General features: G+C 59.5%; 56 protein-coding genes and 1 tRNA gene (1 of these 57 cut by a window edge). 28 read left to right on the top strand and 29 right to left on the bottom strand.

The window, feature by feature from the left end; all coding sequences use genetic code 11:
• Together argH and J2741_RS12280 are read right to left on the bottom strand one after the other, a co-directional pair.
• Window positions 1–1,362, bottom strand: partial view of an argininosuccinate lyase gene (gene argH, locus J2741_RS12285; RefSeq protein WP_209676379.1) — the 5' portion only. Its footprint begins 117 nt before the window's first position; the window shows 1,362 of its 1,479 coding nt (coding positions 1–1,362); it begins with the start codon at window positions 1,360–1,362; the stop codon falls past the left edge of the window.
• A 41-nt stretch (window positions 1,363–1,403) separates the two neighbouring features.
• On the bottom strand, window positions 1,404–1,937 hold the full coding sequence (locus tag J2741_RS12280) for a helix-turn-helix domain-containing protein (RefSeq protein WP_209676001.1): 534 nt from the start codon (window positions 1,935–1,937) through the stop codon (window positions 1,404–1,406).
• Window positions 1,938–2,134: 197 nt separating this feature from the next.
• Here J2741_RS12280 and J2741_RS12275 point away from each other — a divergent pair, with 197 nt between their 5' ends.
• The 13 genes from J2741_RS12275 to J2741_RS12215 all read left to right on the top strand — a co-directional run bounded on the left by J2741_RS12275 (window position 2,135) and on the right by J2741_RS12215 (window position 12,892).
• Window positions 2,135–3,343 carry an ABC transporter substrate-binding protein gene (locus J2741_RS12275; protein WP_209675999.1) on the top strand — a complete coding sequence of 403 codons (1,209 nt, stop codon included), beginning with the start codon at window positions 2,135–2,137 and terminating at the stop codon, window positions 3,341–3,343.
• A complete protein-coding gene (locus J2741_RS12270) occupies window positions 3,340–4,101 on the top strand; it encodes an ABC transporter permease (RefSeq protein ID WP_209675997.1) in 762 nt (253 codons plus the stop codon). The genes J2741_RS12275 and J2741_RS12270 overlap by 4 nt, the downstream gene beginning before the upstream one ends.
• 13 nt (window positions 4,102–4,114) lie before the next feature.
• Window positions 4,115–4,873, top strand: a complete 759-nt coding sequence (locus tag J2741_RS12265; RefSeq protein WP_209675995.1) for an ABC transporter ATP-binding protein — start codon at window positions 4,115–4,117, stop codon at window positions 4,871–4,873.
• Between the two features lie 72 nt (window positions 4,874–4,945).
• Window positions 4,946–5,491, top strand: a complete 546-nt coding sequence (locus J2741_RS12260) for a 50S ribosomal protein L16 (protein ID WP_209675994.1) — start codon at window positions 4,946–4,948, stop codon at window positions 5,489–5,491.
• A 92-nt stretch (window positions 5,492–5,583) separates the two neighbouring features.
• Complete coding sequence (locus J2741_RS12255; RefSeq protein WP_209675992.1) at window positions 5,584–6,420, top strand: fumarate hydratase; 837 nt, start codon at window positions 5,584–5,586, stop codon at window positions 6,418–6,420.
• Window positions 6,417–6,965: a FumA C-terminus/TtdB family hydratase beta subunit gene (locus J2741_RS12250; RefSeq protein ID WP_209675990.1), complete on the top strand. Its 549-nt coding sequence runs from the start codon at window positions 6,417–6,419 to the stop codon at window positions 6,963–6,965. Before J2741_RS12255 ends, J2741_RS12250 begins: the two co-directional genes overlap by 4 nt.
• Before the next feature lie 12 nt (window positions 6,966–6,977).
• On the top strand, window positions 6,978–7,250 hold the full coding sequence (locus tag J2741_RS12245) for a 4Fe-4S dicluster domain-containing protein (RefSeq protein ID WP_209675988.1): 273 nt from the start codon (window positions 6,978–6,980) through the stop codon (window positions 7,248–7,250).
• Window positions 7,247–8,347 (top strand): 2-oxoacid:acceptor oxidoreductase subunit alpha, encoded by a 1,101-nt coding sequence (locus J2741_RS12240; RefSeq protein WP_245249800.1) that lies wholly within the window; start codon window positions 7,247–7,249, stop codon window positions 8,345–8,347. Before J2741_RS12245 ends, J2741_RS12240 begins: the two co-directional genes overlap by 4 nt.
• On the top strand, window positions 8,344–9,132 hold the full coding sequence (locus J2741_RS12235; RefSeq protein ID WP_209675986.1) for a thiamine pyrophosphate-dependent enzyme: 789 nt from the start codon (window positions 8,344–8,346) through the stop codon (window positions 9,130–9,132). Before J2741_RS12240 ends, J2741_RS12235 begins: the two co-directional genes overlap by 4 nt.
• Window positions 9,129–9,662, top strand: a complete 534-nt coding sequence (locus tag J2741_RS12230; RefSeq protein ID WP_209675984.1) for a 2-oxoacid:ferredoxin oxidoreductase subunit gamma — start codon at window positions 9,129–9,131, stop codon at window positions 9,660–9,662. The genes J2741_RS12235 and J2741_RS12230 overlap by 4 nt, the downstream gene beginning before the upstream one ends.
• Window positions 9,663–9,664: 2 nt before the next feature.
• A complete protein-coding gene (locus tag J2741_RS12225) occupies window positions 9,665–10,750 on the top strand; it encodes a succinate--CoA ligase subunit beta (RefSeq protein ID WP_209675982.1) in 1,086 nt (361 codons plus the stop codon).
• On the top strand, window positions 10,747–11,613 hold the full coding sequence (gene sucD, locus J2741_RS12220; RefSeq protein ID WP_209675980.1) for a succinate--CoA ligase subunit alpha: 867 nt from the start codon (window positions 10,747–10,749) through the stop codon (window positions 11,611–11,613). Before J2741_RS12225 ends, sucD begins: the two co-directional genes overlap by 4 nt.
• A gap of 418 nt (window positions 11,614–12,031) precedes the next feature.
• Window positions 12,032–12,892, top strand: a complete 861-nt coding sequence (locus tag J2741_RS12215) for a zinc ribbon domain-containing protein (RefSeq protein ID WP_209675978.1) — start codon at window positions 12,032–12,034, stop codon at window positions 12,890–12,892.
• Between the two features lie 247 nt (window positions 12,893–13,139).
• Here the strand turns inward: J2741_RS12215 and J2741_RS12210 are convergent, their stop codons facing one another.
• Complete coding sequence (locus J2741_RS12210) at window positions 13,140–14,315, bottom strand: methyltransferase (protein WP_209675976.1); 1,176 nt, start codon at window positions 14,313–14,315, stop codon at window positions 13,140–13,142.
• Between the two features lie 214 nt (window positions 14,316–14,529).
• Here J2741_RS12210 and J2741_RS12205 point away from each other — a divergent pair, with 214 nt between their 5' ends.
• The 4 genes from J2741_RS12205 to hisB are packed head-to-tail and all read left to right on the top strand — an operon-like array spanning window position 14,530 to window position 17,931.
• Window positions 14,530–15,732, top strand: a complete 1,203-nt coding sequence (locus J2741_RS12205; protein WP_209675974.1) for a methionine adenosyltransferase — start codon at window positions 14,530–14,532, stop codon at window positions 15,730–15,732.
• 4 nt (window positions 15,733–15,736) lie between these two features.
• A complete protein-coding gene (gene hisG, locus J2741_RS12200; protein ID WP_209675972.1) occupies window positions 15,737–16,639 on the top strand; it encodes an ATP phosphoribosyltransferase in 903 nt (300 codons plus the stop codon).
• A 1-nt stretch (window position 16,640) separates the two neighbouring features.
• The gene (gene hisA / locus J2741_RS12195) at window positions 16,641–17,360 is read left to right on the top strand and encodes a 1-(5-phosphoribosyl)-5-[(5-phosphoribosylamino)methylideneamino]imidazole-4-carboxamide isomerase (RefSeq protein WP_209675962.1); all 720 of its coding nucleotides are present in this window, start codon (window positions 16,641–16,643) and stop codon (window positions 17,358–17,360) included.
• Window positions 17,347–17,931, top strand: a complete 585-nt coding sequence (hisB, locus tag J2741_RS12190; RefSeq protein ID WP_209675960.1) for an imidazoleglycerol-phosphate dehydratase HisB — start codon at window positions 17,347–17,349, stop codon at window positions 17,929–17,931. Before hisA ends, hisB begins: the two co-directional genes overlap by 14 nt.
• A 21-nt stretch (window positions 17,932–17,952) precedes the next feature.
• Here the strand turns inward: hisB and J2741_RS12185 are convergent, their stop codons facing one another.
• The 4 genes from J2741_RS12185 to J2741_RS12170 form a co-directional block, all read right to left on the bottom strand.
• Window positions 17,953–18,363 carry a HEAT repeat domain-containing protein gene (locus J2741_RS12185; RefSeq protein ID WP_209675958.1) on the bottom strand — a complete coding sequence of 137 codons (411 nt, stop codon included), beginning with the start codon at window positions 18,361–18,363 and terminating at the stop codon, window positions 17,953–17,955.
• A 264-nt stretch (window positions 18,364–18,627) separates the two neighbouring features.
• On the bottom strand, window positions 18,628–18,834 hold the full coding sequence (locus J2741_RS12180; protein WP_209675956.1) for a histone family protein: 207 nt from the start codon (window positions 18,832–18,834) through the stop codon (window positions 18,628–18,630).
• Between the two features lie 193 nt (window positions 18,835–19,027).
• Window positions 19,028–19,783, bottom strand: a complete 756-nt coding sequence (gene mtxX, locus J2741_RS12175) for a methanogenesis marker protein Mmp4/MtxX (RefSeq protein WP_209675953.1) — start codon at window positions 19,781–19,783, stop codon at window positions 19,028–19,030.
• Complete coding sequence (locus J2741_RS12170) at window positions 19,771–20,784, bottom strand: methanogenesis marker 2 protein (RefSeq protein ID WP_209675951.1); 1,014 nt, start codon at window positions 20,782–20,784, stop codon at window positions 19,771–19,773. Before J2741_RS12170 ends, mtxX begins: the two co-directional genes overlap by 13 nt.
• A gap of 73 nt (window positions 20,785–20,857) precedes the next feature.
• On the opposite strand from J2741_RS12170, the gene J2741_RS12165 reads away from it, so the two are divergent.
• Window positions 20,858–22,309 carry a replication factor C large subunit gene (locus tag J2741_RS12165; protein WP_209675949.1) on the top strand — a complete coding sequence of 484 codons (1,452 nt, stop codon included), beginning with the start codon at window positions 20,858–20,860 and terminating at the stop codon, window positions 22,307–22,309.
• Window positions 22,310–22,483: 174 nt separating this feature from the next.
• On the opposite strand, the gene J2741_RS12160 is transcribed toward J2741_RS12165, so the two are convergent.
• From J2741_RS12160 to J2741_RS12140, 5 genes are all read right to left on the bottom strand, one after another.
• Window positions 22,484–22,900: a UPF0146 family protein gene (locus J2741_RS12160; RefSeq protein ID WP_209675947.1), complete on the bottom strand. Its 417-nt coding sequence runs from the start codon at window positions 22,898–22,900 to the stop codon at window positions 22,484–22,486.
• A 99-nt stretch (window positions 22,901–22,999) separates the two neighbouring features.
• Complete coding sequence (locus tag J2741_RS12155; RefSeq protein WP_209675945.1) at window positions 23,000–23,536, bottom strand: archaemetzincin family Zn-dependent metalloprotease; 537 nt, start codon at window positions 23,534–23,536, stop codon at window positions 23,000–23,002.
• A gap of 135 nt (window positions 23,537–23,671) precedes the next feature.
• Complete coding sequence (locus J2741_RS12150; protein WP_209675943.1) at window positions 23,672–23,911, bottom strand: type II toxin-antitoxin system MqsA family antitoxin; 240 nt, start codon at window positions 23,909–23,911, stop codon at window positions 23,672–23,674.
• A gap of 558 nt (window positions 23,912–24,469) precedes the next feature.
• Window positions 24,470–25,174, bottom strand: coding sequence for an ABC transporter permease (locus J2741_RS12145; RefSeq protein WP_209675941.1), 705 nt, complete (start codon window positions 25,172–25,174; stop codon window positions 24,470–24,472).
• Entirely contained in the window at window positions 25,171–26,055 is an 885-nt protein-coding gene (locus J2741_RS12140; protein WP_245249798.1) for an ABC transporter ATP-binding protein, read from the bottom strand. The genes J2741_RS12145 and J2741_RS12140 overlap by 4 nt, the downstream gene beginning before the upstream one ends.
• A gap of 409 nt (window positions 26,056–26,464) precedes the next feature.
• Here J2741_RS12140 and J2741_RS12135 point away from each other — a divergent pair, with 409 nt between their 5' ends.
• A complete protein-coding gene (locus tag J2741_RS12135) occupies window positions 26,465–26,779 on the top strand; it encodes a hypothetical protein (RefSeq protein ID WP_209675938.1) in 315 nt (104 codons plus the stop codon).
• Window positions 26,780–26,831: 52 nt separating this feature from the next.
• Here the strand turns inward: J2741_RS12135 and J2741_RS12130 are convergent, their stop codons facing one another.
• The 9 genes from J2741_RS12130 to J2741_RS12090 all read right to left on the bottom strand — a co-directional run bounded on the left by J2741_RS12130 (window position 26,832) and on the right by J2741_RS12090 (window position 33,281).
• Window positions 26,832–27,266 (bottom strand): hypothetical protein, encoded by a 435-nt coding sequence (locus tag J2741_RS12130; RefSeq protein ID WP_209675936.1) that lies wholly within the window; start codon window positions 27,264–27,266, stop codon window positions 26,832–26,834.
• A 442-nt stretch (window positions 27,267–27,708) separates the two neighbouring features.
• Entirely contained in the window at window positions 27,709–28,023 is a 315-nt protein-coding gene (gene rpl12p / locus J2741_RS12125; protein WP_209675934.1) for a 50S ribosomal protein P1, read from the bottom strand.
• Between the two features lie 19 nt (window positions 28,024–28,042).
• Window positions 28,043–28,900: a 50S ribosomal protein L10 gene (locus J2741_RS12120; RefSeq protein ID WP_209675932.1), complete on the bottom strand. Its 858-nt coding sequence runs from the start codon at window positions 28,898–28,900 to the stop codon at window positions 28,043–28,045.
• A gap of 2 nt (window positions 28,901–28,902) precedes the next feature.
• Window positions 28,903–29,547: a 50S ribosomal protein L1 gene (locus J2741_RS12115; protein ID WP_209675930.1), complete on the bottom strand. Its 645-nt coding sequence runs from the start codon at window positions 29,545–29,547 to the stop codon at window positions 28,903–28,905.
• Window positions 29,548–29,603: 56 nt separating this feature from the next.
• Complete coding sequence (locus J2741_RS12110; RefSeq protein WP_209675928.1) at window positions 29,604–30,080, bottom strand: 50S ribosomal protein L11; 477 nt, start codon at window positions 30,078–30,080, stop codon at window positions 29,604–29,606.
• 104 nt (window positions 30,081–30,184) lie between these two features.
• Window positions 30,185–30,667 carry a transcription elongation factor Spt5 gene (locus J2741_RS12105; RefSeq protein WP_209675926.1) on the bottom strand — a complete coding sequence of 161 codons (483 nt, stop codon included), beginning with the start codon at window positions 30,665–30,667 and terminating at the stop codon, window positions 30,185–30,187.
• A gap of 5 nt (window positions 30,668–30,672) precedes the next feature.
• On the bottom strand, window positions 30,673–30,870 hold the full coding sequence (locus J2741_RS12100; protein ID WP_209675924.1) for a protein translocase SEC61 complex subunit gamma: 198 nt from the start codon (window positions 30,868–30,870) through the stop codon (window positions 30,673–30,675).
• Window positions 30,871–30,876: 6 nt separating this feature from the next.
• Window positions 30,877–31,968: a cell division protein FtsZ gene (gene ftsZ / locus J2741_RS12095; protein ID WP_209675922.1), complete on the bottom strand. Its 1,092-nt coding sequence runs from the start codon at window positions 31,966–31,968 to the stop codon at window positions 30,877–30,879.
• Window positions 31,965–33,281 (bottom strand): D-aminoacyl-tRNA deacylase, encoded by a 1,317-nt coding sequence (locus J2741_RS12090; protein WP_209675920.1) that lies wholly within the window; start codon window positions 33,279–33,281, stop codon window positions 31,965–31,967. The genes ftsZ and J2741_RS12090 overlap by 4 nt, the downstream gene beginning before the upstream one ends.
• A gap of 77 nt (window positions 33,282–33,358) precedes the next feature.
• On the opposite strand from J2741_RS12090, the gene J2741_RS12085 reads away from it, so the two are divergent.
• From J2741_RS12085 to J2741_RS12075, 3 genes are all read left to right on the top strand, one after another.
• Window positions 33,359–33,535, top strand: a complete 177-nt coding sequence (locus J2741_RS12085; protein WP_209675917.1) for a hypothetical protein — start codon at window positions 33,359–33,361, stop codon at window positions 33,533–33,535.
• A complete protein-coding gene (locus tag J2741_RS12080) occupies window positions 33,532–34,737 on the top strand; it encodes a molybdopterin molybdotransferase MoeA (RefSeq protein WP_209675915.1) in 1,206 nt (401 codons plus the stop codon). Before J2741_RS12085 ends, J2741_RS12080 begins: the two co-directional genes overlap by 4 nt.
• 121 nt (window positions 34,738–34,858) lie before the next feature.
• On the top strand, window positions 34,859–36,718 hold the full coding sequence (locus J2741_RS12075; RefSeq protein WP_209675914.1) for a molybdopterin biosynthesis protein: 1,860 nt from the start codon (window positions 34,859–34,861) through the stop codon (window positions 36,716–36,718).
• On the opposite strand, the gene J2741_RS12070 is transcribed toward J2741_RS12075, so the two are convergent.
• Window positions 36,657–37,133 carry a TIGR00725 family protein gene (locus J2741_RS12070; RefSeq protein ID WP_209675911.1) on the bottom strand — a complete coding sequence of 159 codons (477 nt, stop codon included), beginning with the start codon at window positions 37,131–37,133 and terminating at the stop codon, window positions 36,657–36,659. The two genes, J2741_RS12075 and J2741_RS12070, sit on opposite strands and share 62 nt — an antisense overlap.
• Window positions 37,134–37,272: 139 nt before the next feature.
• Window positions 37,273–38,706, bottom strand: a complete 1,434-nt coding sequence (locus tag J2741_RS12065) for an aldehyde dehydrogenase family protein (protein ID WP_209675909.1) — start codon at window positions 38,704–38,706, stop codon at window positions 37,273–37,275.
• Window positions 38,707–38,861: 155 nt separating this feature from the next.
• On the opposite strand from J2741_RS12065, the gene ileS reads away from it, so the two are divergent.
• Window positions 38,862–42,044 carry an isoleucine--tRNA ligase gene (gene ileS / locus J2741_RS12060; RefSeq protein ID WP_209675907.1) on the top strand — a complete coding sequence of 1,061 codons (3,183 nt, stop codon included), beginning with the start codon at window positions 38,862–38,864 and terminating at the stop codon, window positions 42,042–42,044.
• A 145-nt stretch (window positions 42,045–42,189) separates the two neighbouring features.
• Here ileS and J2741_RS12055 read toward each other — a convergent pair whose 3' ends face one another.
• Together J2741_RS12055 and J2741_RS12050 are read right to left on the bottom strand one after the other, a co-directional pair.
• On the bottom strand, window positions 42,190–42,921 hold the full coding sequence (locus J2741_RS12055; RefSeq protein WP_209675906.1) for a tRNA(His) guanylyltransferase Thg1 family protein: 732 nt from the start codon (window positions 42,919–42,921) through the stop codon (window positions 42,190–42,192).
• Between the two features lie 43 nt (window positions 42,922–42,964).
• Window positions 42,965–43,231, bottom strand: coding sequence for a PRC-barrel domain-containing protein (locus J2741_RS12050; RefSeq protein ID WP_209676373.1), 267 nt, complete (start codon window positions 43,229–43,231; stop codon window positions 42,965–42,967).
• A 49-nt stretch (window positions 43,232–43,280) separates the two neighbouring features.
• Here J2741_RS12050 and J2741_RS12045 point away from each other — a divergent pair, with 49 nt between their 5' ends.
• A complete protein-coding gene (locus tag J2741_RS12045; RefSeq protein ID WP_209675905.1) occupies window positions 43,281–44,459 on the top strand; it encodes a CBS domain-containing protein in 1,179 nt (392 codons plus the stop codon).
• Here J2741_RS12045 and J2741_RS12040 read toward each other — a convergent pair.
• The 3 genes from J2741_RS12040 to J2741_RS12030 are packed head-to-tail and all read right to left on the bottom strand — an operon-like array spanning window position 44,446 to window position 48,161.
• Window positions 44,446–46,095 (bottom strand): radical SAM protein, encoded by a 1,650-nt coding sequence (locus J2741_RS12040; protein ID WP_209676371.1) that lies wholly within the window; start codon window positions 46,093–46,095, stop codon window positions 44,446–44,448. The genes J2741_RS12045 and J2741_RS12040 overlap by 14 nt on opposite strands.
• Entirely contained in the window at window positions 46,085–46,705 is a 621-nt protein-coding gene (locus J2741_RS12035; RefSeq protein WP_209675904.1) for a 6-hydroxymethylpterin diphosphokinase MptE-like protein, read from the bottom strand. The genes J2741_RS12040 and J2741_RS12035 overlap by 11 nt, the downstream gene beginning before the upstream one ends.
• Complete coding sequence (locus J2741_RS12030; RefSeq protein ID WP_209675903.1) at window positions 46,695–48,161, bottom strand: DHH family phosphoesterase; 1,467 nt, start codon at window positions 48,159–48,161, stop codon at window positions 46,695–46,697. The genes J2741_RS12035 and J2741_RS12030 overlap by 11 nt, the downstream gene beginning before the upstream one ends.
• Before the next feature lie 150 nt (window positions 48,162–48,311).
• Here J2741_RS12030 and J2741_RS12025 point away from each other — a divergent pair.
• Window positions 48,312–48,385 (top strand) — tRNA-Lys (locus J2741_RS12025).
• Window positions 48,386–48,653: 268 nt separating this feature from the next.
• Window positions 48,654–51,119, top strand: a complete 2,466-nt coding sequence (locus tag J2741_RS12020) for a carbohydrate-binding domain-containing protein (RefSeq protein ID WP_209675902.1) — start codon at window positions 48,654–48,656, stop codon at window positions 51,117–51,119.
• 283 nt (window positions 51,120–51,402) lie between these two features.
• On the opposite strand, the gene J2741_RS12015 is transcribed toward J2741_RS12020, so the two are convergent.
• Complete coding sequence (locus tag J2741_RS12015; protein WP_209675901.1) at window positions 51,403–52,290, bottom strand: ABC transporter ATP-binding protein; 888 nt, start codon at window positions 52,288–52,290, stop codon at window positions 51,403–51,405.
• Window positions 52,291–52,511: 221 nt separating this feature from the next.
• Here J2741_RS12015 and J2741_RS12010 point away from each other — a divergent pair, with 221 nt between their 5' ends.
• Window positions 52,512–54,260: an ABC transporter permease gene (locus tag J2741_RS12010; RefSeq protein WP_209675900.1), complete on the top strand. Its 1,749-nt coding sequence runs from the start codon at window positions 52,512–52,514 to the stop codon at window positions 54,258–54,260.
• The gene (locus tag J2741_RS12005; protein WP_209675898.1) at window positions 54,257–55,339 is read left to right on the top strand and encodes an ABC transporter permease; all 1,083 of its coding nucleotides are present in this window, start codon (window positions 54,257–54,259) and stop codon (window positions 55,337–55,339) included. Before J2741_RS12010 ends, J2741_RS12005 begins: the two co-directional genes overlap by 4 nt.
• Window positions 55,340–55,395: the final 56 nt, after the last annotated feature.

Raw genomic sequence — 55,395 nt, 5'->3', positions numbered from 1 at the left:
GGCCACTTTTACCGAGAGTTCAGCCGGCCCCCCTCTCGCCTTACGGAGTGCGACGCTCTGCCGCACGTCGAGGGCGTCGCGGACCTTCTCCGCGGTGAGCCCCCGGGAAGAGAGGTCGGTCCCGGTGACCTCCTTCGCCGCTTCATCAAGGGTTGGCAGGTCGAGGGTTCCGTTCTGCACCGCCCGGCCCACGATGGTGTGTGCGGTCCGGAAGGGGAGCCCGTAGTCACGGACCAGCATGTCCGCAAGATCCGTGGCGGTGGAGTTCCCCTTCCCCGCCTCCGCCTCCATCCGGTCGGGGTGGAACCTGGCGGTGGCGAGCATATCAACAAGAAGGCGGGAACTGTGCTTGGCATCCCACACCCCCCGCCAGAGGCTGGGGGTCAGTTCCTGGAGGTCGCGGTTGTAACTCATGGGCAGCCCCTTGGTCGTGGCGCATGCCGCGGTGAACGACCCCAGCAGGGACGCCGCCTTGGCCCTCATGATCTCCGCGGTATCGGGGTTTTTCTTCTGGGGCATGATCGAACTCGTGGAGCAGAAGGCGTCGTCAAGGGTGACGAACCCGATGAATCCCGACGACCAGAGGATAAGGTCGTCGCAGAGCCTGCTCGCGGTGGCCATCATAATGGTCAGGTCGGCGAGCACTTCGAGAGCGAAATCGCGGGATGCAACCGCGTCCATGGTGTTCTCCACCAGGCCCGAAAACCCGAGCATCCCGGCGGTGAGTTCCCGGTTGATCGGGTAGGTGGTGGAGGCGAACGCCGCCGCACCGAGCGGCGAACGGTTCACACGGTCATAAGCCTCCCATAACCGGTCGAAATCCCTGGCGAACGCCTGTTCGTAGGCGAGCATCCAGTGGGCAAGAGTGGTAGGCTGGGCATGCTGGAAATGGGTGAAACCGGGCATCACCGTCCCGTGGTGCTCTTCCGCCAGGGTCAGCAGCACCTCCCGGAGCCTGACCAGGGCCGTGAGCTGTTTAAGAATATCCTCCCGCAGGCGGAGTCGCATGCACGTAACGACCTCATCGTTCCTCGACCTGCCGATGTGCAGCCGGCCGCCGACCTCCTCTCCCACCGCGGCGATGAGTGTGGACTCTATTCCTGCGTGAATATCCTCGTACCGGTCGTCGAACGCCGCCTCCGGGACTCCTTCGTCATAAATCTGAAGGAGCGCCGAGAGCAGCCCCCGGGCATGTTCGTCGCCCAGGATCTTCTGTTTATTGAGCATCATCACGTGCGCGATATCCACGAGGATATCGGCATCGGCGATGCAGCGGTCCGCTTTCATGGACGAGAGAAAGTGCATCATATCACCGGCCCGCTCTCCCGTCAGACGGCCGCGCCTCACCACGTCTCCCTGCATTATCAATCGATCCTCCTGTACAACAAAGGGAGCGGATCGGATTAAAGCCACGCCTTACGGGCGGCGAGCTCGATCGCCCGCTGCACGGACTCGCGGGGAATGATCGTGGCAACCGGGATATGCACCAGCTGCTCGATGATGCTCGAGACGATGGGGGCGCACACGATGGCGATCGCTCCTTCCCGCTCTGCACGGACCGCGGCGACGATCGCGTCTTCCATGGTGTGCACGGGGTACTCACGCACCTTCATCCGGTGCCCGTCGATGTCTGCGACCCGCTCCTGGACCGTGTCGAGTACCGGACGGGCGGCGATGAGGCCGATGAATTCCCCCTCGCCTGCCTGGTAGTAGTGACGGAGTGCATGAACGATCGACCGGAGGGTGGAGAGATTCGGGGACCGCTTTCCGTGGAGGATCTTGTAGAGCGAGCTCTGCGCGATGCCACTCGAATCGGCGAGCTCACGTACGCTGATACGAAGCTCCCGCTTCATGATCTCGTGCAGGACCTGGACAAAGTCCTGGTCTGACAGGAGCGCTGCCCTCATCAGCCGGTCGACAGGGTCAAGTTGCACCATTTTTAGGTACAATCCAGATAATTTAGTGAAGTTATAATACTTTTGTCATCATTGAACTGCTCATTGTCAATAAATTGGACAATAATACCCAAAAATTTTATAATTGTAACAAAAATGTTAAAAAATTATTACAATATAACACCCTATTGCGTCTTTTTGAGGGATTTTATATAGGATGGGTCTGAAACTAATACCTCATGAAGAAGGCGATACTTCTCGCTATTGTCGGAATCGTGATTGCAGCGATGCTCGCCGCCGGGTGCACACAGGCACCTGCGACCGGCTCGAATGCAACGGTAATGATCCTCTACACCAACCCGGGGCAGATGCCCCAGCTGCTCGCGACGGACCAGATCGACGGGTACATGTCCTGGCAGCCGTTCGTCGCGGTCGGCGAGGTCACCGGTCTCGCAAAGGTCGTCTCATACTCCCAGGACCTGCCGCCGCCGGAGATCTGGGCGGACCACTCCTGCGACAGCCTTGTCGGCAGGGATGCGGTAGTGCAGGGTAACCCCGAGCTGACCGACGCGCTCTCCGCGGCACTGATCGCTGCGACCAACTATACCAGGGACAATCCCGATCGCGCCGCAGAGATCTCCGCGGACTGGATCTTCGGCGGGGCGAACCTCACCTTCGGGAACGTCACCGTAAGTTCGGTCGACGTGGAGAAGGCGTCCATCCCCACCATCCGGTTCACCAACGACCCCTCGCCCCAGTGGCTGGAGTCAAACATCCTGTTCATCGACGCCCTGAAGAACATCGGCTACATCACCGGGACCCTCTCGAACACCACCCCCGATGAGACCACGGCGCTGCTCTACGACTTCAGGCCGCTGGAAGAGGCCCAGGGGATGCTCGCGGCCGGGACGATTCCCGTTCCCGAAGGCCCGTCCCAGAAAATCTCTATCGGGTACCTCCTCTCCGACCACGACGCCCCGCTCTTCGTCGCCGTGAAAGAGTGGCAGTATTTCAACGATACCTACGGTGTTGCGCTCAAACCGGTCGGCGATTCCACCGGCAGGGTGCAGAATGCGGAACTCCTCGTCGAAGGGAAGAAAGTGGCCGATGTGCAGCTCGTCCAGGGAGACGGCGGAGCACAGCTGATGACCCTCATGGCGTCCAACTCCATCGACTTCGCCATTGCCGGAACCCCGCCCACCATATCGTCCATTGACAAAGGAACGCCTATAAAGATCCTCTTCCCAGTACATACAGAAGGTTCGGGCCTGGTCGTCACCTCGGACGCACCGGTGACCGGCTGGGAGAGTTTCATCGCCTGGATCAAAGAGAAGTCCAGTGCGACCAACCCGGTCAAGATCGCGGTGGCACCCAAGGGCTCGATCCAGGACGTGCAGTTGAAATACGCACTGGAGCAGAGCGGTGTCACGGTGATAGAGGCTAAATGAGATTCTATATAAAACTAATTTCTCCCATTATTTTCGTAGTAGTCTGGGAAATCCTGGCGATCCTGATAAATAACGCGTTTATTCTCCCCCGGGTGGGGTCTATCCTCGAGGTCCTTGTCCATCCCTTCGTCGATATCCAGGGCAGCGGGAGCCTGGCGGAGAACGCCCTGATAAGCCTTGGGCGCGTAACAACAGGCTTTCTCCTTGGCGCCATCGTGGCGATCCCGATAGGGGTGATGATGGGCAGGTTTTCCATGCTCGACCAGGTGGTGGACCCGCTCATTCAGCTCCTCCGCCCGATCCCGCCGATCGCGTGGATCCCGCTCGCCCTCGCCTGGTTTAAGATCGGGTTCGCCTCGATCGTGTTCATCATCTTCATCGGGGCCCTTTTCCCCATCCTGCTCAACACCATCGACGGGGTGAAGCGGGTGAACCGTACCTGGATTGAGGCATCCACCATGTTCGGGGCCACCGAGCTGCAGACGCTCGGCAAGGTCATCCTCCCGGCATCCATGCCCACCATCTGGACCGGGCTCCGGGTAGGGTTCGGGATCGCGTGGATGTCGGTCGTCGCTGCAGAGATGCTCCCCGGGACCTCGTCGGGCCTGGGCTACCTCATCATCAACTCGTATAACTTCGGGCAGCTTCAGGTTACCGTCGCCGGGATGGTGGTGATCGGCCTGATCGGGTTGTTCGTGGACACACTGCTCAGAAATGTCGAGAAGAAACGCTTTGCCTGGCAGGGGCAGGAGCGATGAGGAGGACACCGCGATGAGGCTCTCGATAGAACACCTGGGAAGGACATTTGTCTCAGCCTCCGGCGAGACGGTCGAGGCGCTTTCGGATATCAACCTGGAGATCGTCGACAAGGAGTTCGTCTGCCTGCTCGGCCCGAGCGGGTGCGGGAAGACCACCCTGCTCCGCATCATCGGCGGCCTTGACCAGGCGACCTCGGGCACCGCCCTCCTCGACGGGCAGCCCATTACCGGGCCCGACCCGAGGACTGCCATGATCTTCCAGGAATACTCGCTGTACCCCTGGAGGACCGTGCTGGACAACGTCACCTTCGGGCTTGAGATCCGGGGGGTTGAAAAGGAGAAGAGGAGCGCGCTCGCACACACGTACCTGGAGATGGTGGGGCTTTCCGGCTTTGCGCGGAGTTACCCCTACGAGCTCTCAGGGGGGATGCGCCAGCGGGTGGCGGTCGCACGGGCCCTCGCGGTCGAACCCGAGGTGCTCCTCATGGACGAGCCTTTCGGGGCCCTGGACGCCCAGACCCGGAACAAGATGCAGAAGGAGCTCCTGGAGATCTGGGAGAAGACCAAAAAGACCATTATCTTCGTGACCCACAGCGTGGACGAGGCGGTGTACATGTCCGACCGGATCGTGGTGCTCACCCGGAGGCCGGGGACCGTCCGCGAGGTCATGGAGATCCCTATCCCCCGTCCCCGGGACCGGACGAGTACGGAGTTCGCCCGGATACGGCGCCATGTGCTGGATCTGATGGACGAACCGGGAAGAGACCGGTGATCCTTCCAGTAAGGTTTAATAGTCCGCATCTCCTTTTTATATAGCACGAATAGGGACCCGGAGTAACAGGAAATGGTTCGAAAACCGGCAAAAATGTACAGGAGCCTGGCCAAAAAGGCATATACCCGCAGGGAATATATGGGCGGGGTGCCAGGCAGCAAGATTGTGCAGTTCGAGATGGGGAATCTCTCCGGAGAGTTCCCCCTTGAGATCAACCTGGTGGTCACCGAGGGATGCCAGATCCGGCACACCGCCCTCGAGGCCGCCCGTATCAGCATCAACAGGAAACTGATCAAGGACGTGGGAAGGATGAACTTCCATCTGAAGCTTCGCACCTTCCCCCACCACGTGCTGCGGGAGAACAAGCAGGCAACCGGGGCTGGTGCGGACCGTGTCTCGGAAGGAATGAGGCTCGCGTTCGGCAAGGCCGTCGGGACCGCCGCACGGGTCGCACCTGACCAGCGGATCTTCACCTGCTTCACCACTCCCCAGTACCTTGAAAAGGCCAAGGACGCACTCCGCCACGGGGGCTACAAGCTCCCCTCCCCCACCTATATCACCGTCGTCGAAAAGACGGTGACCGAGGTACCGGCGGAGAAGGCCCCGGCCACCGAGTGAGCACCCCTGCTGGGTGCGTATATCTCCTTTTTTTGTCGTTCTCCTGACAAATCCGAGAAATTATTATACTTTTTCCCTCCCTATTATAAACGATGTCATCCTCTGCAGGACTCCGCGTGCGGGCCGCTGTCGCTGACGCTACCGCACATGCATTCCACGAGGCCGAGAAACGCCTCCCGAGCGACGTGGTTGCCGCGCTGAAACGGGCTGCCGCAGAGGAGACCGGCGAGATCGCCAGGGGCGAGCTGGAGAACATATTGGCCAACATCGCCCGTGCCGAGGAACTTGAAGTTCCCATCTGCCAGGATACCGGGGTGCCGGTCGTCTATATCAGCCTCCCCCCCGGAGTCCCGCTCTCGGACGAACTCTACGAAGGGGTGGCGGAGGGGGTCCGCAGGGCGACGGAGGAAGTCCCGCTCCGCCCGAATGTCGTCGATCCGCTCACGCGGGAGAATACGGGAGACAACACCGGGCCCGGGATGCCTGCCATCCACGTCTCTCCCGGCGAACGGTTCACCGTTACCGTGCTCCCCAAGGGAGCGGGGGCGGAGAATATGTCCCGCATCGTCATGCTGCTCCCCTCCCAGAAAGAGCAGATACCCCGGTTCGTGGCCGAGACCATGCTCGTCGCGGGCGGAAAGCCCTGCCCGCCGGTGGTCCTCGGCGTAGGTATCGGGGGGACCTTCGACGGTGCCGCCGCGCTCGCCAAGGAGGCCCTGCTCGAGCCGATAGACTGCATGACACCGTTCGAACAGGAACTCTGCGACGCGGTGAACAGGCTGGGCATCGGCCCCATGGGGCTTGGCGGGAGGAACACCGCCCTCGCGGTGAAGGTGAAGATGGCGGGGTGCCACACTGCGTCTCTCCCCGTAGCAGTGAACGTGCAGTGCTGGGCCTGCCGCAGGGCCACCGTGGAGGTCAGGCGGTGACGCCGGTACGGCTCGCCACTCCCCTGGGAGACGAGATCTCCGACCTGTACGCAGGGGACCGGGTCCTCCTCTCAGGGAGAGTCTACACCGCGAGGGACGAGGCCCATCTCAGGATGATGGAGGAGGGGATCCCCTTCGACCCCTGCGGGGCGGTCGTCTACCACTGCGGTCCCGTGATCCAGGGAGACCGGATCGTCGCCGCCGGGCCCACCACTTCGGCGAGGATGAACGCCCTCACCGGGTTCCTCCTCGACCGCGGGGTTAAAGGCCTGATCGGAAAAGGCGGCATGGGAAAGGGCGTAGTGGAACAACTTAAGGGCAGGGGCGTATATTTCGCGTTCACGGGGGGATGTGCCGCACTCGCGTCCTCCTGCATGCGGCTCGAGGGGGTCTATTACTCTGATCTCGGTATGGCCGAGGCGATCTGGGAGATCTCGCTCACCGACCTGCCCCTGGTGGTGGGGATCGACACTCACGGGAACGACCTCTTCGGGAAGGTGGAAGAGTCCGCCCGGGAGTCATTCGACAGGGAATTTTCACGATAAGGGAATCGGATCATGAAACTGGTAATCGATGAACGCAGGTGCAAGGGATGCAACCTCTGCACCCTGGTGTGCCCCTACAAGATCTTCAAGCCCGGGAAGAAACCGAACGAGCGGGGAGTATACACCCCCGAACTCGACCGGCCGGAGCGATGCGCCAACTGCCGGCTCCAGAAGCTCTATGGCAGGAAGCTCTGCGGGATGTGCCAGATGATCTGTCCCGACCAGGCGATCCGCTGGGAAGAGGAGAAACCGGAGGAGAAGAAGAAGGTGGTGATCGAGTTTTGACCAGGATTGAGTTCATGCAGGGGAACACGGCCTGTGCCGAGGGTGCACTCGCCGCGGGATGCCGGTTCTTCGGGGGTTATCCCATCACTCCCTCCACCGAGGTCGCCGAGCATATGGCGATTAAGCTCCCCAAGCTCGGAGGGGTGTTCATCCAGATGGAAGACGAGATCGCCAGCATGGCGTCCATCATCGGCGCTTCGTGGACCGGGGCCCGTGCCATGACCGCCACGAGCGGGCCGGGATTCTCCCTGATGATGGAGAATATCGGGTTTGCGGTGATGACCGAGACCCCCTGCGTGGTGGTCAATATCCAGCGGGGCGGGCCGAGTACCGGCCAGCCCACTATGTCGGGGCAGGGAGACATGATGCAGTGCAGGTTCGGCTCGCACGGCGACTACAGCGTCATCGCGCTCTGCCCTGCGAGCGTCCAGGAGATGTTCGAGCTCACCGTCAAGGCCTTCAACCTCGCCGACCGTTACAGGGTCCCCGTCTTTCTGATGGGGGACGAGATCGTGGGGCACATGAGGGAACGGATCGAGATCCCTGACCAGGTGGAGCGGTGGGAGCGGAGGCCCCTGGCACCGGGAGAGCTCCCCTTTAAGGCGGGACCCGGCCTTGTTCCCGGATTTCCCCAGTTTGGGAAGGGGTTCGGGGTGCACGTAACCGGGCTCACCCACGACGAACGGGGATACCCCTGCGCCACCAGCCCGAGCGTCCACGAGGAGCTGGTGATGAGGCTGGTCGCGAAGGTGGAGACGGCCCGGGACGAGATCGCGGACTACGAAGTGGTAAACCCCGACGCCGGGCAGGTCTTCGTTACCTACGGGTCTCCCGCGAGAACCGTCCAGCAGGTTATCCACGACCGGAAAGAAAGCGATGTCGGCCATCTCAGGCTTAAGGTCGTCTGGCCGTTCCCCGAATCGGCCCTCAAAAAATTCCGGAACGCACGCCGTTTCCTGGTACCCGAGCAGAATATGGGTCAGATAGCGCGGGAGATCGAACGGCACACGGACTGCGAGGTCGTTCCAATCCCGAAACTTGGAGGTGCGCTCCACACCCCGGAGGAACTGGAATCGTACCTGGAGGCAGGCCGATGAGCTACGAGGACTGGTTCCGGGAGGACCGTCTCCCTCACATCTACTGCGTGGGATGCGGGAACGGGACGGTCATCAACTGCACCCTCTCCGCCGTAGACCAGATAGGCTGGAAGAGGGAAGATACCGTGTTCGTCTCCGGGATCGGGTGCTCGTCACGTGCACCGGGATATATCCTCACCGATTCGCTCCACACCACCCACGGGAGGGCGCTTGCATTCGCCACCGGGGTCAGGATGGCCAACAAGGACCTTCACGTGGTGGTCTTCACCGGCGACGGAGACCTGGCGGCAATAGGTGGGAACCATTTCATCCACGCATGCCGGAGAAACATCGATATCACCGTGGTCTGCATGAACAACCAGATATACGGGATGACCGGGGGGCAGGGAAGCCCCACTACGCCGTCGGGGGCGATCTCCACCACCACGCCTTACGGGTCTTCCGAACCTCCCTTCGACCTGTGCGAGCTGGCCATGGCTGCCGGGGCGAACTACGTGTCCCGCTGGACCTCCTACCACGTGAAGGAGCTCACCAGGGCGGTGCTCGCCGGGCTGGAGACTCCCGGGCTCTCGTTCATCGAGGCCCTGGTCCAGTGCCCGACGAATTACGGGAGGCGGAACAAGTTCCGGCAGGTGATGGACCAGGTCGAGTACATGCGGACCCACGCGATGCTCCTCCAGAAGGCGCACCGCCTCGAAGAACAGGGAGAGCCGGTCCCGGCGGACACGATCCTTGTGGGAGAGTTCGCCCGGAGGAACCGGCCGGCCCTGGGGGTGCGCCCATGAGGCACGAGATACGGTTTTCTGGATTCGGGGGACAGGGAATCATCCTCTCCGCCGTCATTCTTGGGAGGGCCGCGGTGATGTACGACCAGAAATTCGCGGTCCAGACGCAGGTCTACGGGCCCGAGGCACGGGGCGGGGCGTCAATGAGCCAGGTGATCATCGATGACACGCCCATCCTCTATCCCAAGGTCACCACCCCGGACATCTTCGTCATCATGTCGCAGGAGGGCTTCCTGAAATACGGCGCCCTGGCGACCGAGGACGCGGTCATGGTCCTCGACTCGAGCCTGGTGCAGTCCCGTCCGAAGTGTCGGTACGTGGAGATCCCCGCGACACGGGAGGCCAAGGAGAAGCTCGGCAGGGACATCGTGGCGAACATCATCATGCTCGGGGCGCTGGTCGAAGTGACGAAGGTGGTGGGAGAGACCGCCATCGAGAAAGCGATCCTCGACTCGGTGCCGAAAGGGACCGAGTCGCTCAACCTCAAGGCGATGCGCCTGGGGTTCGATCTTGCAAAAGGGGCTGAATAGCAATGAAATTTCTGGAATACGAGGCAAAGAGGATTTTTTCGGAGTACGGCATCCCGGTCCCGAAGAACGTGCTGATACGCTCCCCGGAGGAACTGGCCGGGAAGATGGAATCGCTCGGACCGGGCTTCGTGCTCAAGGCACAGGTAGACGTGGGCGGCCGGGGCAAGGCCGGCGGAATTCTGATGGCGGACCAGGCGAACGGTATCGCGACGGCGAAAGAGCTCTTCGGGAAGACCATCAAGGGTCTCCCGGTCCGCGAGATCCTCGCAGAGGAGCGTCTTCCCATCCAGCAGGAGTACTACCTCTCCGTCGCGGTCGACCGGTCGACGAAAGAGGCACTCGTCCTTTTCGCCGACGCGGGAGGAGTGGACATCGAGTCCCTGGCAAAGAACAGCCCGGATGCGGTGAGGAGGGTCTCGATCCCCCTGCTCATGCACGACCTTCCCCCGTTCATGATCCGGGACCTCCTCGGGAAGGCCCCGAAGGAGATCGGTCCGGTTATAAATATGCTTTACCGGGTGTTCTCTGAAAAAGACGCCATTCTTGCCGAGATCAACCCCCTGGTCACCACCCCGTCCGGGGTGTTCGCCGCGGACGCCAAACTGATCGTTGATGACAATGCCCTGGGGAGACAGGGGATAACTGCCAACCGGGACCTCTCCGAGCGGGAGCGGGAGGCGGAACAGCACGGGTTTTCTTATGTGGAACTCGGCGGTTCGATAGGCGTCATCGGAAACGGTGCGGGGCTCACCATGGCGACCCTGGACCTTATCGAGTTCTACGGGGGCCAGGCGGCGAACTTCCTCGACGTGGGCGGCGGTGCCGAGCAGGAGAGGGTAATGCGGGCCGTAAAACTGGTCGCAGGCGTCCCGACGGTGAAGGTGATCGTGGTGAACCTCCTCGGGGGGATCACCCGGTGCGACGAGGTCGCGAGAGGGATCATCCAGGCAGACGTGAAACAGCCCGTCATCGTGAGGCTCGCAGGAACGAACGAGCAGGAAGGCAGGAGGCTGCTCGACGGAAAGGGATACAGGATGCTCGACACCATGGACCAGGTCGTCAAGGCGGCCGTGGAGGCGGTGAAATGATCTACGGAGACAAAAAGACCGGGGTGATTGTCACCGGCGCCACCGGCAAGCAGGGAGCATTCCACATTCCCCTGATGAATGAGTATGCCCGCTCGGTGGGAGGAAGGGGTATTGTCGCCGGAGTAACTCCGGGGAAGGGAGGAAAGGAGGTCGACGGCGTCCCGGTGTATAACAGCATCAGGGAGGCACTCCGCGAGCACGATGCAACCGCGAGCGTCCTGTTCGTACCCGCAGGAGGGGCCATGGATTCCATCATGGAAGCGGCGAACGCGGGACTCGAACTGGTGGTGGCAATCACCGAGCACATCCCGGTCCACGACACCATGAAGGCCATCTCCTTCGCCACCCTGAACGGGTGTGCGGTGATCGGGCCGAACTGCCCCGGCCTCCTCTCCCCCGGAGAGGTCAAGATGGGCATCATGCCCTCGGGGCTCTTCTCCCGGGGGAACATCGGGGTAATTTCCCGGAGCGGGACACTCACCTACGAGATCGTCGACGAGCTCACCCGTGCCGGGCTCGGCCAGAGCACGGTGGTGGGCATCGGGGGAGACCCGGTGATCGGCCAGACCTTCGTGGACGTGCTGGAACGGTTCGAGCAGGACCCCATGACCAAGGCGGTCGTCATCGTCGGCGAGGTGGGTGGAAACCTCGAGGAAGAGGGGGCCGCGTCAACGGACCTCCCCATCGCGGCCTATATCGCGGGGGTTTCCGCCCCGCCGGAGAAACGCATGGGTCATGCAGGAGCAATTATCGAGGGCGGCGAAGGCGATGCCCGATCGAAGATCGAGCGCCTGAAGAAGAGAGGCGTCCCGGTCGCAACCCGGCCCTCGGAGATCCCGAGGCTGATCAAGGAATTGATCTGAAGAATTCCTCCCTTTTTTGTGTCCGCCAGGAAAGGAGCTCCCGGGCCGCTGCCCCCCTCTGCGGCGCCTGCACAGGATATTCCGTGGAAATGACTGGATTGTTGAGGACGAGACCGCCTCGAATCGTTACAGATCCCCTGCCGGGGCACCCTCCGGGGGTTAAGGCACCCTGTCCTCCATCAAACGTCTTCCTGAAAAGTGAATCCCGGCAAGGGAGGTTTAGTCTGACGGAGGGAAACTTGTTCGCCCCTGATGTGGAAAGGGCAGGGGGAGTGGGATTTTAAAAAATCCGGTGCCCGGATACCGGTCCATCCGGAACCCCGACCCGGCACACCTCCCGGTTAAATTCCCGAACCCGGCCAACCTGGAAACAATATAAACAGTGCCGGAGAAATTGTAACATACTAAGGACGGTATTATGAACGGATCCGAACACCGCACCGGAGACCCTGATCCGGAAGAAGAACTGACCGGCCCGGAACGCTATCTCCAGCCAGGAGAGGAACTCCTGATCTGGACCCCCGATATCCAGATAAAAAAATTCAGGTTTGAGGCGTACCTTACCGATCGACGACTTTTTCTCGTAGATCAGAGCGACGCCAAACCCGGGGTTACCGCAAAGGAGATCCCTGTGGATTCGATAATCGACGGGTACCTGGAGATCTCACCCGCCCGCGAACCGGTCCTCGTGCTCTCCATTCGTACATCGGATGACGATGTCCGGACCATGAAGATGACTTTCGTGCACACGGGAGAGGACCGGAACACGCAGGTCGAGGAGTGGGTCCACCTTATCCAGCATCATCCGCAGACGGGGACGACCGGCGGACCAAAATCCGCGGCACCGGCCACCGCACCGGAAGCGCGAAGTCTCTCGGAGACCATCATCGTGTCGCCGATCTGGACCCCGCCCGCACAGCCCAGGGATGAGCCTGCTGCTCCGCAGCGGGAGCCTGAAAGGAATGCCCCGCCAGAACCCCCGGTCCGGCAGACCCCATCCCCGGTCCCGCCTGCAGCACCACGAAACTACCAGGCTCCCTCCCCGCCGAGCCAGACGCAGATCCTCTTCTGCCACCACTGCGGAAAGCGAATCCCCCCGAATGCGAACTTCTGTCCGTACTGCGGAACCAGGATGCTCCATACAGGGCAGAATAACATACAATCCGCCCCTGCACCGAAAACTCAGGATCCCACCCCCGCGGCTCCCGTAAAATCCCCCCCGCCTGCCCCGGAGCCGGAAAAGACGCAGCAGAAGAAGAAAGGATTCTTCAGGCGGTAATAATCCCCCTGTTGTTTTTCCCGGTTTCACCCGGTGTGCCGACAGGAATTCGGATTTGGGGAGGGTCAGTTAACTGAATTTTTTACCATTCTCCAATTGAATTATTGAATTCCAGCCCCTGTAATAATGAAGTCCCTTTCATAGTTCATCGAATTCCGGATCGCAATTTGTGTGAATTCCTGCCCGTGAATTAATTCGCGGATGACCTGTCAGGTCTCGGTAAATGTAAAAGAACGATACGCTCGCCTCACACTTTCTGCGCGATTATCAGGGTGACGGTCGCGTGCGGGTGATAATCGTCGCGGACCTTCTGCTCGGAGATTATGTCCAGCCCGTGCGAGGCGAGTGCGTCGCGGTATTCCGGGGTAAGGAACGGCTGTTCCTTGGTAAAAGTTCCTTTTCCCTTCGGGCGGTTGCCTATGGTCCAGAGCTGCCACTCGAGGGCGGAATACGCGTCCCGGTGTCCTTCATCGTCCGACTGGACGTTCACGAAGTAGCCGCCCTCGTTCAGTGCGGAGCGAATCTTGTCCAAAATCCCGATGCTCTTCCCGCTGGGGTTTGAAGAAGAAAATATCAGGTCGTACCCCTCCCCGATTTCATCCTTGAAGAAGTCTCCCGATACCGTCCTTACACGTGCGGCATGGTAACACCGGATATATTCATCCGCGAGCGGGGTTACCCCGGGAAGGTCGAAAATTATCGCTTCAAGGAAGGGATTTTCACGTGCGAGGGCAATTGCGTAGAGCCCGTGCCCGCCCCCGAGATCGATCATCTTCCGAAAGGAAGAGAACCCGGGAAGGGCCGCTATTGCACGGACCGTCCTTTGCAGCCTCCCGGTGAGCGAATTCTCCGCCATCGAGGGGAGGATGAGCCGGTCGTAGAAATCTTCCCTCATGTAGGAGACCGGACCGTCGCGAAGGATCCCGGGCAGGCCCTCCCAGAGGTCTTCTACCATCCGGGAGGTCTTCTCCAGGTAGCTTATCTGGGAGTACGGCGAACCTTCGAAGAGATAGGTCGATGCAAGAGGGGAATTCTGATAAAGGCCCTCTTCTTCCCGGAGAAGGCCTAATGTACTCAGCACTGCGCAGTAGGGGACCAGGAATTCTTCGCGGATGCCCGTGGCACGGGAAAGATCGGGAAGAGCCCGGGGCTGCTCCAGTTCGCGGAACACTCCGGTTTCTATGCCGGCCCTGATCGCGGATATGATCATTACCCCGTGCATCCCGGTGTCGACCAGTGAGAAGAACGGCCCCGGAGGGATCGGCGGTTCATTCCAGAGTTCGTCTCCCGGCACCCGGTCCCCACGCGAAGCGGCGCTGTCGGCGGGCGAAGAGTCTTCTCTCCGGGACTGTCTGCCTTGTCTCATAAGAATCGTGAATGCGAGGTTCTCCCCTCCGGGCATAAAAAGTGCGGTCCGTTTCATTCCGGGATACAACAAGATCCGCCATGAGACCGTTCCGTGATATAATATTTGCGTATTTTTTTCTGCCCCGGAATGCCCTGCATCCATGACCTGACTTCATCGCGAATCGCTTCCCACGATATTCGGTATCCGGTAGCGGACAACCTGAAAGGAATAATTAAGTCAGTTACATGCTGATTTATTATAATCAACCATCCATACATCGAGGTATCTCATGAAGAGGAACATCAAAATAGAGGCGCTTTCCCAGGTACCGCTCGAGCAGCAGGAGATAGAGCTGGTAGAGCGGAAGTGTATCGGGCATCCTGACAGTCTTGCGGACGGGGTGGCCGAGTCGATCAGCCGGGCCCTTTCGATGGCCTACCTGGAAGAATTCGGCGCGATTCTCCACCACAATACCGATCAGGGGGAGATCGTGGCCGGCGAATCCATGCCCCATTACGGCGGCGGAAAAGTTACCAGGCCCATCTACATGCTCCTCGACGGCAGGGCGACCAAGCAGTTCGACGGGGTGAATATCCCTACCGATTCCATCGCGCTGGAAGCCGCCCGGCACTACCTGAAAAAGACCCTGACCAACCTGAACCTCGACCGGGACATCATCATCGACTGCCGGCTGGGCACGGGTTCCACGGATCTCCGCGATGTATTCAAGCCCTGCCAGGACAGCATCCCCCGGGCAAACGATACTTCGTTCGGCGTAGGTCACGCTCCGTTCTCGGAGGTCGAGAGCATCACTCTCGCGCTCTCGGACTACATCGACGACGTGCTTCGGCCCCGCCACCCGGCCATAGGGCAGGACATCAAGATCATGGGCCTCCGTGACGGCGATACTATCACCCTCACCGTGGCCTGTGCCATGGTGGACCGTTACCTCTCCGGACTAGCCCAGTACTGCGAGACCAAGGACCTGCTCAAGGAAGAAGCCGAACAGATCGCCAGGAAGTTCACCAACCGGAAGGTAGTCGTCGACGTGAACACCGCAGACGATATCGATACCGGGAGCGTCTTCCTCACGGTGACCGGGACCTCTGCCGAGATGGGCGACGACGGGTCCGTGGGCAGGGGCAACCGGTGCAACGGGCTTATCACCCCCAACCGGCCCATGAGCATGGAGGCCACCAGCGGGAAGAACCCGATCAACCATATCGGGAAGATCTACAATATCCTCTCCACCCAGCTCGCCCAGGAGTGCGTGAAGAAGGTCGAAGGGATCGACGAGATCTATATCCGCCTCCTCTCTCAGATCGGAAAACCGATCGACCGGCCGCTCGTGGCGAGCGTCCAGGTACTGCCGAGCCCCGACGTCGAGCTCCGCCGTATTCAGGGCGACATCGATGCCATCATCGATGAAGGGCTCGCGAACGTGACCTGCATCACGGAAAAGATCATCATGGGTGAGGTACGCACCTTCTGATCGTATGACCGTTCCCGAACAATCCACGCCGGACCGGAGCAATTCACCCGTAGTCAGGCTTGCCGTTCCCAACAAGGGGAGGATCGCAGTCCCCATCATGGAGCTGATGGAGAAGAGCGGGCTCCACCTCCTGGACTCGGGCGAGCGGAGGCTCATCTCCCGCACCCCCGATCCCCATATCGAGGTGCTCTTCGCCCGGCCGATCGATATCCCCGAGTACGTGGCGAACGGTGCCGCAGACCTGGGCATCACCGGGAGGGACATGGTCCGGGAGAGGGGCTCCGACGTCGAGGAACTGCTCGACCTCCAGATGGGGTCTGCGAGGCTCGTGCTCGCAGTCTCGGAGGATTCCCGTTATTCCTCCCCGGAGGATCTCGCGGGAGCGCGGGTCGCCACCGAGTTCCCCGCGATCACCCGGGAATATTTCAGGACACTCGGGGTCAGGGTCACCATCGTTCCGGTGGGAGGCGCCTGCGAAGCCACCCCGTACCTGGGGATCTCGGACGCGATCGTCGACCTGGTGAGTTCAGGGACCACGCTCCGCCAGAATCACCTGGTACCGATCGCAGAGGTTCTTGCGAGCACCACGGTTCTCATCGCCAATAAAGCGGCACGTGCAGAGAAGCGGGAGAAGATCGACGAGATCGTCCTCGCCTTCGAGAGCGTGCTCAGGGCCGGCGGACAATGCTATCTCATGATGAACGTCCACCGCTCCTGCCTCGAAGAAGTCAAGTCCGTGCTCCCCGGCCTCTCTGGACCGACTGTGATGGAAGTGGCCTCGAAGGAGGACCTGGTGGCAGTACATGCGGTGGTGAGCGAAGAACGGGTGTACCGGCTGATCAGCCAGCTGAAACGGGCCGGGGCCCGGGACATCCTGGTGATGTCCATCCAGCGCATGATCCGGTAACATGAGAGTTTTTCCTGCGGTTGACGTGCTCGACGGGCAATGTGTCCAGCTCGTCCAGGGTAAGCGGGAGACCAGGACGGTGTTCGGGACACCCCTCGAATGCGCCGTCAGGTGGCTCGGCGAGGGAGCGGATGCCCTCCACGTGGTCAACCTTGACGGGGCGTTCGGCCATGCAGGGAAGAATGCGGCACTCATCCGCGACCTTATCCGCGAGCTCGGGGTGGAGATCCAGCTGGGAGGCGGGATCCGGACCTCCGGGGATGCGGGGTCATGGCTCGATATCGGGGTGGAGCGGGTCATCCTCGGTACGGCGGCGACCAGGGACCCCGATATCCTTACCCTGCTCTCCGATACCTACGGGAAGCACAGGATCATGGCCGGTGTCGACGCAAAGGGAGGCGAGATCGCCATCGAGGGCTGGGAGAAGAGCGGAGGCAACTACCTCGCCTGGGCCACGGTATTCGAGGAGAAGGGTGCGGGTTCCCTGCTCTATACCAACGTCGACGTGGAAGGACTTCAGCAGGGGGTCCTCCTGGATCCCGTTGAGATGCTTATCCGGCATACCGGCCTGCCGGTGACCGTTGCAGGGGGCGTATCCTCTCCAGGAGACGTCAAAGGATTAAAAAGGGCTGGCGCATATGGTGTAGTACTGGGTTCTGCACTTTATAGCGGGAAAATAAGGCTGCATGACGCCCTGGAGGCTTCTAATGAGAACAGCTGATATCACGCGAAAGACCAGGGAGACCAATATTACCGTACACCTCGATCTCGACGGAACGGGGGAATGCGACATCAATACCGGTATCCCGTTCCTCGACCACATGCTCCACTCCATGGGCCGGCACGGGCGGATCGACCTCTCGGTGCAGGCAGTCGGCGACCTGAAGGTCGACGCCCACCACACAGTGGAGGATACCGGGATCGTTATAGGTGACACAATACGCGAGGCGATAGGCGAGGGAAGAGGCATACGGAGGTTTGCCCACGCCATCGTGCCGATGGACGAGTCCCTGGCCACGGTGGCGATGGACTGCAGCGGCAGGGGATGCCTTGTGTATGAAGGCTCATTCTATAACCTTGCAGTAGGGGGTATCGAAGCCGACCTCTTCGAACATTTCTTCTACAGTCTCTGTACCAGGGCAGGGATCAACGTTCACCTCCTCTTCCACGGAAAGAACGATCATCACCAGTGCGAGGCCGCGTTCAAGGCGTTCGGTATCGCACTCGGCGAGGCTACGAGGATCACGGGTTCCGAAAAAGACATTCCCAGCACAAAAGGGACTCTTCGATGAAAGGTGACTGTGTCCTGATGGTCACAGGCGGTCAGGCCCTGCCATACAGGATACATCCGCTCCCGATTCTTTCTTCAGGATGCGGGCAAGCGCTTCACGCGCTGCAACTCTGACGAAACAATTTTCGTCCGTACTAGCCTGGAAAAGGGAGTTGCATGCCTTTATATCTCCCAATTTTCCCAGCGCAACTACCGCAGCGAGCCTGATATCCCTGTCCCCGTCCTGGAGCAGTGCTGCCAGATGACCACAGCAGCAGGGATCAGCAATCTCGCCCAGTGCCTTTACTGCTTCGATTCTCACCCTTTTGTCCTCCTCCCGGAGCGCAAGGGTGAGATATTCTATTGCAGGATGGCCAATACTGGCCAGATCCTGTATAGAATGAACTATGTCAGGCCTGGTTTTTTCTCTCTGCACCGACACCTGTCCGGTCATCAACCCCCCCCATGCCCTCTAAATAGGGCAATATACGATATTTTGTAGAGATTAAAATTAATGCGCCATTCGCTTATGCCTTGCATATGTATATATAGTACTTTCCCAGGATGTCCGCCCGGATATCCACGGGAACACAGGACAGAATAATAGGGTTAGCAGCAGGGAGAAACTACGCTACGGGAATGATCCCGGAATAGAGATGTGATGCCACCTTGATTGTTTCCCTGTTGCTGCTTTCGGAATTTGGATAGGAAGGAGGTTTTATGCGGACTTTGCCGCAAGCTCTACATCTTCTTCCTTGATCGTCTTACGCCCGGCGTGAAGTGCGAGCCTGTTTGCTTCCTTGGTAAGGTTCGCGATGTAATCTTCAGCCTTCGCAACGAGTGCCGCGGCAGCGTCGCTGCCGACTCTCTCAGCACCATTCTTCTTGGCAATTCGCACAACTGCAGCAATAGGTAAATCTGCCATTAATTTTACCTCAAATCAAAAGTGTATCAGGAAATATTTAAACGTTTCGTGATTCCCGTCCAGAACATGCCCAAATGACGTAAACAGAACATCTTCTTTCACTTCAGCCCGGGAGTAACAATGTTTATATAACAATTATAAAATAATCCAAAGAATTCGTTAATTTTTAAAAATATTTAATATACGAGCTAATTTATGACTTTAACATGGATTCTGCGAGCCGTATCGCATTTGCATAATCTGGGGAGGCGCGCGAGGTATCCACGAATATTTTATCGATATTTAACACCGGTGCGCCATGTCCTTGACCGGATCCAAGAAAGGTGAGTGTACGGAAGATCAAATTTCCCGAGATCCCGTCGGGAGCGATGATGACCCCGGCTTCATGGATGGCCTCCTCAATGAGGATCTCGAAATGCGTCTCCCCGGTCAGCCGTGCAACCAGTTCCGCATCGGCAAGCGTCCGGTCAACCTGAGGATGGCGTCCCACGTCTCCGAACCGCCCTCCGGACAGTATCGCGACCCTGGGGGACAACCCGAAATTCTCCGCCAGTCTCCGGACCTTTCCGATCATGGCCACTTTCTCCTGTACCGTCCACCCTTCGTCGACGCCGACCGGGGCAAGGAAAAAAAGATGCCCCGAGGCGGTCTCCAGAAGAGCCGCCCGTTCAAGACTCCCGACACCCGCGGCCTTCTTCAATGCCGAAAGCGTTGCATTTGCGGGAAGGCTCCCCCGGAGCGCCGCCTGGATCCTGCCGGAAAAGAGGTCGTCTACCAGGTGGTGTTCGGGATGTTCGGATTCTGACGTAACGATGTTCCCGGTCCCTTCCGGAAATGTCCCAGGCCGGCAGTAGATGACCACCCTGCTTCGGATGTCAAGAGCCCTCACGCTTGCCAGCACCTTTTCCGGCTCCTCGCCGGCCCCGATCCCGATCGTCACGGCCTGCATGATTCATCTTCGGAGGTGAGGTGCATGATGCCGTTGTGAGAGAAGTCGAAGACGCTCGAGTGTTCGTCATGATATGTGATCGCGAGCTCGCGGGTGGTATTGACCGTGCCGATGCTCCGTGCAATCATTCCCACTTTACGGAAGCGTTCGACGACTTCCTCCAGGTTGTCGTCCGTAACCGTGAGCACGAATCCCATCCCAGGGTAGATACGGACCCACTGCTCGAACGTCATGTGGTTGGCCTTGAGGTCCGGCCGGGGTATGGCATCGAGGTCGATGCATGCACCTTTGCCGCTTACCTCGAGCAGCATGCCGAGCGTCCCTATTACCCCCGGGTTGCTGATATCCTTTCCCGCGGTGACCAGGTGGGCGCGTCCCAGGTCCTCCAGGACTTTTATCTGCGCCCGGACCTGTTCCGCGGTCTTCATGGTGACGGAGTCCCAGTTGAGCAGGCACGACGGGTGGACCCTGCCGGTAAGGTCCACCGCTACCACGACGTGGTCCCCCGCCTGCGCCGTATGAGAGAAGATCACATCCTTCTTCCCCACGGTGCCCAGGATAGCCACGTCGATGACACTGTAGGGGGTGTCGGGATGGAGGTGTCCGCCCACTATGGGCACTCCGAACTGGAGCGAGGCATCATGCATCCCCGCGATCACCTTCTTCTGGATGCCCGTATCCGAGATAGAGAACACATCGACCATGGCGATCGGGCGGCCTCCCATCGCGGCGATGTCGTGGATATTGACCAGCACTGAGCAATATCCCGCCCAATAGGGGTCGGCCTCCATCAGTCTGCTCCAGATCCCGTCCGCCGCGAGCAGCAGGGCCTCGTCCCCGTGCTCGATCACGGCAGCATCCTCGCCAAAGGAGGCGATCACGCCGGGTGAATCCGTACGAATCGCTCTCACCATCTCCCCTATGGCCCGCTTTCTCTTCACCCCTTCGTACTCCCTCACTACAAGGGCGATTTTGGCGGTGGAACAGCTGTTTTCTGCCATGTGACCTCTATTCTATCTGATTACTTCAGCATCATCAGACATAATTTATTTGATACAAGGCTGAAGTGTGGATATGGACTGGGCGGAGAAATACAGGCCCCGACACCTGGACGAAGTGGTTGGGAACGGCCCGTCAATCCGCCAGATGCTCGAGTGGGCACAGAACTGGACCCGGGAAGCCAAGCCCCTGATTCTTTACGGAAAACCCGGTACGGGGAAGACCTCCAGCGCCCATGCCCTGGCGCACGACATGGGATGGGAAGTGGTGGAGCTCAACGCAAGCGACCAGAGGACCAAGGCGGTGATCGAGCGGGTGGCGGGGAGCAGCAGCAATACCGCGAGCCTGACCGGGGCGAAGCGGAAACTCATCCTGCTCGACGAGGCCGACAACCTGCAGGGGACCGCGGACCGTGGAGGGGCCCGGGCGATCATCGACGTGATCAGGGACTCCCGGCAGCCCATCATCCTCATTGCAAACGACCTCTACGGCCTAGCCTCGGAGCTCCGATCCCGTTGCGAGCCGGTGCAGTTCAGGGCGCTCCAGGCACGCTCCATCGTCCCCCGCCTGCGCTATATCTGCGCTGCAGAAAAGATCGAGTGCGACCCCGACGCATTGCGGGATATCTCCGAGGACGCGAACGGGGACATCCGGGCGGCGATCAACATGCTCTATGCCGCCGCCATCGGCAGAGAGAAGGTCGACGAGGCCGCCGTGAAGACGTCCCGGAAAGACGAGCGTTCCACCATCTTCGACCTGGTGAGCGCGGTGTTCGGGAGGCCGGAGGGAGAAGAGCTGATGAAGATCTCTTACGATGTCAACGAACCCCCTGACACCATCGAACAGTGGATCGAATCGAACGTTTTCTCTCTGGAGGACCAGAAATCGATCGCGGAGGCGTACCGCTGCCTCTCCCGGGCCGACGAGTACATCGGAAACACCTATCGGCAGCAGTATTACACCCTCTGGCGGTATGCGAGCGCGTTGATGATCCTGGGGGTATCCGCGTCATCGGGGGGGAAGGGGATCCACGCCCGGATAATGCCCCCCGACCGCTGGCGCCGGATGAGTTCCTCGCGGAAGCAGAAGGGAATCCGGCAGGAAGCGCTGGGAAAGGTCGCGGACGGGCTGCATATGTCCCAGGCGAGCCTAAAAGAGGAGTATTTCACCCTCCTGACCGCGATGATCGACCAGGAGCCGCTGCCGTTCGCCCGGGAATTCTCCTTCGACGCGGACCAGCTGAACATGTTCATCCACGACAAGGCGCGGACCCAGGCGGTCGTGAAGACCCTTGCCGCCGAGGCGAAAGAGCGGGAGAAAGAAGAGAAAGAGAGGGAGAAGGAGCGGGAGAAGAAGGAGAAGGCTGAAGAGAAGAAACGGATTGCCGCAGAAAAGAAGAAGGGGCAGATACACCCCGAGGCGGAACCGCAACCGGACGTCGCGGAACCCCCTGCAGGAGAGATTCCCGAAGAACCGGAAAAGAAGGAAAAGAAGACCCAGAAGACATTGGACGGGTTCTTCTCCTGAATGTTCAGTGATTTCACGTCCCTGTTATCGGATATTGTTGGGTAGTAATTGTTTTTTCAAAAATTTTGATTGTGTAGTTCTCTCACGGATGAGTGCCACTCATGGTAAACCCTGGATTTTTTTCCTATTGTTATTTAGCAGGATGGGAAAAAATGGACAGGATCCGTGGGTTACTCACGGACTACCCCGCGTCCCCCGGACATACCGGTGGAGTAGAACCTTCCCGGCAGGGATTATCTCCCCCCCATCCGCGTAGATCTCGAACCCGAGGTGGTAGACCAGCAGGTCTGCCCCTACCTCCTCCGCCAGGGCGATAAGGGGGCGCATCATCTCCTCGCCGGGTCTGATAGCGTATATGCAATCCTTTCCCCGGTAGAGACTCGTATCGGGCCGGGTGACATCGTCACGGACAAACCGGATTCCCGGAGGAGCGTCCTGGTCCCGGATATCGGTACAGAGGATTGTTACCCCCGCTTCCCTGATCACAAGGGCGGCTTCGAAATTGTTCCCCACCCCGACCTCGGCCACATCACGGTAACGGCCCGCGATATAGCGGCCGATCTCCTGTTCGGTCTGGCGGGGGGTTGACATGTTCACAGGTTCGCCTCCAACCGCAATGAGGTTTTAGAAGAGCTCGTCTGTGATGAATTTACTTCCATAACCGGAAATTCGATTCGCCACAGCACGTTGTTATCGGAACTTCCCCGAATTCAGTTTCTCCTCGCACAGGCTGCAAAAATGACGTCTCTTTCTGTCCAGATCCTCCAGGGTAAGCGGATTGTGCATGATGCATTCTTCCTCCAGGCAGTGATGGAGCGAAACGAGGTGACCGATCTCGTGTGCCGCTTCCTTCACCATCCGGTCGAGGAGCGCGTCGTCGTCGTGGGGAAGACCGTAATACTCGTTCTCCAGCCGGAAGGTCGAGAGGATCGCTACTCCGACGTCGGGGCGGGCGAGACCGAATACGAACTCCTGGCCTTTGCAGAAGAGGTCCCGTGAAACGACCAGCAGGACCGGTGAAGATATTCCCGACCTGTGGCGGTATATGTCAAGGCTGTCGAGGGTCTGCCCCGCGTCGACCTGCCTCCGTGCGCCGACATACCCGTTGACAGGGATAGAGTTATCCACCACCCGCACCTCCAGGCCGAGCACCCCCGAGAGTGCCCGGGTGAAGGGGAGCTGGAGGCCCTGGGGGGCACTGTGGTCCCAGAGGACGAGAATTTCCATTCACCTATTAAATCGGGTATCGGAGGGATAAAAATAGTGGAATGGTGCCGGACCAGAGGCACCGCTTATTCATCGGTTCGCGGTCACCGCCGGTCACCGGCAGGACTTCTTTTCCGGATACCGCGAACCCTGGCTTCAGCAGGTCGCCGGTCCGGGCACGTAGTGGCGGACATCAACCAGGATATCATTCTCGGGCATCTTGTCGATCGACGCGACGATATCCTGGATAATATGCGGGTCAACGTAATCTTCTCCGCAGTGCTCGCAGATCTCTGCGGGTACGTCCTTAATCACCACCATGTGCCCTTTCCGTGCAAGGGTGACGGTCGTAGCTCCCGCCCTGGTCTCCCCGTCCTGACACACGATGCACTTCATGGTGTTCACCCCGTGATCTTCTCCCCGGGTTTTTGATCCCCTTCGTACAGGGAATGCCAGTTATCATTCCCTCTTTATTATACTATGCATGGGGGTGACGGGCATGCCAGGGTATCCAGAAAAAATCCCGGCATTCACAGACAGTTCATCAAAAAAACAGGCTTTCTCACGAGAATTATTAAACCGTAATCCGGGTGGCTGCTTCGGACAAATTTAAGGATATTCATGTGAAAAAGAATGGAATTTTCGGCTCTGTTGACATCCTCGATCTCTTCATTTAAGATCATACTCTCAAGGCCTTGCCAGGGGTAATTTGAGAACGCGAGTCTGAGGTATATGACGCTCCTGGGGCTGCGCCCCGCCGCTGCGGCGCCCCAACAGGATATGCCTCACCTGTCGTAGGTCAAGGATCTTTTTGTTTATTCGATATTGAGCGATATCAGCCGGGGTTAAACTATTTCCGGAGATATCGCGCCGGGGGCTGCCGCAGTGGCGGGGCGAAGCCCCCAAGAACGTCACGTGGTAAGGATTTCAACAAAGCCGAATTTTCTTTACATTTCACTCCGGCAAGGTTGTTACGATCCTTTCCCGTGACAGGAACCGCGTCATCCACGAGGACGCAAGGAGGATCAGCAGCGCCAGCCCCAGGGCTGCGCCCACCACCGCCCAGGTCACCGAGAAGGACGGCCCGATGAACTCCCGGGTAAACGAGATCAGGAAGATAATCCCGAAGATGATGATGAAATTGAGGATCTGGTTCTCCCTCATCCCCAGGATGAACTGGACCAGCCCCATAAGGCCGCTCGCCGCGGCGATGAATGCCGGGACCACCACGATAATGTGGAAAAGAACCGGGACCGACGGAATAAGGGTAAAGCCTGTGAAGACCGAGCCCGCGATCATGATGATGACGGCAGAGATATAGGTCAGAACCGCCCCGGGGATGGTTACTCCCACCACCTTTCCAAGCCAGAGTTCCCGGAGGGAGAGGGGTGAACAGAGCAGCGTCTCGATCACGCCTTCCTGCTTCTCACGGAGGAACACCTGTGCGGTGAAGAGATACCCCATGAATATGCCAAGAGTCAGCACCAGGTAGAAGCCGAGGGTATCCATCACCTGTTCGGGTCCTCCGGTACTCGAGATCACTGCGGGTCCGGTGAAGATCCCGAACACCACCACGAAGAGGAAGGCGGAAAGCATGACGTTGCGTGATTTCACCAGTTGCATGACCTCTTTTCTGGCCACAACCATGACCCGGCTCATGCGACACCCCCTTCGGCCTGCCGCATCACGTCGAGATAGATCTCCTCGAGGGATCTCTTCTGGATCCTGGCTTCCTCAACCTGGACCCCGTGCTTCACCAGGGCCGCGACAATCTCGTGGGAGGGTGCGGTCAGGAGCGTCATCTCCAGCCGGTTATCGGTACGGGTAATCTCCCCGACCCCGGCGAGCCCCGCGATGACTCCTTCGGCCTCATCCGCCTGTCCGGGACTTGCGAGCGTGATGGAGAACGAGGTCTTTTTCCCGGCCGTGGTGAGGTGCTGGACGCTGTCCAGCGCCTTGATGCGTCCCTGGTAAAGGATCGCCACCCGGGAACAGATCCGCTGCACCTCGTCGAGATTATGGGAGTTGAGGAACACAGTCATGGACCCTTCGTGCGAGAGCCTGAGGATCAGCTCCCTCACCATGTGCTGGGCCTCGGGGTCGAGCCCGGATGTGGGCTCGTCGAAAAAGACGATCTCGGGTTTGTGCAGGATCGCCCGGGCGATCCCCATCTTCCGCTTCATCCCGGTGGAGAAATTTCCCACCAGCTCGTTCCCCCGGTCCCCCAGGCCCACGAAGTCGAGGAGTTCGGCCACCCGTTCCACGGGCCCGGTAACATCATACAACCTTGCATAATACTCCAGGTTCTCCCGGGCAGTAAGCCGGTCGTAGAGGCCGTTGTTCTCCATGAGGACCCCTACCCTCTTCCGGATCTCGTCGGCCTTCGAGAGATCCGAATCCAGCACGGTCGCGCTGCCGGACGTGGGGCGGAGCAGTCCTAAAAGCACCCTCATGGTGGTGGTCTTCCCCGCACCGTTCGGCCCGAGGTACCCGAATATCTCCCCCTTATCGACCGAGAATGTCAGCCCGTCAAGGACCATCCGGCCGGAAAATTCCCGTTTCAGCCCTGATACTTCAATTACGGGCAGGTCCGTTCACCTCCGGTCCATACTACGGCGTTCCGGTGTATTCCCGGAAGGAATGAAGTGCCATCCCGGAAACACACTGCCGGGAAATCCATGGATAATGTATTTTTGCCGGAAATTATGTGGGAAATATCCCGGATGATGTTCTTCATGATAGAGTCCTGCAGCGGTACTGTCCCTGCTTCTATACCTTTTGAACCGTGGGGCATACATCTTTTCCGGGACTCCTTTCCCAGATCACCCGTATCTCAAATAATAGTCATCATGACCCGCACGTGCCGGGGAAAGTGGCACGTTTGCCAGGTCTGACCGTTTACCCGGTTCCTTTACCTTTGAGAGGGTCCCGCGTTTCCATGAATTTTATATGAACGTGAGCCCAATTGTTGCCTGTGTTTCAGTGAGAGCCTCGGGTAAGATTATAATAGGGGCAATAATCCTGGCTCTTTTCCTATTTTCCATACTCTACGGTCCTTCCTACATTGATAGTGCGAACCGCCCTGAGCGAGGGACGGGATGGACATTTGAATTGAACGAATCCCAGATTAAAATCGCCAACGAAATGTGGGGATCTGACATTACTGTCGGTGAATTTTATCAGAAGGTTTGTCCGGAATACCTTGCCACGATGCCTGAAGAGTTGGAGGACTATCTGTTCACTACAAGAATGGAATGGCCATGATGGTTGTGACAGAAAAGAAAAAAGAATCCCGGTAAGCCGGAATCTCTGCTCTTCAGGAAGACCAGTACCCGATAAAACCACCGCTTCCGAACCCCACCTTCCCGCCGGATGAGAGCTGGAGGATCACCACAGGATCCAGACCTCCGCCTGCCTGTATCATTATCGATTCTGCAGTGGGGGAAATACCGGGTGAAAGTGCCCCGGTGGCAATTCCCTGCGAATCCCCCGGGTATTGGGCATACGCGCCCTGGAGTGAAGTCGAAGGAGCGGACGGGGCGGTCGGAATCCCGTCACCGATACCGTACCGGCCGAGAACACTGTCGGAGAGCGATACCGGCGGGGCGGAAAAGGATGTGCCTGTATGGAGCCTGCTCTCGAGCGAGGAGTGGATGGACCCTGCCGGGAGCCCGAACGGTGCTGCCTGGGCAACCGTGACCAGGAGGATCACCGCCGTGAAGAGGATGAATGCCTTTCCGATGGATTGCATATGGAACCACTAACCGGGTGATGATTTCTCCTATAAATGATCAGTTGATAGCTGCAGTTTGTTTGCAGAGATGAGGGGTATAATATGGGAATTCCGGAATTTGATGAAATATATAAAAAATTTGACAATGCTTTTTTTAGGTGCTCCCGGGGCTTCGCACCCGCCGCGTGGTGACCCCGGCACAGGATATCCATGGAATATACCTTGAGAGTTGAATGATTCATTTACCCGGTCTAAATTCCGGAGCCGGCGCCGAAGCGCCCTCCGGGGGCGGCGGAATAGTCCCGTCAGGGGCATGGGGCAGTGGCCCCTTTTTTTCAGATATCAAACCAAATTCTGAATTGGACACCTAACAACTCAAGACAAAATATTCAAATTTTGCCTGGGGGAGAAAACAGAAAATCAGCGAATTCTTATTTATAAGAGAGAAAAAAAGTTGAGTTCAGCCGAACAGGGCACCGAGCCCTGCCATGCCGCTCTCTTCCTCTTCCTTCTTGTTCTCTTCGGGTTCCTCGGCTGCCGCTGCAGCGGGTGCTGCGGCTGCGGCTGCCGGGGCGGCTGCTGCGACCGCAACGGGTGCTGCGGCTGCCTTGCTGATGGCGTCCTCGATGTTCACGCCTTCGAGGGCGGCAACGAGTGCCTTTACCCGGGCTTCGTCTACGGCGATACCGGCAGCAGTAAGGACTGCCTTAAGGTTGTCTTCTTTGATCTCCTTTCCTGCCTTGTGCAGGAGAAGGGCTGCATAGATATATTCCATCTCTTACACCTCAACTATCTCAGTATTTGCCCTCAACCATTCCCTGGAGGGCTTTTGATTGTCTCTGGGCTTTTCCAATAATCGCATCAATGACGTCTTTCTCGTAGATGTCCGCCTCGATTGCAAGACCTCTTGCCTCGGACGCCGCCTTGGTGATGATCACTCCGATGGTCTCGGTGGTCGGGATGACCGCGTTGACCGACAGGTTGAACGCCTGGCTTGCGGCGAGCGAGATCTGGGCAAGGATTGCCTCTTCATCGATTGCGAGGACCGACGGCTGGTACAGGTCACCATCGTAATACGCGACCTGGAGGGCGAGGCCCACATCCATGGGCTTGACGTCCAGCTTGGAGAGCACGTCCGCAAGTTTCGCGGAGATTGCCTCTCCTTTCCTGACCACCGTCTTGGTGTCCTTGATCTTCACCTTCCCGGCCTCGATGGCTGCGGGGATGCCGGCCTGCTGAAGCTCGCCCACGATGGGTCCGGGCTTGAACGAGGTCGGTCCTTTCGCCACCACGATATCTTCGGGTGCGATCTCCCCGGGCTTCGCCGCCATCTTGGTCTTGGTCTTCTCGAGCATCTTGAACAGCCGGAACGGGTTCACGTTCGAGAAGATCAGGGCCGAATGGCCTGAAAGGTGTTCTGCGACCTTAGCCATGTCGCCTCCCTTCTCCTGGAAGGCATGCTCGATCAGGGTGTTCCGGGTCATCCGGATCTCGGCCGTGCCCTTGAGGCTGCGGCGGATCTGCTGGAGCTGACTGGCCGGGATGCCGTACATGTCGACAAGGCCGACCAGGGCGAATTTCCCGGCACTTTCCTTGATCTCTTCGACTTCCTTCCGCTTCCAGGCGGGGAGGTGGTGCGTATAGAGCGCCATGATCAGACCACCCTCTCGGGGTGTCCCATGGTGGTCTTCACGTAGACCGACCGGACATTTAAGGCTCCCTGTTCGAGCACCGATTCGACACGCTTCAGTACTACGTCGATGTTCTCTGCGATCTGCTCCGGGGGCATCTCGGTGGACCCCACTTTGACGTGGAAGACTTTTTTGTCCTTGGTCCTGATCTTCACCGAGTTGCGAAGGCGTTCCACGATCGGCCTGATGTCAGTGCCGCTCGGGATGGGCATGGGCATCCTTCCCCTGGGACCGAGCCTGGGGCCGAGGAAACGGCCTACTGCAGGCATGACACTGGTGTCCGCGAGGAAGAATCGATAACTGTTTGCCATGGTCCTTGCTTCACGGGGTTCGCCTCCCAGCCGCTCGATCTCTTCGGGGCCGATGATGAGGTCCACACCCGATTCCTTTGCCTGGGTGGTGATGTCACCCTTGCCAAGGACCGCAATACCCACCTTTTTCCCGGTGCCGTTGGGGAGAAGAATCGTCTCGTCAATACGATTTTTGGGCTGCGCCATGTCGATATTCTTGAGATTGATGGTAATATCTACACTCTCAGAGAATTTACGCGGAGGCGCTTTCTCAATGGCCGTTTTCACGGCCTCAATAATCTTGGCCCTTTCTACCATCTGATTCCTCCATAGTTATGCGACCGGAAACGATCTTCTATGGGTTGGTTACACATCTATTCTGCGAGGACTTTGTCATACTCGCCAGCGTCGATCGCGGCAAGGGCCTCTTTGGGCCTCTTTCCGTCGACGTTGACCCCCATACTCACGCAGGTGCCCACGACCTCCTTGACCGCGTTCCGCAGGTCATAGGAGAGCATGTCGTTCTGCTTCATACGGGCGATTCTGACTGCAGCCTCGATAGGCAAGTCGCCAACAATCTGCATGTTGGGTTCCGGGGACCCCTTCTCGATCTTGACCTCTTTCTTGATCAAGGCCGTGGTAGGTGGTATCCCTACGGTCACTGTGAAGGCCTTCTTTTCGTCGACCACTACCTTCACCGGTACCTGCATACCGTTGAACGTCGCGGTCTGCTTGTTGATCTCGTCAACAACAGCCTTCACGTTAATGCCGAGTGGTCCAAGAGCCGGTCCGAGCGGCGGACCTGCAGTTGCCTTGCCTCCTGGTACTAAAACCTCGACCACTTCTGCCATAGTATCACCATGCTGTACCTTACGGTACTCCGCGTGGGTTTACTAAGGTTGACAGGGACAGACTTAAATGTATACCCGGAGGACGGTAAAAAAAAGGATTAAAACTATTTTTCGCCCTTATCCACCACCCGCACCGCATCTCCGCGGACGGTGATGGGGATAGGGAGCACGCTCTCGTAGAGCTCGACGGTGATCTCTTCCTTACCGGTATCGATCCGTTTCACCACCGCCTTCTCCCCCTTGAAGGGGCCGGCGATGAGTTCCACGATGGTGCCCTCGGAGATACCGCTTACCACCGGTTTCGGGGTGAGGAAATGGCCAACTTCCGCGAGGCTGGTGGCACCCTTCACCACGGTGCGCGCATGGGCGACCTTCTCCACGAGCTGCTCGATCCGGGGAAGCGACTCGGGGGTCTCCACTAGTACGTAGCCTTTCAGCTCGTCGGGGACGATGATCGCGGTCACCTTCACGTCGGTGGCCCCGCTCTCGATGGCCTTCTTGATGTTGTCCGCCACCGTCCGTTCCTGCTTGGAAGTGGTCTTGATGGCGAATATCCTGTTGTTACTGGACTCCAGGGTCTCTTCCATGGTATTCAGGGCAGGAGCAGCATCAGCTCGTAGATTATGAAGCCGATAAGGCCTACGATCAGAATACCGGCTGCTGCGACCAGAGCGATCTTCTGGAACTCATCACGCTTGGGGCGGCGGGCTAACTTGAGCACCCGCCAGTACTTCCTGAACAGCTCCTCCCCTACATTGAACTTTATCTCGGGTTTTGCGATCTCTACCATATTGTATCACTTCAGAAAATCGATCTCGAACTGCTTCTGAACTTTGGGGACAATTTTTTCGTTCCTCCCATATATTTGTGGCGACCGGACACCGGTCACGACAAGCATGGTACGCATCTTCGCCTGCATCTCGGGATCGACCTGTGCGCCCCAGATAATCCGTGCGTTGGGGTCTATGCGGTTGTAAACTTCCTGGACCACACCTTCCGCCTCTGCCATGGTCATGTCCGGGCCGCCCACCACGTTCACCAGCGCGGCGGTGGCGCCCGAGATATCCACGTCGAGCAGGGGCGACCGGATGGCCTTCTTTACGGAGTCCGCGGCCTTGTCCTCGCTGTCACTCTCCCCGACCCCGATCATGGCCACGCCGCCGCGTTCCATGACCGTCCGCACGTCGGCAAAGTCCAGGTTCACCAGCCCGGGCATGGTGATCAGCTCGGTGATCCCCTTGACCGCCCGCATGAGTACCTCGTCGGCGACCTTGAACGCCGCATACAGGGGGAGCTTGGGCACAACCTCGAGCAGCCGGTCGTTCGGCACGACGATGACGGTGTCGGCCACGTCTCTCAGCCGTTCCAGCCCCGCTTCGGCGTTCTCCATCCGGATTGCGCCTTCCGCGGTGAACGGGAGGGTGACGATGGCGATGGTGAGCGCCCCCTCATCACGTGCCGCCTTGGCGACTATGGGCGCCGTCCCGGTCCCGGTCCCCCCGCCGAGGCCGACCGTGATGAAGACCATATCGGCGCCGGTGACCGTCCTCTTGATGTCCTGCTCGTTCTCAAGGGCGGCCTCTTCCCCGATCTGGGGGATCGATCCTGCCCCGAGCCCTCGTGTCCTCTGTCGCCCTACAAGGAGCCGTTCGTCCGCAAGCGTTCTGATGAGGTGCTGGGCATCGGTATTGATAGCGATTAGCCGTGCCCCGTGGATCCCCTCCTCTTTCATGCGGGTTATGGTATTGGATCCGCTTCCGCCGCACCCGATCACGACGATCTCGGTCCGGAGCTCCTTGAGAATCTGGTCCAGATCCTCATTGTTCTTGGAGACATCAAACGGCTCGTCCCTCACCTTCGTGAGTGCCTCTTCGACAATAGATCTCATAGGTAGTTCCTCAGTCCCGGGATGTGGATTTTCTTCTCCTCGCAGGTGGTGACCATCCCGGGGGTGATGAGGGTCGACCCGATTGTCACCGGTCTCCCTTTCATCAGTTCCCCGAGCATCGGCCCCTGCGGGATCCCCAGTTCGCGCGCTTTCCTGGGGTCCAGTCTGCGCCTGCGGATGAGAAGATCCTCCCCATCAACTGCAAGCTCCTGGTCCTTACTAATGGTTGCTACGCATAAGCTTATTAAATCATGCAATACTCTGGCGTAATTTCTCTCCGTAGTGATGAAGGACGGCAATACAGGTTTTTTGGGTGTGGAGATGTGGGCGAGGGGCAGGGCATCCATGGCCGAGGCCCACTCCTTCCCTCCGGTCTTCATCGCCTCGAAGAGGAGCTGCTCGGGGATGGTTACGATCACAGGGGAGCCGTCTTCCCCGAAACGGTGCAGATGGAGGCGTGCATCGGGTGAGAACCCGGCGGCAATTTCGCGCATTCCGAGATAATGGGGGAATGAAAGGTCACCCATGTTGATCAGTTCCGTCTCGCTGAGCCGGATGAGCGGTATCGCCGCAAATATCATATCCAGCCGCGAGATTTCCCCGGACGACAGGGCTTTTTTATCGATGTAGGCCGCGACGGCCCCGGTCTGTTCCGCCATCCTCCTGACCGTGTCGTCTGATATCCCGCCGACCTCCCGGGAATGGGCGATGTGACCGAAGGCACCCCGGGACGTTATCGCGATCTCGGTCTGCCGGGTGGCATAGTGGGTACCTCCAAACCCGATGAGGGGGACGGCATCTCCCGGTTCCGCATGGAGCACACTCCCGGCGACTGCGTATCCGGCGGTCGTGTCCCTCCATTCTTTCTCCGTGCTCCCCACCTCCACGAAGAAGGAGGGCGTGGAGAGTTCGCTCGGGCCGTGATGGGTGACCTCGTATGCAACCCGGTACCCGGGAGGAGCCCGTAAGGCGAGGTTACGCAGGACCGCCTGCATCCACGCGGGAGCGGCGGGCGGGAGCGACCCGGGCAGACCGCCGAAGTCCGCGGCGGATATGTTTCCGGTCACGTGGACCGTGAGCACCGGTACGGGGTTTACGCTCGAGTGCCGGGAGAGGAAGATAATCAGGTCGGCGTCCATGTCCCGGTCGATGAAGTCCTGGTAGATTAGACGTTCTCCGACCCTGTGCGAGACGACCTCGTGTCTGTAGAGCGGGAATGCGGACGCGGGCTCGCCCGCCGTCAGGTCGTCGAGACAGTTGTGGATGGTCGTCCCCCCGGGGTCCCTGAGGGAACTTATCAGGGCAATTTTCATGGATGTTCTTCTCTCCTGCCGGGATGATGTGGCAGATATGGTAAACACTATGTTTTTATCTCTCCACTATTGTTATTATGGACGTAGAACTCATCAGGCAGGCCTTCGAGAAGGAAGGCATCGACAAGGAGATCAAGTGTCCCGAGGCGTTCGCCATCGCGGAAAAGTATGGAATCTCCAAGATGGACATTTCCCGCTACTGCAACACGCACGGGGTGAAGATCCGGGCCTGTCAGCTCGGCTGCTTCAAATGAGTCTTTTTTTCCGGACAATATCGGTGGATGAAGCGCTCCGGATCGCCAGGGAGATCGCGTCCCCGGTAGGGACCGAGGAAGTCCCCCTCGAAACGGCTGCGGGACGGGTCCTGGCTTCGGAGATATCATCCGACGACGATATCCCCGGGTTCCCGCGCTCGGTAGTGGACGGCTACGCGGTCCGTGCAGCAGATACCGTCGGATCCAGCGATGCGATCCCTGCGATGCTCGCCCTCTCAGGCAGGGTCTCGATGGGGACACTGGACGCGAAACCGGTGGTTGCGGGCGGGTGTGTGTACGTCCCTACCGGAGGAGCCCTCCCTGAAGGGGCCGATGCGGTCGCCATGGTGGAATACAGTGAATCGCTCGGGGACCAGGTGCTGGTAAAACGCCCGGTCGCTCCGGGCGAGAACGTGGTAATGAGGGGAGAGGACTTCACCGCAGGGGTCACAGTACTGGAAGCCGGGAGGTGCCTTTCTCCGCGGGACACCGGGGTCCTTGCCGCGGTGGGATGCGTAACCGTGCCGGTGAGGAAAAAACCCGTCGTCGGGGTCATATCGACCGGGAATGAACTTGTCCCCGTGAAATCGGAGCCCGGACCCGGGCAGGTGCGGGACGTGAACACGTATCTTTGTTCATCGTACATCGCATCCCTGGGATGTACTCCCCGGGCATATGGAATTACGAAGGACGATCGGGAGTCCCTCCGGGCGGTGCTCGGGATAGCGGTGCACGAGTGCGATGCCGTCTTCATCTCGGGGGGGAGTTCCAAGGACGACCGGGACATGTCCGCCGACCTGATCCGGGAGATCGGCGAAGTCCTGGCGCACGGGATCGCGATCGCGCCCGGAAAACCGACGATCCTCGGACGTTCGGGGGGCAAACCGGTAATCGGACTTCCCGGGCATCCGGCATCTGCATTCATCGTCCTCATGATCATAGGCGGAGTGGTAATCCGGGGGCTGCTCGGAGAAGAGGAAAGCCGGCCGTGCATGGTCCGGGCGAAACTGGCACGGAATATCCCCTCCGCGAAGGGCAGGGAGGACTACGTGAGAGTGACGGTAAAGGAGGGTGTGGCGGACCCGGTATTCGGAAAATCAGGGCTGCTGAATACGCTGGTGAAGAGCGACGGAATTGTGAGGATCCCGGCAGGAAGGGAAGGCCTCGAGGTCAACGAGGAGGTGGAGGTGATCCTGTGGTAAACCCGCATTTAGTGGTGTATCGGGAAGCGGAAGCGACACCTCCCATGATAACGCCGGGCGGATCATTCCGTGGCGGACCCTGTGAGGAGTTCCCCGCAGTGAACCCGGAGGTGGCGGTCTCATGGTGAAACGTTACCTGAAGCTCGCCACACTCGAAGAGGCGCTCCTGATAATACGGGAAGCGTTCCCTCCAATGAGGTTCTCCGAGACGGTCGCGGTGGAGGACTCGGTGGGACGAATCAGCGCAGGGGCGGTGTTCGCCTCCTACTCGGTCCCCGAGGTCTTCCTCTCCGCCATGGACGGTATCGCGGTATCGAGCAGGGACACGCGGGGAGCGAGCGAACAGAACCCGGTCGCCCTTTCGGACGCCTTGCGGGTTAATACCGGGAACGTCGTCCCCCGGGGCTATGACGCGGTGATCATGATCGAAGATGTCTGGGAGGAGGAGGGGTGCTGGATAATCCGGAAGCCGGTGGCACCGTGGCAGCATATCCGCCCTGCAGGGGAGGATATCGCCGAGACGGAGATGATAATCCCTTCCTTTCACCGGATACGGCCGCACGACACCGGGGCGCTCGCGACGTACGGGGTCACCCGCATTCCGGTGCTCACCCTCAGGGTGGGGATAATCCCCACGGGGAGCGAACTCGTCGCTCCCGGGACCCGGCCGGCACCGGGCCAGGTGGTGGAGAGCAACACCCTTATGGCGTCAGCCTGGCTCTCCTCGCTCGGGGCCCGGTGCACCCGCTACCCCATCACCCCCGATGACCCGGATGAGATCCGCCGGGTGATCACCCTGGCGGCCGAGGAACAGGATATGGTCGTGGTCTCCGCCGGATCATCGGCAGGGACGAAGGATTACACGGTGGACGTGATCGCGTCGCTCGGCGAGGTGCTCCTCCACGGCGTGTCCATCAAACCGGGAAAACCGGTCATTGTGGGAAATATCGGTGGAAAACCAGTGATGGGGATGCCCGGGTATCCTCTCTCCGCGGTCACGGTGCTCCGGGAGATCGCCACCCCCCTGCTCGCGCATTACGGACTTACCCCGCCCGACCCGGTGGTCCTCACGGCACGTCTCACCCAGACTCTCCATTCGGATGTGGGAACCGACGAATTCGTGCTCCTCTCCGTCGGGAAGATCCGCGGCGAATGGGTCGCCTCCCCGCAGTCGCGGGGATCAGGGGTCCAGATGAGCGGGGTCCGGTCCAACGCCTACCTCCGCATACCGAACCGGACGGAAGGCTTCGAGTCCGGGGAAATGGTGCGGGTGAACCTCATGGTGCCCCCTTCTGTTGCGGAAGCCGCACTCCTGGTCACGGGAAGCCACGACCCGGCCCTCGACCACCTCGCCGACATGATCCGGCCCGGGGGAGTGGTTGTCCATTCCACTCATGCAGGGAGCATGGGAGGGGTCCTCGCACTGAAGCGGAACGACTGCCACGCGGCCCCGATGCATCTCCTCTCTCCTGCCGGGGAGTACAACGTTCCCTTCATCCAGCGGTATCTCCCCGGGGAGGATATCGCGCTGGTCACCATTGCAGACCGCGAGCAGGGGATCGTATCCCGGGACGGGCTCTCCCTCGAAGACCTCCCCGGCCATTCGTTCGTCAACCGGCAGAAAGGCTCCGGGACGAGAATCCTGCTCGACTATGAACTGCAGAAGAGGGGCATCGATCCCGCAGCGATTCAGGGGTACGACCGTGAAGTGACAACCCATACCGCCGTGGCCCTCGCGGTCCGGTCCGGCGAGGTCGATGCCGGGATGTGCGTTTACAGCGCGGCGAAGGCATACGGCCTTCCGTTCGTGCCGGTTGCGAGCGAACGTTACGAACTCGCGATCCGGGAGGAGGAGCTCGACGACCCGCGTATCGCAACCCTGCTGGATGCGGTACGTTCCGACCGGTTCAGGACTGTGCTCACCGGGCTCGGGGGCTACGACACCCGCCTGACCGGGACGCTGCATAGAGTGCCGCGTTAGCGGCCTCTTCCGGGGAATTGCACTGCACCACCCCGGGGATCTCCCAGGTGGAGACCCCGAACACCGGCTTTTCCGTCTTCAGCGCGACTGCGATCTCCGAGAGGGTCCCGTAGGCCCCCCCTACCGCCACCAGGGCGTCGCTGCTCTGGACCAGCACCACGTTCCTGGCGTGTGAGAGCCCCGTCCTGATCACTACGTCGAGATAGTCGTTCTCTCCGCCGGTACCGGGAATGATCCCCACGGTGATCCCCCCCTCCTCTTTCGCCCCTCTGCTGGCCGCCTCCATGACACCGGAGAGCCCGCCGCAACAGAGGATCCCCCCGCCCCGTGCGATCTGCCGCCCGACTTTTTCCGCGGCTCGGCGCTCCTCCATAGAACAGTCTCCGGGTCCTATCACCCCGATCTGAACGCTCATTCCTTAATCCTCCCCGCCCAGCCTCCTGCCGGGAGGTTTCGCCTGTCTTCCCCGATCTTCTCCGTTCCTTTTTCCGTGGAAGACCGGCACCCTTCCGGATTCCCTCCGTGTCCCGGTGTTCCCGCATGATCCTTCATACTTATGCCCCGGGCGCGTTCCGGTTGATCACCATCGTCCGGAGTTCGGTCATCTCCTCGATGGCGTAACGGGGACCTTCTCTCCCGGTTCCGGAGAGTCTCGTTCCCCCGTAGGGCATAGGATCGGCCCGGAACGAGGGGATATCGTTGATTATGACCCCTCCCATCTCGCTCTTTTCGAATACCGAGAAGACCCTGGCGATGTCACGGGTAAATACTCCCATCTGGAGTCCGTATTCCGTTCCTGTGGCAAGTCCTGCCGCCTCATCGAATTGGTCGTAGGGGGTGACCGTGATGAAGGGTGCGAACGCCTCCTCCCGGTTTACCCTCATCGCGGGGGTTGTCCCGGTGAGAACTGCCGGAGAGAAAAGCGGACCTTCCGGGGGCTTTCCGCAGAGGAGCGTCGCTCCTCCTGCCACCGCCTCGCCGACCTTCCCCCACGCGTTCGCTGCCGCCCCCGGGCTTATCATCGGCCCCACATCGGTGGCATCGTCCCGGGGGTCACCTACGTTCAGCCGCCTGACCCGGGGGAGAAGCATGTCCATGAATGTAGCGTAGATCTTACGATGGACATACACCCTCTGAACCGCGATGCACACCTGTCCGGCGCTCGCGAACCCTCCGGTCACCACCCGTCCGACCGCGTACTCGAGGGGGGCATCCTCGTGCACAATCACCGGCCCGTTCCCCCCGAGCTCGAGGCAGACCCGTTTCCGTCCTGCGATCTCCTTAAGGTGCCACCCGACCTCGGGGCTCCCTGTAAACGAAATGAAAGCAACACGGGGGTCTTTTGCGAGTATCTCCGCCCTCTCCCCCGGGCAGGGGACCACGCTTATCGCCTCCTCCGGCAGTCCCGCCTCCAGGGCGAGTTCCCCGAGCATAAGCGAGCATACCGGGGTTGCCGAAGCGGGCTTTAAGATGACCGGGTTGCCGGCAGCAATCGCCGGGCCGAGCTTGTGGCAGGCGAGGTTGAGGGGGAAATTGAAGGCGGTGATCGCGAGCACCGGCCCGACCGGAAACCGCCGGGTGATGCCGAGCCTTCCCTCGGTATCGGTGGTCCAGTCAAGCGGCAGGACCTCCCCGTTGATCCTCCGGGACTCCTCTGCCGAGATCCTGATGGTCTCGGCCGCTCTCCCGGCTTCCACCGCAGCAGCAGATCTGGTCTTTCCACCTTCGAGCACGATCATCTCGGTAAAATCCCTGATCCGACGCTCGATAAGGTCCGCAAGGGCGTTGAGGATATCGTACCGCTTCCGGGCGGGAAGGGTCTTCATCACTGAAAAACTTCGTTTTGCGGCCGAAAGAGTCGCTTCCAGCTGCGCCTCCGATGCGAGAGCGACCCGCGCCACCGTCTCTCCCGAGTAGGGAAACCTCACATCGGCGATCTCCCCGCTCTCCTTCCATTCTCCCCCCACCAGCACCTGGTATTCTTTCATTGCGATCACCTTGTCAGAACCATTGTACACGTTCCAGCCATTTTACACGATCGCTCACGGCGTGAACGGAGTGAAAACTACTTTGAGCAACAAGCCCCAATATCTTTGGAATTGAAGGCCCGGGACACCCCGGGGCCCGATACCGGGGGATTAGGGTGAAGGAAGTCACCAGCAGCTACCACGCAAACGAGATCGAGAACCAGATCCAGGAGTTCTGGGAGAGGGACCGTATCTTTGAAAAGACGCTCGCGCTTCGGAGCGGAGGGAAGGACTTCTTCTTCGTGGACGGCCCCCCCTATACCACAGGGCATATCCACCTAGGGACCGCGTGGAACAAGATCATCAAAGACAGTGTGCTCCGTTACCAGCGCATGACGGGCAGGAACGTGATCGCCCGGGCGGGGTACGACATGCACGGGCTCCCTATCGAGGTAAGGGTGGAGCAGCAGCTGGGGTTCTCCGACAAAAAAGACATCGAGCGTTATGGGATAGACGCGTTCATCGATAAGTGCAGGGCTTTTGCCATCGCGAACCTTGAAGTGATGAGCAGGCAGTTCGAGAGCCTCGGGGTATGGATGGACTTCGACGACCCCTATCAGACGATCACTCCCGGGTACATCGAGGCCGCATGGTGGGCGATAAAGCGGGCCGACGAGGAGAAGATGCTCGAGCGGGGATATCGGGTGGTGAACTGGTGCCCCCGCTGCGCCACCGCGATAGCCGATGCCGAAGTCGAGTACTGGGACGAGACCGACCCCTCCATCTACGTGAAGTTCCCCCTGGAAGGAAAGGAGCACGAATACCTGGTCATCTGGACCACCACCCCCTGGACCCTCCCCGCAAACGTGGCCGTCGCCGTCCATCCCGACATCGTTTATGCACGGGTGGAGGGTGAAAAAGACGGGAAGAAGGAGGTCCTCTGGATCGCGGAGGACCTGGTCGAACCGGTGCTCAGGAAGGCACGGTACAAGAGCTACACTACCCTCTCGAAGCTCCCGGGGACCGAGCTTTCCGGACTCATTTACCGTTCACCGCTGGCAGGCGAGGTCCCCCTCCAGAACGCCATCTCCCATAAAGTGGTCACCGCGGACTTCGTCACCCTGGAGAACACCGGCATGGTGCATATCGCTCCCGGGCACGGATGGGACGACTACGTGCTGGGGTGCAAAGAGGGCCTCGCCATCGTCTGCCCGGTAGACGCCACCGGGACTTTCACCGAGGAAGCAGGAAGCCTCTCGGGCAAATACGTACGGGACGCCAACCCGGTCGTCCTCGAACAGCTTGAGCACCACCTTCTTGCCGAGGAGGCGGTGACCCACCGGTACGGCCATTGCTGGAGGTGCAAGACCCCCATCATCTTTCGTGCGACGGAGCAGTGGTTCCTCAAGGCTTCTGACCTCAAGGAACGGATGCTCGCCGAAGTGGAGAAGGTCACCTGGTACCCCGAGTGGGCAGGAAGCGCCCGGTTCTACGACTGGATCAAGGAAGCAAGAGACTGGTGCATCTCCCGTCAGCGGTACTGGGGAATCCCCATTCCCATCTGGGAATGCCGCACCTGCGGGACGAGGAAGGTGTTCGGCACCATAAAAGAGCTCGAAGACGCTTCCGGCCAGAAACTCCCCGACCCCCATCGCCCGTTCGTCGACCGGATCGTCTTCCCCTGTTCCTGCGGGGGCAGGATGCACCGCGTGGAAGATATCTTCGACGTATGGTTCGACTCTGCGGTGGCCTCATGGGCGACGCTCCACTATCCGGGAAAGACCGATGAGTTCGACCGGCTCTGGCCTGCGGACTTCATCACCGAGGGCCAGGACCAGACCCGCGGATGGTTTTACTCCCAGCTCGGGGCGAGTACTATCGCGCTCGGGAAAGCCCCGTACAGGAGCGTGCTGATGCACGGGTTCGCCCTCGACGCCGAGGGGAGGAAGATGAGCAAGAGCCTGGGCAATGTGGTCACTCCCGAAGAGGTCGTAAAAGAGCAGGGAGTGGACGTGCTCCGGCTCTACGTCCTCTCTTCAAGCGCACCCTGGGACGACCTGAAGTTCAACTGGGAAGGGGTCCGCACGGTCAGCCGTGCAATCAACATCCTCTGGAACGTGTACAGGTTCCCGCTCCCCTACATGATCCTCGACGGATTCGTCCCGGCGAATTCAGGACAGGTCTGGGACTCCTCGTACATCCGGGTAAATTTTGCCTCGATGAGCCCCGAGGACCGTTGGATCATCTCCCGGGTAAATTCCCTCGCAATGCTCGTCGACGAGGAGATGAAGGGATGCCAGCTCCACCGGGCGACCCGTGCCCTGATCTCGTTCATCCTCGAGGACCTGTCCCGTTGGTACGTGCAGCTTGTCCGCCCGAGGATGTGGCTCGAAGGGGAATCAATCGAGAAGGTCAGGGCGTACGAGACGATCTACTACGTGATGCGGACGCTCGACGCCCTGCTCGCCCCATTCATCCCCCACCTCACCGAAGAGATTTACGGGAACCTCAGGCTGGAGAACGACCCGGTGAGCGTGCATATGCTTGACTGGACGGCGGGGGATCCCCTGCTCCTCGACGCCGGGCTCGAGAAGGCCATGGACGTCGTCCGGTCATTCGACGAAGCACAGGCAAATGCCCGGCAGGCGGGGAAGAGGAAACTCCGCTGGCCGGTAGGCGAATGTGTAGTAATCACCGGATCGGACCAGGTGGCGGAGGCGGTACGGACCCTCGGTCACATCTGCAGGGACCGGGCAAATGCCCGCGATGTGCGGGTCATTACTGGCCGCTGGGACCGGATCGGGTGGAGGGCAGAACCGGTGATGAAGGCGCTCGGCCCGAAGTTCGGAAAGGACGCCCCGAAGGTCAGGGACCTGATTCTCTCCGCCGATGCCAACGCAATGAAAGCCTCGTTCGACGAGGGATCCCCGGTGCTTCTTGTCGATGCCGAGGCAGAGCGTGAGATCCTCCCCTCGATGGTGACGTTCTTCGAGCATCTCCCCGAGGGAATCTATTCCGCACCTATGCAGGAGGCTGCGGTCTACGTGGACGTGAACCTGACCCCCGACCTCGAGGCGGAAGGCTACTCCCGCGAAGTGATCAGGAGGTTCCAGGAGATGCGCCGCCAGTCGGATCTCAGGGTGGAGGACTTCATCGAAGCGGACTGCGAGGTGGAGGACCAGCGGATGGCCGACCTCCTCTCCACGTGGGGAGAGGGGATCATGGGCGAGGTGAGGGCGAGAACGCTCTCCATTAGGGTAAAAGACGAACCCCGGCCCGGTCTCGCCTTCACCATGGAGAAGGAATGGGACATAGAGGGGGTCACGGTAACCCTCGCACTCCTCCGGGCACCGGAATAACACCGGGTTCCTGCTATTTTTTGCATTTATTTTTACTTTATTGATTTCCTCCCGCTCCGCCATTCGGGGCGACCTGGGAAGTTTTTTTGAATTATCATACCGGGATTATTGGAAAAGAGGTCTGTTCCCGGGGCCCGCAGCCTTCTCACATGCTCCGGATGATGCCGGAGAGGAACGTCCTCCCTTCCGGGGAAGAGAATACGGGAAGGTTCCTCTCCGGGACGACCGCGCTCCGCAGGCTTTCCACGAGCTCCCCGCTGACCGGGTTGAACCCCTCGACATTTCGTACCTGCTTGTACACGAGCACCCCCCGCCGCTCCCACGCGGGGGTTTTTGCGAGGTTGACCCCACGGGAGTACATGAACTCGTGCAGTTCGCGGGAAGGGAGCCCCCGCAGTTTCTTCGCAGCGTCCTTCCGGGACAGTCCTTCCCTGACGAGTGCGCTCTGGCAGTAGGCATTGAGATGATTCCTCCAGGCCTCGCTCTGCCGGTTAATCAGGTACTCCACCGCCATCTCGGGGGTCACCTGGATGATCCTGGCATCGAAAGAGAGAGGTTCCGTAAGATTCAGCTCGAGGGTCAGGGCGCTGGCCGCAAAAGATGCACTTATCGAATCGATCTTCTCCACTCTTCCCCCGAACGGAAGGAACGAGAAATAAAGACTGATCTCGTCGGAGAACGTATACGCCAGGTCGGGGGAAAGCCCGCTCTCCCTGAGGAACCTGATGCACACCTGCTCCATGGCACCGGAAAACGCCGGGTCAAAGGGTTTCGCGAGCCCGAGGTGTTCGGCAACACTGTGGAAGGTCCGGCCGTCGAGCCTGACAAAAACAGGGGGTATGGTGATGAGATTTGCGAACAGTTCCCGTTCTTTCATGATAACGCGGAGTGAAAAACCCGGGAAATATCAGGGTTCCGGATTATACCTCGTCGAAGTTGCCGGACTTGAACGCACCGGGAAGGTGGCGGATGAGGACGATATCCCCGATGGCCCGGATTATCCTGAAGGGAATCTTGAGCCCCTTGTAGTTCTTGATATCGACCAGTTCCTGGTTCAGTTTTCCTACCACGAGGGATTCCATCTTTTTGCTGTCCACATCGATCAGCACGTCCTCTACCTCTCCCACGAAGACGCTCTTCTCGGTGTAGATGGCGAGCCCGAATAACTCTGTAATCTGGGTTCTCATCTTAATCATGGAAGATATATACTAGAACAGTTAAAAAAGATACCTTTCAATGAACGGTTCGTTGAAAATCGGATCTATATTCGGGATACCTATTCTTCTCCACTGGAGTTTTCTTATCATCATTCCCCTTCTCGCATGGCTCATCGGCAGTCAGGCCACGCTCACCACCCAGCTGATCGAGGGGTTCCTCCAGTGGTTCGTCGACATCGGCTTTATTTTCCAGGGCCCGCCGGTGCCCCAGATACAGATAAACACTGACCTGATCACCGCGGGGTATAATGCCTACATTCTCGGAATGGTCATCGCCATAAGCCTCTTTATAGGGGTTCTCATCCACGAGATCGCTCATTCGGTCGTCGCCAAGAAGAAGGGGATCAAGATCAACAGCATCACCCTCCTCATCTTCGGGGGGATCTCCTCCATGGAAGAGGAGATGCCCGACCCTGCCATCGAATTCCCTATGGCGCTCGCAGGCCCGTTCACCAGCCTGGCGGTCGGCCTGATCAGCGTGTTCATCGCATTCGTATCCACCCTGATCACCGATGCCGGGATCGCCGGGGTGCTGATTTTTACATTCGGTTACCTGGGGCTGCTGAACATCTTCCTCTTCGCGTTCAACCTGCTCCCGGCATTCCCCATGGACGGGGGCAGGGTCCTCCGCGCATTCCTCGCCCGCAGTATGCCGCTTCACCGGGCGACCAGGATCGCGGCGGACGTGGGCAAGGTATTCGCGGTGATCTTCGGACTCGTAGGGATCCTGCTCCTCTCCCCCATCCTGATCCTTATCGCGTTCTTCATCTATATCGGGGCGAGCCAGGAGTCCACTGCGATAAAATACAGTTTCCTCTTAAAAGACGTGAACCTGAAGGACATCATGGCCCGTGAGGTGACGACGGTCCCCCCTTCCATGCCGGTAAGAGATGTGGTGAGCCTGATGTACTCCACCAAGCACCTGGGCTTCCCTGTGGTCGAGCATGGCAGGGTCGTCGGGATGGTGACCCTTGCCGACGTCCATAAACTTTCCCCGCTCGACCGGGAAGCAATGCAGGTGAAGGATATCATGACCCGTCAGGTCCTCACCCTTCCTCCCGGGGCCCCCGTCATGGACGCCCTCCGGATCATGTCGGTCTCAAATATCGGCCGGATCCCGGTGATGGAAGGGGAAAACCTGGTAGGCATCGTGTCCCGTACCGACATCATCAAGGTGATCGAGCTCAAGGAGATGTGAAGTCGAGGAACGGGTCGAGTACGGTCTCCCCTGCGACGGCACGGAAGGCATCGAGGTCCCTGAACGGACGCTTCACCGCCAGGGTTCCCGCCTTCTTCTTCCCTATCCCGGGTATCCAGGCGAGCGCCCGGGAGGGCAGCGCGTTCACTCTCACCGGGACCGGGAGAGCGGTCACCGACCTGCTTCCCCAGTCGACCACCGCCGCATCGATCACGGCTCCTGCGGTCATCGGGAGCGGGATTCCCACCAGTATGGGGTACGAACCCATCTGCCTGCCGAACGATACATTCCCTTCCTCCTCGATCACCACGTCACGGAGCAGGGTCCCGGCGGGAAAGACCTGCTGCAGCATGGGATGGTCGAACTTTTCCCGCACGAACTCCTTGAACTTCCGGAAACGGGCCTGGTGGAGCCCGAGGGTGTTGTCGGTATAGGCCCGCGTACCCTCGAAAGGCATCAGCTGCCGGATATTCACCCTCCTGACCAGCAACCCCGATGCCAGGACCTCTTTGAGGAAGTGTTCATTCAGGTCGAATGTGAGGGGAGTCTCGCCCGCGAGCCCGGTGACAAAGTTCAGCCCCGGAAGCAGTTCCGGGATCCCGTCCTTTCTCTGCCCCCCCACCTGGTTCACCACCCGGATCGCTTCCATCACGTCCCCGGGAGATGCCTTGAGGTTGTTCGCCTCCACCACCCGGGGATCGGCGGTCTCCATCCCCAGGGCGGCGACGTCTCCGGGGGTATGGTAGGCGACAACCACCCGCAACGCGTCCCGTGCCGCATCCCCGTGCCGGGCGATGGTCCCCGGGTTCACATTGTCGATATGCAGGGTCTGCAACCCGGGTGCGGCCTCCCGGACCCCGGAGAAGAGCACCTCCAGCCGATCGGGTCTCGGGCGGGGGAACTCACCAGTGCCTGCCTGGAACGTGAGAAGGTCCGGCTGCCTTCCCAGACGGAAATGCCGGGCGCCTGCCTCGTAGAGCGCCCTGACCTCGGTGGCGACGCCCTCCGCCGACCGGTAACGGGGCGGGCCGTAGAACGGTTCGGTGCAGAAGGAGCACCCTCCCGCATATGACCGGGAACACCCCCTGGCGGTCTCGAGCTCGCACATGACCCAGGGAAATCCCGGGTGCTGCCGGATGATTCCCGCCCCCTCCACCGCCCAGGAATCGTACCGGGCATACGAAGAACCGGCTGGCGGGGTCTCCCCGGAAAGAAAGGCAAAGAGGGCATCTTCCTGAGAGCCCTCAAGGAGGTGGTCGAACCCCGAGATAGCCTGCCGGATTGCCTTCTGCCCACCCCCGGCCGAATACCCGAACCCGATCGGCCCGCCGACGAACTTTTTTCCTGGCAGCTGTCGGCCCAGCTGCTGGATCTCGGTGAGACTCGCCGGGGTCCCGCCGAGGTACTTCCCCGGCACGGTGACACCCGCGATCATCACCGAGACGACGGCATTCCGGGAGGCGGAGAGGAGGAGAGGGTCTTTTCTCACCTGGTCTATGGTATGATAGCGGGGCTGGTAGCCGAGTCCGGCAAGTACCCCTGCAATGGTCCGGATGTAGGGGGAGATGTAGGGAGGAACTCCCAGGCAGGCAGGTTCGTCGACGTACCCGTCCAGTATCAGGGCCTCAGCATTCATACCCAAGAAGTCCCAGGAGGGTTCGTGCCCAGAAGAGCTTTCCCCGTTTCACCGGGTCGACCGAGGTGTCGCCGCAGTCGAACCCCGCGAGCCTTATTCGTGCGGCACCGAGCGCATCCGCGGCGAAGACCGCCCGGTCCCCGTCGGTGAAGCCCCCGAAATTATGGACGTGCGGCAACGGGCGGCTCTGGGTGGTCCCGACCAGCGGTCCCGGGAAGCGGGGCACCCAGTGGCGGAGAAGAGGAATGTTGTCGCCATGGGCGTGCACCACCATCACGGTCCCTTCCCGGTTCATCTCAATGAACCGGTCGGTCGCACCATCGAGGTCGGTAAAGACCGCCGCAGGCCGGATCCCGTGGTCGAGGAGGACTTCGGCTGCCGCATCGGCGGCAAAGACCTTCCCCCGGACTACCGGGACCTCACGTTTCAGTGTGGGAGCGTTCCCGCAGACCGTGATATCCCCCCCGCGGCAGATCGATGAGAGGACCGGGAGATCGTCCTTCGTCAGGAGCCCGGCGAGGACCCGCGCGGCGTCCTCGTCATCCTCGCGGGAGAACCCGAAGTAGTCCAGTATTTCCAGGTAATGCGGCTCCCATTCCTCAAAGTTCATCCTTACCCTCGTTCTCCAGCCCGGCGAGGTGGTTGAACTTCTTCAGGAGCGGATCGATGATCAGGTTCAGGAGGTCATCCTTGTTCTTTACCCTCCGGAAATACGCAAGCGGAATAGTGGCAGCGGCCATGTTGGGGTGCCCTCCCGCGTCCCCGATATCCCCGAACGCCTCGGAGAGCACGTTCCCGATATGAAGCCGGATGTCGCGGTTCCGGGCTGACATGATGATGGCGTCGTCCGAGATCCCGTACACAAGTGCACAGTTCACCCCCTCGAGGGTGATCAGCAGGTCCGCGGCCTGGGGAAGCGAGTCCCTGTTCCTGACATACCCCACGTTCGAGAAGAGGTACCCGGACCTTATCTTCCTGTTCCGGATGGCAACCCCCAGTACGTCAAGCGTCTCCTGGGAGAGGGAGGGGGACTTGATCTGGTCGAGCAGGTCGTTGTCCGCCAGGGGGAGGAGGAATGCGGCATTGGTGAGATCGGAAGGGGTGACGTTCCGCTCGAAGTCCCGGGTATCGGAACGGATCCCGTAGAGGAGGCCGGTGGCGATCAGCCTGTCGATGGCGATATCCAGTTCCTGCATATACTGGGCCAGGATGCTCGCCGTCGCCCCGAGACCGGGGCGGATGTCCACGAAGGGTACCATGGCTTCCAGCCCCTGTCCGTCCTGGTGGTGGTCTATCACGATGTGCACCCTCGTGCGGGGCGAGAGAGGATTGTTTATCCCCGGCCCGGGACAGTCAACCAGCGCAAGATAATTGCATTCCTGGAGCAGCTGGGGTTCGTACTTCTCCATCTTTATCTCGAGAAGGTTTACCATGGTCCGGTTCTCCTGGTGGCCTATCACCCCGTCATAGAATATCCTGACCGCGAGCTTCTTCGGGTTCGCACTCTTCGCAATGGCCGCGAGCGCCATTGCACTGGAGATCGCGTCGGGGTCGGGGTTCTTGTGGGTGACGATCCCGAGCACCCCCTCCCAGCCGGAGAGGAGGCTATAAAGCCTCATCGAGACCCGGTTTGCATGCAGTTTCGTGATCTGGTGTATCGCGGCCCTGGCCACTACCGGCGAGGGGGAGAGCACATAGTCCGCTCCCGCCTTTTCCAGTTTTTCCGCGTTGAGGGGATCAGTTGCCCGCGCCATTACCTCGATCGCCGGGCTCTTGCCCTTGATGGTCTGGAGTGCTGCGAGGTTTGCCTGGTGGTCGCCGCTGACGAGGAACCCGATCTCGAACGGGGGGAGACCCGCCATCAGGTCTTGATCGGTCATCTCTTTTACCGAGGCCTCGTAGTGCTGGTCGCGGAGTTCCCTGACCCTGTCCGGGTCGCGATCGATCACCAGCACGTGTTCACCGGCCTGCACCAGTTCCTGCAGGATGGAAAAACCGATGCTCCCGCATCCGAAAATTACGAATTTTACCCGGCCGCGTGACTCAGGCTGGACCATTTCGGGCATATGTCTGTAAGGTAACCCCGCTCAGCATATTAAGGTTACAATCGCGAATTCCAACAAATTCCACCTCCGGAGCAAAAAAAAGCCGTGCATGTGGCCAATTTCGAAAAGTTTATTGCATTCCCGCTACCATTTATGTAGGTCCAAATTTTTGGGCTTGTAGCTTAGTTCGGCAGAGCGACGGACTCTTAATCCGTAGGTCAAGGGTTCAAATCCCTTCAGGCCCGTTTTTCACATATTTTCCCGGTTTCTTATCTCTCAGGCAGCCGGTTCTCCCTGATCCTCCGGGAACCTAAGGAATCACCCGTACTTTCACCGATGTATCCGTCTTTGCATACCCGGCGTGCATTTACTCATTTCCACCACTGCCCGGAACCGGTGGCACCGTTACCGGTATATGACAACAAGTATTTACGTTATGTTGGATATGTTTTACAATATATCTAGTTTGACTGACACTCGCAGAATACAGTCACCAGGAAGGAGACGAAAGACATGAAACCCATAACGGCATTGATTCTCGCATTGGCGCTGGCATTTGCTTTCACCGCCGGGGCGAGCGGCGATACCGCGATCGACGGTTCCGGGCAGTCCGTCATAACGCTCGCGGGCGACGCGATAACATTCGAGGGCACAGGAGCGATTGTGAGCGGCAGTACCGTCACGATCACCTCGGCAGGCACCTACACCCTGCGCGGGACACTGGACGACGGGCAGGTTATCGTCGATACCGGCGACGACCAGGAGGTAACCCTTGTACTTGACGGGGCGTACATCACCAGTTCCACCGGTGCACCCGTCTATATTGTCAATGCGGATAAAACGGTGATAACCCTCGCGGACGGGACCGCGAATTCCATAACGGACGGAATCACCTACATCCTCCCGGATGCAGGATCGGACGAACCGAACGCGGCGATATTTTCAAAGGACGACCTGACTATCAACGGCGGGGGTTCGCTCGCGGTCCATGCGAATTACAACGACGGGATCACCAGTAAAGACGACCTCAAGATCACCGGCGGATCAATCATCGTAAACGCGGTGAACGATGGAATCCGGGGCCGGGACAGCGTGACCGTCAAAGGTGGGTCCGTCTCGGTGAACGCAGCGGGTGACGGGATCCAGTCCAACAACGACGAAGACAGCGATAAGGGATACATCTCTGTTGAGGGAGGTTCGGTCTCGATCGTCTCCGGGGCTGACGGGATCCAGGCCGAGACGAATATCTACGTCAGTGGAGGAATCATTGATATCACCGCCGGGGGAGGCAGCGGGAACGCCGCGTCCACGAATAATAACGGAGGCAATGGAGGTGCCCCCGGCGGCATGGGCGGACCCGGCGGCTTTGCTCCCTCCGGTGGCCAGGGAACCCGCGTAATGGGAGCGAGCACGATGACCTCGACTGCCACCGCAACCACCGCGACCTCAGGTTCCGATTCCACGAGCATGAAGGGGCTCAAGGCCGGTGTCGGGGTGATCGTCTCGGGCGGCACAGTGACCGTGAATGCGGCCGATGATGCGATCAACACCAACGACCTGATCGGGATCGATGGCGGGTCTCTCCGTCTCTCCACCGGGGACGACGCCCTGCATGCAGACTCCTCGCTCCGGATAAATGCGGGAGATATCACCATCCCGACCTGCTACGAAGGGATCGAGAGCGCAGATATCGCAATTAACGGAGGAAACATCCACCTCACTTCGCGCGACGACGGGGTGAACGCGGTCGCGGATGGCACGGGCCAGAGCGGGTTCGATGCGGCCGGCGGATCACTCTCCATTAGCGGCGGGTACCTGGTGGTCGATGCAGGTGGCGACGGGATCGACGTCAACGGGCCGATCACCATGTCAGGCGGGACGGTAATCATTAACGGACCGACGGACAACGGGAACGGAGCGCTCGATTTCCTTAACTCGTTCTCGATAACCGGGGGATACCTGCTTGCGGCGGGCAGTTCAGGTATGGCTCAGGCCCCGGGCACCTCATCGTCCCAGTGCTCGGTTATGATCACCTACGCCTCGCAGCAGGCGGCAGGGACCCTCGTTCACATCGGGACCGCCGGGGGAGCGGATGTCCTTACCTTCGCCCCGGCCAAGACCTACCAGTCCGTCGTATTCAGTTCCCCGCTGCTCACCAGGGGGGCCGGATACGTGGTGTATTCGGGCGGGAGTTCGACGGGGTCGGCGACGGACGGCGTATATTCGGGCGGAGCGTATACCCCGGGCACGGAGATCGCCAATTTCACCATATCGGGAACGGTCACGTCAATAGGTTCCGGGAACGCCCAGATGCCCAGGATGAATGTCACCATGCCGGGGAACAGGACCGGTGTCCCGGCAGGCGGGACCGTAGGGAACAGGACCTGGACCAACCCCGGCGGCCTGACCGGCAACCTCTCGGGCCTGAAGAGCGGGACGGTGCCGGGGAGCACGATCAATTCGTTTTTCCAGAGCCTGATCAGCTCGATACTCGGGAACATCACCGGGTCCACCCCGGTAAGCCCCGCCGGCACTGATCCCGGAATAGTTCCTGATAGGATACGGTATCTTCAACCAGGGAATGAATCCACCCCGGTGATCGATCTCCTGCCCGGCAGTATCCCGGAAAGCCCGGGGGAGACCTGGTCAGCTCCCGCACCCGGCCTTTCACCGGACTTCTCTCCGATAACCTCCCCGGGCAGTCTGTATACCGCTTCGACCGTGAATTCGACAGGAAGCCCGCCAGGCCAGGTCATGAGGGATTTACCCGGCGGCAGTGCGGTAAACGCATCGCAGGATACTCCATCCTTCAACCCCGCGTTCATGCCCGGCGGCATGAGGAGTGCTCCCCCGGGCGGCGTGATCGGCACGGCGTGGAACGGGGGTCCGGGTAACCTCACCGAGGGCATGGCAGGTCCTCCTTCGCGTATTCCCCAGGGAAGTTCAGGAGTGCTCCTGCCCGGGGGAACAGGCATCTGAGATCGTCGGTAGTACGGTTCTTTGAAAAGACGGGGAATAAACCCCCCGTGATTTCACTTTTTTAATATGAACCTGCATCCGGCTGGTTCATTCCGGTGTGCCCTTTCACGCAGGGGAAAAATCTGTTTTTTTTATGATGAAACTACAACTGAAACGGGGAATTAGCCGCCTGAGGGTAGCGTACACTTATGCCGGCACGATCACATCTTACAATAAAATCGAAATGAGATCGGGCAGATCCGGGCTTCACAGTGAATAGGTAACGCCTGGAACACCTGCGGCCTCATTCCCCGATCTTTATCATCATCTCTTCGAGGGAAGGGTACCTGGACTCGATGCGGTCAACCGTTCCTCCCGCCAGGGAGATCGCCGAAGTAATGGCATTCATCTCCTGGACGGACCCCGCATCGGCCCGGTAGAAACCTCCTTCGACTGCGGGGTCCCGGTCAAGGTGCACCTCTTCGACCCGGGGTGCGGTGAAATAGATATGATACGTGATCGACCCGAACATCTCCCGGAGTTCCGGCATGGTCCCGTCGGCGACCGTCTTCCCCCTTCGAAGGATCATCACCCGGTCGCAGATGGCCTCGACCTGGTAGAGGTTGTGGGCGGAGAGGATGATGGTCTTTCCCGCGGATTTCAGTTCCCTGAGATAATCGACGATGAACCGGGAGGTCATGGGGTCCAGTCCCGAGGTCGGCTCATCGAAGATGAGGACGGAGGGGTCATGGATCAGGGAGCGGGCGATGGCGACCTTGCGCTTCATCCCCTTGGAGAGTTCGCCGATCTTCTTTTTATCCGGTTCGAGGTTGAGCGACGCGAGCAGTTCCATGCCCCTTGATGTGATGGTCTCTTTCGGGAGACCGTATATCTCCCCGAAGAACCTGAGATAGTCGTCCACGGTCATCGTCTCATAGAGCCGGGACTCTTCCGGCAGGTACCCGAGGACCTGTTTGACCGCGTCCGGGTTCTTGAGCACGTCGATCCCGTCCATGGTAAGCGTTCCCGAAGAGGGGGGGATTAGTCCGGAGAGAATCTTCAGGAGGGTGGTCTTGCCGGCCCCGTTATGGCCGACGATTCCGAATATTCCTGACCGTTCGAAGGAGAAGCTGATCCCGTCCAGTGCGACGAATCCATCAAAATCCTTTTTCAGATTGCACCCTTCTATCATGAAAATTCACGGTTATTATGGCATATTTCAAAAGTGGCGGGCAGCCCGGAAATCCGGGAGGTAATTTCAATAAACGAACTCGGCATCCGAATGTATTCCTTTACCTTTACTATATTATAGCTGCTGAACCTACCATTCTACGATAAAGGGTGCGGATTTTTAGGTTTTTTTCAGGTATCCTTACCATATCCCGCTGGGAAGTCCGCCGGACCCTGGGGACCATGGGAAAGAACGTGCTCCCGCTGGCACTGGTGATGCTGGCGCTCCTGGTGGTGGTGACCGGCTTTTCGGCCACGCAGGGGCTCCACCTCCAGGACGGGATCTATACTCTCGGGGTCGACAGTCCTGCCGTCGCGGAGATATTCTCTCCGGACGTGCGGTTCACGATCTACCAGGCAGATGATTCCACCCTCTGGAACTCAAGGGAATATTTCGATGCCATCGTAATCGGAGGCGAGGTGTGGGGGAGCGACACCGACAAGGGGCGGGCAGCCGTACGTGCCCTCCAGACCGATTACGAAGGGTACCTGAATCAGGTCTATGCCCAGGAATCCGACCTGTTCGCCGCATACCCGTTATGGATCGACGTCCAGAATATCAGGAGCGAACTCGATTTCACCGCCACGCTCGCGGGCCAGCAGGTGGCGGCTCCCATCCGCCAGAGCAGGCCCCCGGTCCCCTCGGGACCGATCATCGAGATCGCCACCCCTGCACCCACTCTCGGCATCCCCGAAAGCGAGATCCGGCAGGGGCTTGTCCAGTCGCAGGGATCAAGTTCCCAGATTACCCGATATTCAGAACTGCTCACCGGGGAGAGCCCGTTCGGGGATTACACCATCCCGTCGCAGCTCACCCCGCCGCTCCCGTTCGATACCATCATTCTGGTCTTTGTCTTCATATTCCCCCTGTATTTCACGTCGCAGTTTTTCATGATGAGCATCATGAACGAACGGCTGGAACGAAAGGGGGAGGTGCTCCTCACCACCCCCCTCCACCCGGCAGCGATCATCCTTGGAAAAGCCCTCCCCTATTTCCTGCTGATGCTCGCGATATCGACGCTGCTCATCTTCTGGCTCGGCGCCTCGCTCTCTATCCTGCTCCCCCTGCTCCCGGTAATACTCTTCTTCCTGGCGAGCGCCCTGATCATCGGGATGATCTCCCGGAGTTTCAAGGAGCTCTCGTTCCTCTCAATTTTCTTCTCCACCGTCGCGACCGCGTATCTCTTCTTCCCCTCGATCTTTGCCAATGTCCATATCATCAGCCTCATCTCCCCCCTCACCCTGGTGGTCCTCACCCTGCAGGGCGAGCCTTATACCGTGATCCAGTACTTCTATTCCACATCCCTGTTCTTCCTCACGAGCGCAGTCCTCCTCTATCTGGGCCTGGTGAACTTCCGTGAAGACCGGTTATTCTCCCAGGTAGGGCTTTCTGAAAAGTTCCAGGACTTCATTTCGACGGCCATTTCCAGGAAAAGACCATACATCTCCCTGTTCGTGCTGAACGCCCTCCTTATCCCGTTCGTATTCATGGCGCAGATGATGGTACTGGTACTCTTCTTCAACCTCCCCGTCCCCCTTTCCCTGGTGCTGCTCCTGGTATTCGCGGCCTTCATCGAGGAGTTTGCAAAATCCATCGGGCTTCTTTCCCTCCACCACAGGGATCCCTCCTTCTTTACCTGGAAGCGGCTGGCCTTCGCTTCGGTCGCCACTGCAGCCGGCTTCCTTTTCGGGGAGAAACTCCTCACCTTCCTGACACTCTCCCAAATCACGGAATCGGTTTTCGGCAGCATACTTTTCCTCTCGCTCGGGGTTCTCTGGCTTCCGTTCCTCCTCCATTTCTCCGGGGTGATGATCGTGGGGACAGGGCTGAAACTGAGAGGCAGGACCGGGTATATCGTGGGCCTGATGTTCGCCACGCTGGTCCACTGTCTCTATAACCTCTACTTCATCCTGGGGGTGCTCTCCTTATGAAGCGACGAAACCTGAACATGATCATTAAAAAGGACCTCCGGGGCCTGATGAACGAGCGGACCATCCTGCTCGCGGTTCTTCTGCAGCTTTTCATCGCCCTTTTCTCCTCGTTCCTGGTGATCGGTCTTGCCTCAATGTACGACCCCACGACCCTCTCCCGGTTCTCGGGGGTCCGTTACGGGGTGGCCTACGCCGGAACGGACTCTGCCCTAGAAGACTACCTGAGATCGAGCGGACAGATCGTGGTCTTCCCCATGAACCTCTCCGAGGGGGTGACCCTGCTCGGGGAGAGGAAACTTTCGGCGGTGATCTATGTCCCGGACACTCCGCCCGACTCAACCGAGCCGGTGAAGATTACGCTCTACCTTCTGGAAAACGACATACAGTCCGCGATAGTGAACGTGAAGCTCAAGGCTGTCCTGTTGCAGTACGAGCAGCAATTGCGGGATATCCGTGAATCCCGCCTCGATATAGTCCCCATCCCACTCCAGTTCCCGGAAAATACCGGAGGATCGTCGTTTTACGAGTTCATTTACGGACTGCTGATACCGCTCCTGGTCCTCCTGCCGGCGGTCATCGCATCGGCCCTGGTCATCGACCTGATCACCGAGGAGTACCAGCACCACACGCTCGAGACGCTGCTCTCCACTCCCATGTCCCTGCACGAGGTCATCTGGGGGAAGATCCTAGCCTGCGAGCTGCTCGTGCCTATCCAGGCCGGGGCGTGGCTTATCCTCCTCTCGTTGAACGGGATCGTAATCGAGGGGATAGTGTCGATCCTTGTGCAGGTTATGGCATTTTCCATGGTTCTCATCCTTATCGGGGCTCTTACCGCGCTCTACTACAGGGAGAGGACAGCCGCACAGTTCATCTTCTCTACCGCAGTCGTGGTGCTTATGATCTTCGCCCTGGCAATCCCGGACAACCCTTTGAACCTTGTTGCCCGTATCGCGACCGGATCTGCCGGGATTGATCAGTGGGTCATCCTGGGGATCGTGGGCCTGGTGGCCGTCTTCCTCTCCCTGGTGGTATACTGGTACACGATACGGGCGTCAAAGACCGCGCTCACGGGCGGTTGAAGGTACCAGGGTGACCCGAAAGACCCCCGGTGCAGAACCCTTTCTTTTTTTAATCG

Origin of the sequence: Methanolinea mesophila, from assembly GCF_017873855.1 — an archaeon.
Taxonomy (GTDB): Archaea; Halobacteriota; Methanomicrobia; order Methanomicrobiales; family Methanospirillaceae; genus Methanolinea_B; species Methanolinea_B mesophila.
The sequence above is the reverse complement of the archived record's forward strand: the minus strand, read 5'-3'. Positions and strand labels throughout refer to the sequence as shown.

What these genes read in the sequence shown, in the direction of transcription:
- J2741_RS12280 (WP_209676001.1), bottom strand. Translation starts at nt 1,937, where the DNA reads ATGGTGCAACTTGACCCTGTCGACCGGCTGATGAGGGCAGCGCTCCTG.
- J2741_RS12275 (WP_209675999.1), top strand. Translation starts at nt 2,135, where the DNA reads ATGAAGAAGGCGATACTTCTCGCTATTGTCGGAATCGTGATTGCAGCG.
- J2741_RS12270 (WP_209675997.1), top strand. Translation starts at nt 3,340, where the DNA reads ATGAGATTCTATATAAAACTAATTTCTCCCATTATTTTCGTAGTAGTC.
- J2741_RS12265 (WP_209675995.1), top strand. Translation starts at nt 4,115, where the DNA reads ATGAGGCTCTCGATAGAACACCTGGGAAGGACATTTGTCTCAGCCTCC.
- J2741_RS12260 (WP_209675994.1), top strand. Translation starts at nt 4,946, where the DNA reads ATGGTTCGAAAACCGGCAAAAATGTACAGGAGCCTGGCCAAAAAGGCA.
- J2741_RS12255 (WP_209675992.1), top strand. Translation starts at nt 5,584, where the DNA reads ATGTCATCCTCTGCAGGACTCCGCGTGCGGGCCGCTGTCGCTGACGCT.
- J2741_RS12245 (WP_209675988.1), top strand. Translation starts at nt 6,978, where the DNA reads ATGAAACTGGTAATCGATGAACGCAGGTGCAAGGGATGCAACCTCTGC.
- J2741_RS12235 (WP_209675986.1), top strand. Translation starts at nt 8,344, where the DNA reads ATGAGCTACGAGGACTGGTTCCGGGAGGACCGTCTCCCTCACATCTAC.
- J2741_RS12230 (WP_209675984.1), top strand. Translation starts at nt 9,129, where the DNA reads ATGAGGCACGAGATACGGTTTTCTGGATTCGGGGGACAGGGAATCATC.
- J2741_RS12225 (WP_209675982.1), top strand. Translation starts at nt 9,665, where the DNA reads ATGAAATTTCTGGAATACGAGGCAAAGAGGATTTTTTCGGAGTACGGC.
- sucD (WP_209675980.1), top strand. Translation starts at nt 10,747, where the DNA reads ATGATCTACGGAGACAAAAAGACCGGGGTGATTGTCACCGGCGCCACC.
- J2741_RS12215 (WP_209675978.1), top strand. Translation starts at nt 12,032, where the DNA reads ATGAACGGATCCGAACACCGCACCGGAGACCCTGATCCGGAAGAAGAA.
- J2741_RS12210 (WP_209675976.1), bottom strand. Translation starts at nt 14,315, where the DNA reads ATGAAACGGACCGCACTTTTTATGCCCGGAGGGGAGAACCTCGCATTC.
- J2741_RS12205 (WP_209675974.1), top strand. Translation starts at nt 14,530, where the DNA reads ATGAAGAGGAACATCAAAATAGAGGCGCTTTCCCAGGTACCGCTCGAG.
- hisG (WP_209675972.1), top strand. Translation starts at nt 15,737, where the DNA reads ATGACCGTTCCCGAACAATCCACGCCGGACCGGAGCAATTCACCCGTA.
- hisA (WP_209675962.1), top strand. Translation starts at nt 16,641, where the DNA reads ATGAGAGTTTTTCCTGCGGTTGACGTGCTCGACGGGCAATGTGTCCAG.
- hisB (WP_209675960.1), top strand. Translation starts at nt 17,347, where the DNA reads ATGAGAACAGCTGATATCACGCGAAAGACCAGGGAGACCAATATTACC.
- J2741_RS12185 (WP_209675958.1), bottom strand. Translation starts at nt 18,363, where the DNA reads ATGACCGGACAGGTGTCGGTGCAGAGAGAAAAAACCAGGCCTGACATA.
- J2741_RS12180 (WP_209675956.1), bottom strand. Translation starts at nt 18,834, where the DNA reads ATGGCAGATTTACCTATTGCTGCAGTTGTGCGAATTGCCAAGAAGAAT.
- mtxX (WP_209675953.1), bottom strand. Translation starts at nt 19,783, where the DNA reads ATGCAGGCCGTGACGATCGGGATCGGGGCCGGCGAGGAGCCGGAAAAG.
- J2741_RS12170 (WP_209675951.1), bottom strand. Translation starts at nt 20,784, where the DNA reads ATGGCAGAAAACAGCTGTTCCACCGCCAAAATCGCCCTTGTAGTGAGG.
- J2741_RS12165 (WP_209675949.1), top strand. Translation starts at nt 20,858, where the DNA reads ATGGACTGGGCGGAGAAATACAGGCCCCGACACCTGGACGAAGTGGTT.
- J2741_RS12160 (WP_209675947.1), bottom strand. Translation starts at nt 22,900, where the DNA reads ATGTCAACCCCCCGCCAGACCGAACAGGAGATCGGCCGCTATATCGCG.
- J2741_RS12155 (WP_209675945.1), bottom strand. Translation starts at nt 23,536, where the DNA reads ATGGAAATTCTCGTCCTCTGGGACCACAGTGCCCCCCAGGGCCTCCAG.
- J2741_RS12150 (WP_209675943.1), bottom strand. Translation starts at nt 23,911, where the DNA reads ATGAAGTGCATCGTGTGTCAGGACGGGGAGACCAGGGCGGGAGCTACG.
- J2741_RS12145 (WP_209675941.1), bottom strand. Translation starts at nt 25,174, where the DNA reads ATGAGCCGGGTCATGGTTGTGGCCAGAAAAGAGGTCATGCAACTGGTG.
- J2741_RS12140 (WP_245249798.1), bottom strand. Translation starts at nt 26,055, where the DNA reads ATGGTCCTTGACGGGCTGACATTCTCGGTCGATAAGGGGGAGATATTC.
- J2741_RS12135 (WP_209675938.1), top strand. Translation starts at nt 26,465, where the DNA reads ATGAACGTGAGCCCAATTGTTGCCTGTGTTTCAGTGAGAGCCTCGGGT.
- J2741_RS12130 (WP_209675936.1), bottom strand. Translation starts at nt 27,266, where the DNA reads ATGCAATCCATCGGAAAGGCATTCATCCTCTTCACGGCGGTGATCCTC.
- rpl12p (WP_209675934.1), bottom strand. Translation starts at nt 28,023, where the DNA reads ATGGAATATATCTATGCAGCCCTTCTCCTGCACAAGGCAGGAAAGGAG.
- J2741_RS12120 (WP_209675932.1), bottom strand. Translation starts at nt 28,900, where the DNA reads ATGGCGCTCTATACGCACCACCTCCCCGCCTGGAAGCGGAAGGAAGTC.
- J2741_RS12115 (WP_209675930.1), bottom strand. Translation starts at nt 29,547, where the DNA reads ATGGTAGAAAGGGCCAAGATTATTGAGGCCGTGAAAACGGCCATTGAG.
- J2741_RS12110 (WP_209675928.1), bottom strand. Translation starts at nt 30,080, where the DNA reads ATGGCAGAAGTGGTCGAGGTTTTAGTACCAGGAGGCAAGGCAACTGCA.
- J2741_RS12105 (WP_209675926.1), bottom strand. Translation starts at nt 30,667, where the DNA reads ATGGAAGAGACCCTGGAGTCCAGTAACAACAGGATATTCGCCATCAAG.
- J2741_RS12100 (WP_209675924.1), bottom strand. Translation starts at nt 30,870, where the DNA reads ATGGTAGAGATCGCAAAACCCGAGATAAAGTTCAATGTAGGGGAGGAG.
- ftsZ (WP_209675922.1), bottom strand. Translation starts at nt 31,968, where the DNA reads ATGAGATCTATTGTCGAAGAGGCACTCACGAAGGTGAGGGACGAGCCG.
- J2741_RS12090 (WP_209675920.1), bottom strand. Translation starts at nt 33,281, where the DNA reads ATGAAAATTGCCCTGATAAGTTCCCTCAGGGACCCCGGGGGGACGACC.
- J2741_RS12085 (WP_209675917.1), top strand. Translation starts at nt 33,359, where the DNA reads ATGGACGTAGAACTCATCAGGCAGGCCTTCGAGAAGGAAGGCATCGAC.
- J2741_RS12080 (WP_209675915.1), top strand. Translation starts at nt 33,532, where the DNA reads ATGAGTCTTTTTTTCCGGACAATATCGGTGGATGAAGCGCTCCGGATC.
- J2741_RS12075 (WP_209675914.1), top strand. Translation starts at nt 34,859, where the DNA reads ATGGTGAAACGTTACCTGAAGCTCGCCACACTCGAAGAGGCGCTCCTG.
- J2741_RS12070 (WP_209675911.1), bottom strand. Translation starts at nt 37,133, where the DNA reads ATGAGCGTTCAGATCGGGGTGATAGGACCCGGAGACTGTTCTATGGAG.
- J2741_RS12065 (WP_209675909.1), bottom strand. Translation starts at nt 38,706, where the DNA reads ATGAAAGAATACCAGGTGCTGGTGGGGGGAGAATGGAAGGAGAGCGGG.
- J2741_RS12055 (WP_209675906.1), bottom strand. Translation starts at nt 42,921, where the DNA reads ATGAAAGAACGGGAACTGTTCGCAAATCTCATCACCATACCCCCTGTT.
- J2741_RS12050 (WP_209676373.1), bottom strand. Translation starts at nt 43,231, where the DNA reads ATGAGAACCCAGATTACAGAGTTATTCGGGCTCGCCATCTACACCGAG.
- J2741_RS12045 (WP_209675905.1), top strand. Translation starts at nt 43,281, where the DNA reads ATGAACGGTTCGTTGAAAATCGGATCTATATTCGGGATACCTATTCTT.
- J2741_RS12040 (WP_209676371.1), bottom strand. Translation starts at nt 46,095, where the DNA reads ATGAATGCTGAGGCCCTGATACTGGACGGGTACGTCGACGAACCTGCC.
- J2741_RS12035 (WP_209675904.1), bottom strand. Translation starts at nt 46,705, where the DNA reads ATGAACTTTGAGGAATGGGAGCCGCATTACCTGGAAATACTGGACTAC.
- J2741_RS12030 (WP_209675903.1), bottom strand. Translation starts at nt 48,161, where the DNA reads ATGCCCGAAATGGTCCAGCCTGAGTCACGCGGCCGGGTAAAATTCGTA.
- J2741_RS12020 (WP_209675902.1), top strand. Translation starts at nt 48,654, where the DNA reads ATGAAACCCATAACGGCATTGATTCTCGCATTGGCGCTGGCATTTGCT.
- J2741_RS12015 (WP_209675901.1), bottom strand. Translation starts at nt 52,290, where the DNA reads ATGATAGAAGGGTGCAATCTGAAAAAGGATTTTGATGGATTCGTCGCA.
- J2741_RS12010 (WP_209675900.1), top strand. Translation starts at nt 52,512, where the DNA reads ATGGGAAAGAACGTGCTCCCGCTGGCACTGGTGATGCTGGCGCTCCTG.
- J2741_RS12005 (WP_209675898.1), top strand. Translation starts at nt 54,257, where the DNA reads ATGAAGCGACGAAACCTGAACATGATCATTAAAAAGGACCTCCGGGGC.